General features: G+C 72.3%; 50 protein-coding genes (1 of these 50 running past the window's edge). 30 read left to right on the top strand and 20 right to left on the bottom strand.

The window, feature by feature from the left end:
• Positions 1-164: 164 nt before the first annotated feature.
• From AB0B85_RS24025 to AB0B85_RS24045, 5 genes are all read left to right on the top strand, one after another.
• The gene (locus AB0B85_RS24025) at positions 165-1,979 is read left to right on the top strand and encodes an AMP-dependent synthetase/ligase (protein WP_357410866.1); all 1,815 of its coding nucleotides are present in this window, start codon (positions 165-167) and stop codon (positions 1,977-1,979) included.
• Positions 1,980-1,993: 14 nt separating this feature from the next.
• Positions 1,994-3,682 (top strand): GAF domain-containing sensor histidine kinase, encoded by a 1,689-nt coding sequence (locus AB0B85_RS24030; protein WP_357410868.1) that lies wholly within the window; start codon positions 1,994-1,996, stop codon positions 3,680-3,682.
• Positions 3,683-3,689: 7 nt separating this feature from the next.
• Complete coding sequence (locus tag AB0B85_RS24035; RefSeq protein ID WP_007072219.1) at positions 3,690-4,358, top strand: response regulator transcription factor; 669 nt, start codon at positions 3,690-3,692, stop codon at positions 4,356-4,358.
• Between the two features lie 188 nt (positions 4,359-4,546).
• Complete coding sequence (locus tag AB0B85_RS24040) at positions 4,547-5,356, top strand: SAM-dependent methyltransferase (protein WP_357410870.1); 810 nt, start codon at positions 4,547-4,549, stop codon at positions 5,354-5,356.
• Between the two features lie 79 nt (positions 5,357-5,435).
• Positions 5,436-7,094 carry a bifunctional diguanylate cyclase/phosphodiesterase gene (locus AB0B85_RS24045; RefSeq protein WP_357411013.1) on the top strand — a complete coding sequence of 553 codons (1,659 nt, stop codon included), beginning with the start codon at positions 5,436-5,438 and terminating at the stop codon, positions 7,092-7,094.
• Between the two features lie 115 nt (positions 7,095-7,209).
• Here the strand turns inward: AB0B85_RS24045 and AB0B85_RS24050 are convergent, their stop codons facing one another.
• The 3 genes from AB0B85_RS24050 to AB0B85_RS24060 form a co-directional block, all read right to left on the bottom strand.
• Positions 7,210-8,334, bottom strand: coding sequence for a glycosyltransferase family 4 protein (locus tag AB0B85_RS24050; RefSeq protein ID WP_357410872.1), 1,125 nt, complete (start codon positions 8,332-8,334; stop codon positions 7,210-7,212).
• Complete coding sequence (locus AB0B85_RS24055; RefSeq protein ID WP_357410874.1) at positions 8,331-9,590, bottom strand: M48 family metallopeptidase; 1,260 nt, start codon at positions 9,588-9,590, stop codon at positions 8,331-8,333. The genes AB0B85_RS24050 and AB0B85_RS24055 overlap by 4 nt, the downstream gene beginning before the upstream one ends.
• Before the next feature lie 152 nt (positions 9,591-9,742).
• A complete protein-coding gene (locus AB0B85_RS24060; RefSeq protein ID WP_357410876.1) occupies positions 9,743-9,958 on the bottom strand; it encodes a hypothetical protein in 216 nt (71 codons plus the stop codon).
• Between the two features lie 248 nt (positions 9,959-10,206).
• Here AB0B85_RS24060 and AB0B85_RS24065 point away from each other — a divergent pair, with 248 nt between their 5' ends.
• The gene (locus AB0B85_RS24065; protein WP_357410878.1) at positions 10,207-10,710 is read left to right on the top strand and encodes a hypothetical protein; all 504 of its coding nucleotides are present in this window, start codon (positions 10,207-10,209) and stop codon (positions 10,708-10,710) included.
• Between the two features lies 1 nt (position 10,711).
• Here AB0B85_RS24065 and AB0B85_RS24070 read toward each other — a convergent pair whose 3' ends face one another.
• Positions 10,712-11,431 carry a DinB family protein gene (locus AB0B85_RS24070; RefSeq protein WP_357410880.1) on the bottom strand — a complete coding sequence of 240 codons (720 nt, stop codon included), beginning with the start codon at positions 11,429-11,431 and terminating at the stop codon, positions 10,712-10,714.
• Positions 11,432-11,574: 143 nt separating this feature from the next.
• Complete coding sequence (locus AB0B85_RS24075) at positions 11,575-13,029, bottom strand: NYN domain-containing protein (RefSeq protein ID WP_357410883.1); 1,455 nt, start codon at positions 13,027-13,029, stop codon at positions 11,575-11,577.
• 127 nt (positions 13,030-13,156) lie between these two features.
• On the opposite strand from AB0B85_RS24075, the gene AB0B85_RS24080 reads away from it, so the two are divergent.
• The 5 genes from AB0B85_RS24080 to AB0B85_RS24100 all read left to right on the top strand — a co-directional run bounded on the left by AB0B85_RS24080 (position 13,157) and on the right by AB0B85_RS24100 (position 18,694).
• Positions 13,157-14,911: a DEDD exonuclease domain-containing protein gene (locus tag AB0B85_RS24080; protein WP_357410885.1), complete on the top strand. Its 1,755-nt coding sequence runs from the start codon at positions 13,157-13,159 to the stop codon at positions 14,909-14,911.
• Positions 14,912-15,038: 127 nt separating this feature from the next.
• On the top strand, positions 15,039-16,832 hold the full coding sequence (locus tag AB0B85_RS24085) for an HD domain-containing protein (RefSeq protein WP_357411016.1): 1,794 nt from the start codon (positions 15,039-15,041) through the stop codon (positions 16,830-16,832).
• Between the two features lie 52 nt (positions 16,833-16,884).
• The gene (locus AB0B85_RS24090) at positions 16,885-17,427 is read left to right on the top strand and encodes an NUDIX domain-containing protein (protein WP_357410887.1); all 543 of its coding nucleotides are present in this window, start codon (positions 16,885-16,887) and stop codon (positions 17,425-17,427) included.
• On the top strand, positions 17,424-18,293 hold the full coding sequence (locus AB0B85_RS24095) for a sugar phosphate nucleotidyltransferase (RefSeq protein ID WP_357410889.1): 870 nt from the start codon (positions 17,424-17,426) through the stop codon (positions 18,291-18,293). Before AB0B85_RS24090 ends, AB0B85_RS24095 begins: the two co-directional genes overlap by 4 nt.
• Before the next feature lie 113 nt (positions 18,294-18,406).
• Positions 18,407-18,694, top strand: a complete 288-nt coding sequence (locus tag AB0B85_RS24100) for an Lrp/AsnC ligand binding domain-containing protein (protein ID WP_357410891.1) — start codon at positions 18,407-18,409, stop codon at positions 18,692-18,694.
• 64 nt (positions 18,695-18,758) lie between these two features.
• Here AB0B85_RS24100 and AB0B85_RS24105 read toward each other — a convergent pair whose 3' ends face one another.
• The 5 genes from AB0B85_RS24105 to AB0B85_RS24125 all read right to left on the bottom strand — a co-directional run bounded on the left by AB0B85_RS24105 (position 18,759) and on the right by AB0B85_RS24125 (position 23,929).
• On the bottom strand, positions 18,759-19,448 hold the full coding sequence (locus tag AB0B85_RS24105) for a DUF4142 domain-containing protein (protein ID WP_357410893.1): 690 nt from the start codon (positions 19,446-19,448) through the stop codon (positions 18,759-18,761).
• Between the two features lie 193 nt (positions 19,449-19,641).
• Positions 19,642-21,273 (bottom strand): cytochrome b N-terminal domain-containing protein, encoded by a 1,632-nt coding sequence (locus AB0B85_RS24110; RefSeq protein ID WP_357410895.1) that lies wholly within the window; start codon positions 21,271-21,273, stop codon positions 19,642-19,644.
• Positions 21,270-22,358 (bottom strand): Rieske 2Fe-2S domain-containing protein, encoded by a 1,089-nt coding sequence (locus AB0B85_RS24115; RefSeq protein WP_357410897.1) that lies wholly within the window; start codon positions 22,356-22,358, stop codon positions 21,270-21,272. Before AB0B85_RS24115 ends, AB0B85_RS24110 begins: the two co-directional genes overlap by 4 nt.
• A 64-nt stretch (positions 22,359-22,422) precedes the next feature.
• A complete protein-coding gene (locus tag AB0B85_RS24120) occupies positions 22,423-23,259 on the bottom strand; it encodes a cytochrome c (RefSeq protein WP_357410899.1) in 837 nt (278 codons plus the stop codon).
• A gap of 70 nt (positions 23,260-23,329) precedes the next feature.
• Positions 23,330-23,929, bottom strand: a complete 600-nt coding sequence (locus AB0B85_RS24125; protein WP_357410901.1) for a heme-copper oxidase subunit III — start codon at positions 23,927-23,929, stop codon at positions 23,330-23,332.
• A 99-nt stretch (positions 23,930-24,028) separates the two neighbouring features.
• Between AB0B85_RS24125 and AB0B85_RS24130 the strand changes: the two genes are divergently transcribed.
• The 4 genes from AB0B85_RS24130 (at position 24,029) to AB0B85_RS24145 (ending at position 27,041) form a co-directional block, all read left to right on the top strand.
• Complete coding sequence (locus tag AB0B85_RS24130; RefSeq protein WP_357411018.1) at positions 24,029-24,958, top strand: cytochrome c oxidase assembly protein; 930 nt, start codon at positions 24,029-24,031, stop codon at positions 24,956-24,958.
• 188 nt (positions 24,959-25,146) lie between these two features.
• Complete coding sequence (locus AB0B85_RS24135; RefSeq protein ID WP_357410903.1) at positions 25,147-25,542, top strand: hypothetical protein; 396 nt, start codon at positions 25,147-25,149, stop codon at positions 25,540-25,542.
• A gap of 90 nt (positions 25,543-25,632) precedes the next feature.
• Complete coding sequence (trpD, locus tag AB0B85_RS24140) at positions 25,633-26,694, top strand: anthranilate phosphoribosyltransferase (protein WP_357410905.1); 1,062 nt, start codon at positions 25,633-25,635, stop codon at positions 26,692-26,694.
• 140 nt (positions 26,695-26,834) lie between these two features.
• Positions 26,835-27,041, top strand: coding sequence for a hypothetical protein (locus AB0B85_RS24145; RefSeq protein WP_357410907.1), 207 nt, complete (start codon positions 26,835-26,837; stop codon positions 27,039-27,041).
• Between the two features lie 149 nt (positions 27,042-27,190).
• Here AB0B85_RS24145 and AB0B85_RS24150 read toward each other — a convergent pair whose 3' ends face one another.
• Positions 27,191-27,616 carry a cytochrome c oxidase subunit 4 gene (locus AB0B85_RS24150; RefSeq protein WP_357410909.1) on the bottom strand — a complete coding sequence of 142 codons (426 nt, stop codon included), beginning with the start codon at positions 27,614-27,616 and terminating at the stop codon, positions 27,191-27,193.
• A 9-nt stretch (positions 27,617-27,625) separates the two neighbouring features.
• On the bottom strand, positions 27,626-28,597 hold the full coding sequence (gene coxB / locus AB0B85_RS24155) for a cytochrome c oxidase subunit II (protein ID WP_357410911.1): 972 nt from the start codon (positions 28,595-28,597) through the stop codon (positions 27,626-27,628).
• Between the two features lie 230 nt (positions 28,598-28,827).
• Between coxB and AB0B85_RS24160 the strand changes: the two genes are divergently transcribed.
• The gene (locus AB0B85_RS24160; protein WP_357410913.1) at positions 28,828-29,979 is read left to right on the top strand and encodes an aminotransferase class V-fold PLP-dependent enzyme; all 1,152 of its coding nucleotides are present in this window, start codon (positions 28,828-28,830) and stop codon (positions 29,977-29,979) included.
• Positions 29,976-30,209 carry a sulfurtransferase TusA family protein gene (locus AB0B85_RS24165; RefSeq protein WP_357410916.1) on the top strand — a complete coding sequence of 78 codons (234 nt, stop codon included), beginning with the start codon at positions 29,976-29,978 and terminating at the stop codon, positions 30,207-30,209. The genes AB0B85_RS24160 and AB0B85_RS24165 overlap by 4 nt, the downstream gene beginning before the upstream one ends.
• A 113-nt stretch (positions 30,210-30,322) precedes the next feature.
• Here AB0B85_RS24165 and AB0B85_RS24170 read toward each other — a convergent pair whose 3' ends face one another.
• The 3 genes from AB0B85_RS24170 to AB0B85_RS24180 form a co-directional block, all read right to left on the bottom strand.
• The gene (locus AB0B85_RS24170) at positions 30,323-31,300 is read right to left on the bottom strand and encodes a carbohydrate kinase family protein (protein ID WP_357410918.1); all 978 of its coding nucleotides are present in this window, start codon (positions 31,298-31,300) and stop codon (positions 30,323-30,325) included.
• Positions 31,301-31,454: 154 nt separating this feature from the next.
• Positions 31,455-31,823, bottom strand: a complete 369-nt coding sequence (gene erpA, locus AB0B85_RS24175) for an iron-sulfur cluster insertion protein ErpA (RefSeq protein WP_238661535.1) — start codon at positions 31,821-31,823, stop codon at positions 31,455-31,457.
• A 169-nt stretch (positions 31,824-31,992) separates the two neighbouring features.
• Positions 31,993-33,132, bottom strand: a complete 1,140-nt coding sequence (locus AB0B85_RS24180; protein ID WP_357411020.1) for a glycerate kinase — start codon at positions 33,130-33,132, stop codon at positions 31,993-31,995.
• Positions 33,133-33,199: 67 nt separating this feature from the next.
• On the opposite strand from AB0B85_RS24180, the gene nadA reads away from it, so the two are divergent.
• The 6 genes from nadA to AB0B85_RS24210 all read left to right on the top strand — a co-directional run bounded on the left by nadA (position 33,200) and on the right by AB0B85_RS24210 (position 43,571).
• Positions 33,200-34,399: a quinolinate synthase NadA gene (gene nadA / locus AB0B85_RS24185; RefSeq protein WP_357410920.1), complete on the top strand. Its 1,200-nt coding sequence runs from the start codon at positions 33,200-33,202 to the stop codon at positions 34,397-34,399.
• Between the two features lie 212 nt (positions 34,400-34,611).
• On the top strand, positions 34,612-35,967 hold the full coding sequence (gene murA, locus AB0B85_RS24190) for a UDP-N-acetylglucosamine 1-carboxyvinyltransferase (RefSeq protein WP_357410922.1): 1,356 nt from the start codon (positions 34,612-34,614) through the stop codon (positions 35,965-35,967).
• 114 nt (positions 35,968-36,081) lie between these two features.
• Positions 36,082-36,675: a DUF3043 domain-containing protein gene (locus AB0B85_RS24195; protein ID WP_357410924.1), complete on the top strand. Its 594-nt coding sequence runs from the start codon at positions 36,082-36,084 to the stop codon at positions 36,673-36,675.
• A gap of 203 nt (positions 36,676-36,878) precedes the next feature.
• The gene (locus tag AB0B85_RS24200; protein ID WP_357410926.1) at positions 36,879-37,439 is read left to right on the top strand and encodes an XRE family transcriptional regulator; all 561 of its coding nucleotides are present in this window, start codon (positions 36,879-36,881) and stop codon (positions 37,437-37,439) included.
• Between the two features lie 379 nt (positions 37,440-37,818).
• Positions 37,819-42,528, top strand: coding sequence for a WG repeat-containing protein (locus AB0B85_RS24205; protein WP_357410929.1), 4,710 nt, complete (start codon positions 37,819-37,821; stop codon positions 42,526-42,528).
• A 44-nt stretch (positions 42,529-42,572) separates the two neighbouring features.
• A complete protein-coding gene (locus AB0B85_RS24210; RefSeq protein WP_357410931.1) occupies positions 42,573-43,571 on the top strand; it encodes an aldo/keto reductase family protein in 999 nt (332 codons plus the stop codon).
• 96 nt (positions 43,572-43,667) lie between these two features.
• Here AB0B85_RS24210 and AB0B85_RS24215 read toward each other — a convergent pair whose 3' ends face one another.
• On the bottom strand, positions 43,668-44,468 hold the full coding sequence (locus tag AB0B85_RS24215) for a site-2 protease family protein (protein ID WP_357410932.1): 801 nt from the start codon (positions 44,466-44,468) through the stop codon (positions 43,668-43,670).
• Complete coding sequence (locus AB0B85_RS24220) at positions 44,468-44,668, bottom strand: hypothetical protein (protein ID WP_196918986.1); 201 nt, start codon at positions 44,666-44,668, stop codon at positions 44,468-44,470. The genes AB0B85_RS24215 and AB0B85_RS24220 overlap by 1 nt, the downstream gene beginning before the upstream one ends.
• A 234-nt stretch (positions 44,669-44,902) precedes the next feature.
• On the opposite strand from AB0B85_RS24220, the gene AB0B85_RS24225 reads away from it, so the two are divergent.
• The 3 genes from AB0B85_RS24225 to AB0B85_RS24235 all read left to right on the top strand — a co-directional run bounded on the left by AB0B85_RS24225 (position 44,903) and on the right by AB0B85_RS24235 (position 48,926).
• Positions 44,903-46,801, top strand: coding sequence for a bifunctional adenosylcobinamide kinase/adenosylcobinamide-phosphate guanylyltransferase (locus AB0B85_RS24225; RefSeq protein ID WP_357410934.1), 1,899 nt, complete (start codon positions 44,903-44,905; stop codon positions 46,799-46,801).
• Positions 46,791-47,564, top strand: a complete 774-nt coding sequence (locus AB0B85_RS24230) for an adenosylcobinamide-GDP ribazoletransferase (RefSeq protein ID WP_357410936.1) — start codon at positions 46,791-46,793, stop codon at positions 47,562-47,564. Before AB0B85_RS24225 ends, AB0B85_RS24230 begins: the two co-directional genes overlap by 11 nt.
• Before the next feature lie 66 nt (positions 47,565-47,630).
• Positions 47,631-48,926, top strand: coding sequence for a DUF2314 domain-containing protein (locus tag AB0B85_RS24235; RefSeq protein ID WP_357410939.1), 1,296 nt, complete (start codon positions 47,631-47,633; stop codon positions 48,924-48,926).
• 156 nt (positions 48,927-49,082) lie between these two features.
• On the opposite strand, the gene gcvT is transcribed toward AB0B85_RS24235, so the two are convergent.
• On the bottom strand, positions 49,083-50,213 hold the full coding sequence (gene gcvT, locus AB0B85_RS24240; protein WP_357410941.1) for a glycine cleavage system aminomethyltransferase GcvT: 1,131 nt from the start codon (positions 50,211-50,213) through the stop codon (positions 49,083-49,085).
• Positions 50,214-50,375: 162 nt separating this feature from the next.
• On the opposite strand from gcvT, the gene AB0B85_RS24245 reads away from it, so the two are divergent.
• A complete protein-coding gene (locus AB0B85_RS24245) occupies positions 50,376-51,950 on the top strand; it encodes a leucyl aminopeptidase (protein ID WP_357410943.1) in 1,575 nt (524 codons plus the stop codon).
• Between the two features lie 50 nt (positions 51,951-52,000).
• Here AB0B85_RS24245 and AB0B85_RS24250 read toward each other — a convergent pair whose 3' ends face one another.
• A complete protein-coding gene (locus AB0B85_RS24250; RefSeq protein WP_357410946.1) occupies positions 52,001-52,330 on the bottom strand; it encodes a hypothetical protein in 330 nt (109 codons plus the stop codon).
• A gap of 179 nt (positions 52,331-52,509) precedes the next feature.
• Between AB0B85_RS24250 and lpdA the strand changes: the two genes are divergently transcribed.
• Positions 52,510-53,901, top strand: coding sequence for a dihydrolipoyl dehydrogenase (gene lpdA / locus AB0B85_RS24255; protein WP_357410948.1), 1,392 nt, complete (start codon positions 52,510-52,512; stop codon positions 53,899-53,901).
• 65 nt (positions 53,902-53,966) lie between these two features.
• Entirely contained in the window at positions 53,967-55,808 is a 1,842-nt protein-coding gene (gene sucB / locus AB0B85_RS24260) for a 2-oxoglutarate dehydrogenase, E2 component, dihydrolipoamide succinyltransferase (protein ID WP_357410950.1), read from the top strand.
• A 64-nt stretch (positions 55,809-55,872) separates the two neighbouring features.
• Here sucB and AB0B85_RS24265 read toward each other — a convergent pair whose 3' ends face one another.
• The gene (locus AB0B85_RS24265; protein ID WP_357410952.1) at positions 55,873-56,808 is read right to left on the bottom strand and encodes an SDR family NAD(P)-dependent oxidoreductase; all 936 of its coding nucleotides are present in this window, start codon (positions 56,806-56,808) and stop codon (positions 55,873-55,875) included.
• A gap of 212 nt (positions 56,809-57,020) precedes the next feature.
• Between AB0B85_RS24265 and AB0B85_RS24270 the strand changes: the two genes are divergently transcribed.
• Positions 57,021-57,671: the 5' portion of a low temperature requirement protein A gene (locus AB0B85_RS24270; protein WP_357410954.1), read on the top strand. Its footprint extends 687 nt past the window's final position; the window shows 651 of its 1,338 coding nt (coding positions 1-651); it begins with the start codon at positions 57,021-57,023; its stop codon lies off the right edge, out of view.

The following is a 57,671-nucleotide window of genomic DNA, read 5'->3' on the forward strand; positions in this document are numbered from 1 at the left end:
GCCCCGCCGCGTCGCCGCGCACCCGCCGGGCCGCCCGGGGCCCGCCGGAGGCCGGGACCGCGCCGGGCCTTGGCAGTGTGCCGGTGCTCACCGGGTAGGTTTCGACACAGCCATCGTCCATCGGCGGTGGCCGGCCCGGCCAGTGCGAGCACGAAGGAGTGCAGGTGCGCGAGTTCTCCGTCCCGCCGATCGTCACAGTTGGCGACGCGGCCAACCTCACCGATCCGGTCTGGGACAACGCCGAGGCCGCGCCCGACGTCGTCCAGTTCGCCCGCCCCGTCCCCGGCGCCGAGGGCACCGTCACCGCCTGGGCCGAGGTGACCTGCCGGCAGTTCCGCGACGAGGTGGCCGCGGTGGCCCGGGGGCTGATCGCCGCCGGCATCGAGCCGGGTGCCCGGGTCGGGCTGATGAGCCGCACCCGGTACGAGTGGACGCTGCTCGACTACGCCATCTGGACCGTCGGAGCGGTCACCGTGCCGATCTACGAGACGTCCAGCGCCGAACAGGCCGCGTGGATCATCGAGGATTCCAACGCGGTCGCCGTCGTGGTGGAGACCGCTGCGCACGCCGCCCTGATCGCCGGTGTCCGACAGCGCCTGCCCGAGCTGGCCCAGGTCTGGCAGATCGACCTCGGCGGAGTCGACAAGCTGGTCAGCACCGGCGCCACTGTCGAGCTGGCCGAGGTCGAGCGGCGGCGCAAGGCGGTCGGTGCCGACGACCTGGCCACCATCATCTACACCAGCGGCACCACCGGCCGTCCCAAGGGCTGCGTGCTGACCCACCGCAACATGTACGCCGACATCGCCAACGCGGTGCCGGTGCTGCCGAACCTGTTCAACGCCGGCGCGTCCACCCTGCTCTTCCTCCCGCTGGCGCACGCCTTCGCCCGGCTGATCCAGATCGGCGTCGTGCAGGCGCGGGCCACCATGGCGCACTGCTCCGACACCAAGAACCTGGTCGCCGAGCTGCAGGCGTTCCGGCCCACCTTCGTGCTCTCCGTACCCCGGGTGTTCGAGAAGGTCTACAACGCCGCCAAGCAGAAGGCCGAGGCCGACGGCAAGGGCGGCATCTTCGCCCGTGCCGAGCAGGTGGCCATCGCGTACAGCGAGGCTCTGGAGACCCCGGGCGGACCGGGCCTGGCGTTGCGCGCCCAGCACGTGGTCTTCGACCGGCTGGTCTACGGCAAGCTGCGCGCCGCGCTCGGTGGGCGGTGCCGTGACGCCATCTCCGGCGGGGCGCCGCTCGGCGCCCGGCTCGGGCACTTCTTCCGAGGCATCGGCGTGACGATCCTGGAGGGCTACGGCCTGACCGAGACCTCACCCGCCGCCGCGGCGAACCTGCCGAGCGGCACCCGGATCGGCACGGTCGGCCGCCCACTGCCCGGGGTGACTGTGCGGATCGAGGACGACGGCGAGATCCTGATCTCCGGCGAACTGGTCTTCCAGGGTTACTGGCGCAACGAGGCGGCGACCGCCGAGGCGCTCAGCGCCGACGGGTGGTTCCGGACCGGCGACCTGGGCCAGCTCGACGCCGACGGCTACCTGAGCATCACCGGGCGCAAGAAGGAACTGATCGTCACCGCCAGCGGCAAGAACGTCGCCCCGGCGGTGCTTGAGGACCTGGTCCGGGCGCACCCGTTGATCAGCCAGTGTGTCGTCGTCGGTGACCGCAAGCCGTTCATCGCGGCGCTTGTCACTGTCGACGAGGAGGCGCTGCCGGCCTGGTTGGAGGGCGCCGGCATGCCCGCCGACACCCCGGTCGAGCGGCTACGGGAGCACGAGGCCCTGCGTAAGGAGATCCAGACCGCGATCGACACCGCGAACCAGGCCGTCTCCAAGGCCGAGGCGATCAAGACGTTCCGGGTGCTGCCCCGCGACTTCACCGAGGCGACCGGCGAGCTGACCCCGTCGCTCAAGGTCAAGCGCCAGGTCGTCCACAAGACGTACGCGGCGGACATCGCCGATATCTACCGAGGCTGACTACCATCCGTCACGTGCCCGCATCCACAGCCACCGCACCGCACCCGCATCCCCTCGCCGCGGCCGCCCGCCTGGTGATGCTGGCGCTGGTCGCCATCCTGACCCTCTTCGCCACCCGCGACGTCACCCAGTTGTGGTGGATCGCGCTGCTGGCGGTGGCTGGGCTGCCGTCCCTGCTGGCCCCGCAGCACCGGCTGATCGCCCCGCTGAGTCGGGTGGCCGAGGTGGTGGTGCTGGGCCTGGCCGCGAGCCAGGTGGCCGCTGTGGCGTCGATCGGCACCGTCGACGGGCTCGGCGCCTCGGCGGTGCTGCCCTACCTGGCGGTCCCGGTGACCGTCACCGCGCTGCGCCGCCACTTCCGCGAAGGCGCCGCCCTGCTCGCCGTCACCGCCGTCACCCTGCTGGTCAGCGGTGCGCTCACCACCGTCGGCGGGGAACTCCAGCTCGGCCAGCCGGGATACCTCGCGGTCTGCGCGCAGTGGCTGATCCTGGCGGCACTGGGCCTCTACGCGGCCGGCACCCTGCACCGGGTGATGGTGGTCCGCGGTGAGGGCAAGCCCCAGCCGTACGCCGAGGCGACCCGGCTCCTGACCCAGCTGCGCACGGTGGCCCGCCAGCTGCCCGGCGCCACCCTGGATCCGGGCGGCATCTCCGAGCACCTGCTGGAGGAACTGCGCACTGTGGCCCAGACGGACCGCGGCGCGGTGCTGTCGGCAAGCGGCGGCGGCCGGCTGGTGGTGCTCGCCCAGTCCGGCGTCGACCGGGTGGACTGGGAGACGACGCTCGACGCGGACTCGGCGATCGCCGACGCCTGGGCCAGCCAGCAGGCCACGACGGCCGCCCGCTCGCAGTCCCGCTCGCACCGGGGGCCGGACGTGTCAGCGCTCATCGTTCCGCTTGTCGCAGGGGTGCGCACTGTGGGGCTGGTGGTGCTGGAGGCGGACGTCGCGCAGGCGTACCCACCGCCGGTGGTGTCCCGGGTGACCGCGCTGACCCGCCCGGCCGCGCTGCGGTTGGAGGCGGCGCTGCTCTTCGACGAGGTGCGCTCGCTGGCCACCAACGAGGAACGGCAGCGGCTGGCCCGGGAGATCCACGACGGGGTGGCGCAGGAGTTGGTGATGGTCGGCTACGGCATCGACAACGCCATGGCCACCGTCTTCGACGACGCCGACGAGACGGCCGAGGCCCTGCGTACGCTGCGCGGCGAGGTGACCCGGGTGATCACCGAGCTGCGGCTGAGCCTCTTCGAGCTGCGCAGTGAGGTGGACCGGCAGGGTGGGCTGGCCGCGGCCATCGCCGAGTACGCGCGCACCGTGGGCGCGTCCGGCGGGCTGCGCGTACACCTCTCGCTTGACGAGTCCACCGCCCGGCTGCCGGCCGCCACCGAGGCCGAGTTGCTGCGCATCGCCCAGGAGGCGGTTACCAACGCGCGCAAGCACGCCGGCGCCTCGAATTTGTGGGTCACCTGCGAGGTCGACCCCCCGTACGCGCAAATAGAAGTGTCGGATGACGGTCAGGGGATGGCTGACCAGCGCCCCGACGGACGGTACGGTCTTGCGATCATGGCCGAGAGGGCGGAACGTATCCGGGGCCGGTTGGAGATCAGGCCGCGGCAACCCAGTGGCACGACAGTGGCCGTGGTTGTCGGCACCTCGTCCCGCCGAGATAACGTGCGCGACAGCGCAGCACCAGAAGGGGAGTAACCCGAGGATGACCACAAGTCCGACACCGGCCACCCGCACCAAGGTCCTCCTTGTTGACGATCATGACCTGATTCGTAAGGGCCTGCGCCACGCCTTCGAGCGCGACCGGCAGTTCGAGGTCGTCGGTGAGGCCGCCACGGCGGCAGAGGGGGTACGCCAGGCCGGCGCCCTCCAGCCGGACGTGGTGATCATGGACCTGCGGCTGCCCGACGGCAGCGGCCTGGAGGCCACCCGTGCGCTGCGCAAGTCGAGTGCGTCGATGGGCATCGTGGTGCTGACCATGTACGCCGGCGACGACCAGCTCTTCGGTGCCCTGGAGGCCGGTGCGAGTGCCTTCGTGCCGAAGACCGCCCCGGCCGACGAGGTGGTGGCCGCCGCGCGGCACGCCGCCTCCTCCCCCAGCGCGTTCACCGCCGCCGACCTGGCCGAGGCGATGAAGCGCCGCCTCGCGCCGTCCGGCCCGCAGTTGTCTCCCCGGGAGGGGCAGGTGCTGCGGCTGCTCGCCGACGGGATGAGCGTGGCCGGCATCGCCAAGCAGCTGTTCGTCAGCGAGTCCACCGCCAAGACGCACATCTCGAAGCTCTACGAGAAGCTCGGCGCGGCCAACCGGGCCCAGGCGTTGATGACCGCGCTGCGGCTCGGCCTGCTCGAAGCACCGGACGCGCCGAAGTTCTGACCTGCCCCGCTCGGGCAGCGGGACTTCACCACCGACGGTCCGTGCCAGCTTCGGCCGGCGCGGGCCGTCGCGCATCGGCTGACGTCGGCGGGCACCCTCTCGCACGCTATGGTCTGGCGTACGTGACGGGGTGCACAATACCCGCGCGGGCGACGACGTCCGCGGCGCGGACTCAAGGGGTGAATCGCATGCAGCGGCCGGACTGGGCACCCGACACCATCGACATCGAGCGCCCGAGTGTCGCCCGCATGTACGACTACTACCTTGGTGGCTCGCACAACTTCGCCGCGGACCGCGCTGCGGCCCAGGCGATGGTCGCGGCGGTGCCGGAGGCGCCGCTGATGGCCCAGGCCAACAGGGCGTTCCTGCGCCGGGCCGTGCACCACCTCGCCGAGGCCGGGGTCCGGCAGTTCCTGGACATCGGCTCGGGCATCCCGACCGTCGGCAACGTGCACGAGATCGCCCAGCGGCTCGACCCACAGTCGCGGGTGGTCTATGTGGACGTCGACCCGGTGGCGGTGGCGCACAGCCGCGAGATCCTCGCCGGCAACGACCGGGCGGTGGTGGTGCAGGAGGACCTGCGGCACCCGGAGGCGATCCTGGCCCACCCGGAGGTCCACAGGCTGCTCGACCTGAACCAACCGGTGGCCGTGATGGTGGTGGCCGTCCTGCACTTCGTCCCGGACGACGACCGACCGGCCGAGCTGCTGCGCACGCTGCGGGACGCACTGGCCCCCGGCAGCTATCTGGTGCTGTCGCAGGCCAGCGACGACGGGCGCAGCGACGACGAACGGGCCGAGGCGGAACGGGTCTACCGGCGCACCGACAATCCCCTGTGGATACGCGGTCGGGCCGAGTTGACAGCGCTCTTCGACGGGTTCGAGCTGCTCGACCCCGGTGTGGTGTGGGTGCCCCAGTGGCGACCGGACACCCCGGAGAGCGCGCAGAACGCCGAGCGCGCGGTCTTCATGGGCGGCGTCGGGCGACTCGGTGGCTGAGCCGCCCGAGGCGGCCGCCCGTCCGGGCACGTTCGCCCGCGCCTGGGCGAAGGCGGTCTCCGGCACCAGCTACCTGCCGATGACCCAGGCCCAGCTGGAAACCATGCTGGACCGGCTCACCGGGCAACTGGCCGCCGCGCTGCTCAACGAACCGTTCGACCTGCGCGCCGGGCACCGGGTCGGTGCCGAGTTGGTCGCCGCGCACATCGCCTCGGCGGAGGGGCTCGGTCGTACCGTCGAGGTCATCCAGCTTCGGCTGGTGCGCGACCTCGGGTTGGTGGCCGAGGAGGTCGAGGACCGGATGGCCCGCCTGCTGGCGGCCGTGGCGACCGGCTACGCCCGCGCGCTGCGCGACCGCACTCTCGACGAGCAGGAGTCGATCCGCCGGGCCGCGATGAGGGCCCGGACGCAGGCCGAGCGGGCGCTGCGCGCCAGCGAGGCCCGGTTCCGGCATCAGGCCACCCACGACCCGCTCACCGGCCTGCCCAACCGGACGCTGTTCACCGAGCGGCTCACCGCGGCGCTCAACGAGCCCGGCCGGGGCGCGCAGCGGGTCGGGGTGTGCTTCCTGGACCTGGACCGCTTCAAGGTCGTCAACGACACCCTGGGACATCAGATCGGTGACCGGCTGCTGGTCACGGTGGCCGAACGGCTGCGCCAGGCCATGGGTGAGCACCTGGTTGCCCGGCTCGGCGGGGACGAGTTCGTCATCCTGGTGCAACGCAGCGGCGGCACCGACGACATGGTGGCGGTGGCCGAGACCGCGCTGGTCGCGGTCCGGACACCGGCGCTCGTCGAGGGGCACGAGCTGCAGATCTCGGCGAGCATCGGCATCGTCGAGCGTCAGGTGGCCGGGGCCGACCCCAGTGACCTGATGCGGGCCGCGGACAGCACCCTGCACTGGGCGAAGTCGGCCGGCGGTGCACGCTGGGCGCTGTACGACGCCGAGCGCAGCCAGCGCGAGTTGACACGGTACGCGCTCTCCGCGGCAATCCCCGCCGCACTGGAACGGGGCGAGTTCTACCTCGACTACCAGCCGCTCACCTCACTGCGCGACGGCAGCCTGGTCGGCGTCGAGGCGCTGGTCCGCTGGCGCCACCCGGAGCTGGGGGTGCTGCATCCGGACAGCTTCATCGGGTTGGCCGAGGAGACCGGCCTGATCGTCCAGTTGGGCGGCTGGGTGCTGGCCGAGGCCTGCCGCGAGGCGGAGGCGTGGGCGGCCGGCGGCGTCGCCGCCCCCTTCGTCAGCGTCAACCTGGCGGTACGGCAGGTGCACCGGCCCGGGCTGGTGCAGGAGGTTCGTGCCCTGCTGCGGCAGACCGGCCTGCCGCCGGAGCGGCTCCAACTGGAGATCACCGAGAGCACGATGATGAGCACCGCCAAGGAGCCGGTGCGCGCCCTGCGGGTGCTGGCCGACCTCGGGGTACGGATCGCCATCGACGACTTCGGCACCGGTTACAGCAACCTGGCCTATCTACGGGACCTGCCGGTGACCGAACTGAAGGTCGCCGGGGAGTTCGTCGCCGGCCTGCGGTCGCCCTCGGTCGGCCGCACCGACGAACGGATCCTCGCGTCGCTCGTCTCGCTGGCGCACGCGTTGGACCTGACGGTCACCGCCGAGGGTGTGGAGACCGCCGGGCAGGCCGAGCGGCTCCGGGCGATCGGCTGCGACGCCGGCCAGGGCTGGCATTTCGGGCGGCCGGCCCCCGCCGACCGGATCCTGGCCCGCATCCGCTGACCTTCCGGGCCCCACCATCCACCTCGGATTCGAGGCCCCGGCGATCCAGCAGCTGACCGGCCAGGAGTACGTGCCGCACTACGCGCCGGCCCGGGAGAGCTGAACGGCGGGGCGCTCAGCCGGCGAGCAGCGTCGCCATCCGTTCCGCCTGAGCCTCCCAGCGCCACTCCCGCTCCACCCACGCCCGGCCGGCAGCGCCCAGTTGGCGGGCCAGATCCCGGTCGGCGAGCAGTCGGGCCACCCGGTCGGCGAGCTGGGCCACGTCCCGCCCGCGTACCACGTACCCGGTCTCGCCCTCGCGGACCGCGTCCGGCGCGCCCCCGGAGTCACCGGCCACCACCGGCAGGCCGGTCGCGGACGCCTCCAGGTAGACGATGCCCAGCCCCTCCACGTCGAGGCCCCGGTTGCGGGTGCGGCACGGCATCGCGTAGACGTCGCCGGCCGCGTAGTGCGCCGGCAACTCCGCCGACGGCACCGAACCGGTGAACACCACGTCCCGCTCCACATCGGTCTGTCGGGCCAGCTTCTCCAGGGTCGCCCGGTACGGTCCGCCACCGACGATGAGCAGTGCCGCCTCGGGCACCCGACGACGGATCTCCGGGAGTGCCCGGATCAGCATGTCCTGACCCTTGCGCGGCACCAGCCGGGACACGCAGACCACCACCGGACGGTCGGTCAACCCGAGCCGGGCCCGGACCTGCTCGCCGTCCACCGTCGGGTGGTAGGTGTCCACGTCGACCCCGGGGGCGAGCCGACTCAGCTCGGTCACCCCGCCCAGCACCCGGGCCAGCCGACTGCGGGTGTACTCGCCGAGATAGGTGGTGACATCCACACCCCGACCGATGCGGCGCAGCGCCGGCCGGGCCGCCGGCACCGCCGCCCAACCAACCTCGTGGCCGTGGGTCTGCGCCACCACCCGGCGGACGCCGGCGCGCCGACGCAGGCCGGCGGCGAGCAACCCCAACGGGGCCGCCGCACCGAACCACACAGTGTCGCAGTCGTACGCCCGCGCCAACCGGGCCGCCCGCCGGGCAATCAACGGGGTGGGCAACAGCACCCGGGTGCGCTCCCGGACCACCTCGAACGGCTGGTCGGCGTCGAACTTCTCGGCCCCGCGCCAGCTCGACGCGTAGACGACCACCGAGCCGGCCGGTTGCCGCACCGCGAGGTTGTGCACGAAGGACTGGATGCCGCCCGGACGGGGCGGAAAGTCGTTGGTGATCAACAGCGTGCGGCTCATCGGCCGGCCTCCCGGGCGTACGCGCGGGCGGCGGCCATCCGCTCGACGGTGGACGGGTGCGAGGCCGAGTAGAGGTATTCCCAGCGCGGCGGATCGGGGTCGCCGAGGTTCACCGAACCGAGCCGGCGCTGCATCGACTCGAACGCCTGCGGGTCACGCGTCAGCGCGAGCGCGTGTGCGTCGGCCCGAGCCTCCACCAGTCGCGACATCAGCGCCTGCACCGGCGCGGCGACCAGCCCGGCCACCGTGACGAGTGCCAGCAGCAGCGGAAAGGCGCGGGGTTGGGCGACCGAGTCGACGCCGGCCAGCCGCAGCAGCGGCACCCACGAGCCGAGCAGATAGAGCGCCACCACTGCGGCTGCGGCTCCCAGCGCCCCGGTCAACGTGCCGACTGTCACGTCGGAGTCCTTCGCGTGCCCCAACTCGTGCGCCACCACCGCTGTCACCTCGGCCGGGGTCGCCTCGCGCAGCAGCGTGTCGTAGACGACCACCCGCCGGGTCGGCCCCAGACCGGAGACGTACGCGTTCACCGCCTTGGTGCGCCGGGACGCGTCGGCGACCAGCACGTCACGCACGGGCACCCCGTCGCGGGCGGCCATGCTCATCAGCTCGGTGCGCAGCGGGCCCTGCTCCATCGGGGTGAACTTGTTGAACACCGGCTCCACGAGCACCGGCAGCACGAACGACAGCAGCACCACCAGCAGGGCCGCGCCCGCCGCGCCGAACGCCCACCACCAGCGCGGCGCGAACCGGATCACGGCGTAGAAGCCGAGCAGCGCCACCGCGCCGATCACCGCGCTCACCGCGTACGACTTGAGCAGGTCGACCGTCCAGCCACTCCAGCCGTTGGTGCTCATCCCGTAGCGGGTGAGCACGCTCTGGCGCCAGGCGGCGAACGGCAGCGTCACCAGGTCGGCCACGAGCAGCACGGCCAGCCCGCCGAGCACCGCCTGCGCGGCCCAGTGCCCGCCGAACGGCCGGCCCACCAGCTCGACCAGGCGGCTGCCCAGCGGGGTCAGCCCGAGCCCGAGAGCGACGACCAGCCCCACGGCGAGCGCGGCGTAACCGCCCGGACGCAGCGCGGCTCGGAACTCCCGCCCCTTGGCCACCTGCTCGGCCGGCAGCTCACGCAGCGCGGCGAGCTGATCGGCCCGCGGGGCCGGCGGTCGGTGCCACGGGATGAGCAGCGCGGCGATCACGACAAGCGCGATGGTCAACCCGGCCAGGGTCAGCAGCGCCCACCCGCGCGGGGTCAACGGGACACCGCCGTACGGCACGCCGCGCCGCCGCACCCAGCCCCGACGAGCCCGCCGTCATCCCGTCGTGTCCCGCTCATCGCGCCGTCCTCCCGTCGTGACCGCTCATCCTATGGCCCGCGCGGAGCCCGCTTCCGGGCGCGGTGTGGGGCTCAGGCGATCCGGCGGACAGCACGGCGGCGCACCTCGGGGCGCGCCGGCGCGGCCAGCACCTCCACGTCGAAGCCGGCCCGGGCGAACACCTCGATGGCCTCGACCTCGGCGGCGACGAGCGCCGCCGCCGGGGACGTCTCGTCGAACAGGGCGGTCAGCGGGCAGCCGGAACAGCCGTCGACCCGCTGTGCGCACCCGTCACAGTCGATGAGCATTGCCCCTCCTGATCGGCTCGCGGTGCCCGCTCGCGCCCGATCGTCGCCAGCCGAACACCATCGGTGACATCGACGCTAACCACCGGGTACGACAGAAACCACGTCCGACCGACCGTTTGGGGTCGAGATCGACTCCAGCTCAGTGAAATCGGGCCATCCGGACCGGCCGGAACGCCCGACTTCAAGGAACTCGTGTCGTCGGGCGCCGACGTCGTTTAGTCGGCGGGCCGCTCGGGCACCGAGTGGCGGTGGCCACCCTCGATGATGCGTCGTCAGTCGTGGACTTCCGCTACTCGCCGCGACACCGCGCCGCCCAGATGCTCGTCGTCCTGTTGGGCGCCGCCGCTCTCCTCGCCGCCTACTCGGCGCTGTTCGACAAGCCGTGGTGGCAGGTGCTGCTGCGATTCGGCACGATCGGCGTCGTCGTCGCGCTGGCCACCGCCTGGCAACTGCGCCGGCGGCCTCGTCTGCCGCTGCGGTTGACCGACGAAGCGCTGCACCTGACCGGACCGGACGGCACCACGCTCAGCATCGACTGGGCCAACCTGGCCAGCGCCGAGATCCGTGGCCGACTGGAGCCGAGGCTCGTGGTCACACCGATCGACCCTCAGCAGACCCGCCCGCCGATGCGGCCCGGCCAGTGGTCGGCGCTCGGACGCGGACGCTACGAGTTGGTCGTCCAGCTCGCCTGGATGACGCCGGACCGCGAGGTGCTGCGTCGTGAGCTGGCCCGTCGGCTACCGGTCACCTGACTCACTGCTGCGCGTCGAGATCCCGCAGGGCGAAGCGGAGGTGCTGCCACTCCTCGTCGAAGATCACGTGCAGGCAGTGCAGGACGGACACCTGGTGCTCGGGCGACCAGGCTGCCGGTCGGGGCTCGGCGAGCAGGTCCGGCGTGACGGCCGCGACGAAGTCGCGCACCATCGCCTGCCGTTCGGCCCGCAGTTCCAGGGTCTCGGCGAACGTCGGCTGCTCCGCGGCGAAGATCGACATGTCGAAGCCGTCGGTCTCGTACTCGACGTGCGGCAGGCCGAACGGGTGGAAGGGCTGCGGCAGGCGCAGGATCGCCTTGCCGAGCCAGGTGTCGGCGGCGAACGCGAGATGGCGCAGGGTCTGCGCGAACGACCACTCCCCGTCGATCGAGAAGTCGACCGCCCCCGGGGGCATGGACCGGACCCGGTCGAGCGCCGCCGCCCAGGCCCCTTCGAGCGCCGCCCACGCCCGGCGCAGCCCGTCGGGATCCGTGGCCTGCCGCAGCTCGCGCCCGGGGAACCGGCTGTTGAGCTCGGCTTCGACGAGCGGCGCGACATCGACGCCGTTGACCAGGAGCGTGCCCTTGGCGAGCCACGGCGCATCGATGTCCAGCGCATTCACATCGACGCCGCGCAGCACCGCACCGGCAAGCGTCGACCTGGTGAACCGGGCACCTCGCAGGTCCTTGTCGACGAAGACCTTGACGTTGTCCTGGGTCATGGCGACCCTCCTCCCGGCGGCGATAGCGGCGATGCTAACGCTCGGCTACGACAGGACCATCGGCCGCCAGAAGAAGAGAACCAGGATCCAGATCGGTGACCGCCTCTCGGAGCAGCGCGCCTACCCGCTCGAACCGGTGCACCTCAGGAGCGGGCGAGCCGCCGCAACAGCGAGTCCGCGCCCAGTGGGTACGCGCCGTGCCGGCGTACCCCGTCGGCGACCTCGCGGTCGGACGAGACCACCACCACCGGCCGACCCGCGGGCTCGGCGCGCACCAGCCGACGGATCAGCTCGTCGGCGGTCTCGCCCTTGCGGGAGAAGAGCACCCGTACGCCGCGTGGCGCGGGTGGCAGCCCGTGCATCCGCTCGGCACCGTCGAAGACCACTGTGACCTCGTCGCCGGTCTGCGCAGCGATCCCGCCCAGGCCGGTGATCAGGCGTTTGCGCTGCTGTTCCAGGGACATCTCGCCGAAGCCGCGCTTGGTGACGTTGTAGCCGTCCACCACCAGGTGCGCCCGGGGCAGGGCGAGCAGTTGGTCGAGTCGGGCCGGGTCGTCGGTGTCCCGCGCCCGGGCGGCGGGGCTGGCCGGAGCGGTGCCCGGCTGCTCGGCGAACGCGTCGGCGACGAAGTCGGCGGGGAGTTTGTCGACCGGGTCGAGCGCCAGCTCGCGGCGCAGCCCGACGGCGGCCTGGCCGATCGTCTCCAGCAGCAGCCAGAGCCGGGCGTCGTCGACCGAGCGGGCCTCCTTGGCGCTGGCTCGGGCCACCCCGGCGGCGGCCTCCGCCTCGGCCAGTCGGGCGCGGGCGCGGCGCAGCTCGGCGTCGACGTCCGCGCTGGCGCGGGCGGCCCGGCCCCGCTCGGTGGCAAGCAACTCGGTGGCCTTGCGCTCGCGGGCCTGGGTCTCCCGCAGGGTACGGGCGACCTGCCGGGACTCCTCGCGGAGCTGACCCAGCTCCTCGCGGACGCGGGCCAGCTCGTCACGCAGCTTCTCCGCCTCGACCCGGGCCACCGCCCGGTCGTGCTCGGCCCGGGTGGCCCGCTGTTCGGCCTCCCGGACCAGTTCGGCGACGACAGCGCTGTCCGCCTCGGCGCGCACGGCGGCGCCGCTGGCGTCGATCAGCTCCCGCCAGCCGCGCGGCCGGGCCAGGTAGGCGAGCGCGGCGACCTCGACCGGATCGGCGGCGGCCGGCGCGGTGCCCGCCACGACGGCGGCCCCGAGGTCGCCGGCGTCGCTCAGGACCCGGGCGGTGACCCGCTGCCGGAACAGCGGGTCGGCGGTGAGCTGGGCGGCGATGACCGGGGCGCCGAGCCGGGCCCGCCGGTTCGGGGCGAACTTGGCCACCCGTCGCAACGGCACCGGCACCTCGTCGGCGGGCAGGGTGGGCAGCACCGCGGCGGTGAGCGTCACGATTCGCTGTCGGACCGGCTCGGGCAGCGCCGGCTCCGGCTCGGCAGCGGCGCCGTCTGCTGCCTCCGTCGGGTCGGCTGCGCCGGATGTCGCGCTGACGACGTTGTCGTCCGGATTGCCCGCAGCACCGGCGTACGCGACCAGATCCTCCTGCGGGAGGTGGTCGTCGGACGGCTCGGTGAGGGGCATGTGGCAAGTCTCCCACCGCGACCGGGCCCACCGCCCGGTGAGTGAGCCGATCTCTCATCCTAGCCCCATGGTGACTGGTGAGACGGCTGTGACGGGAGTGTCGGACCGGCGCGTTAACGTGCCGGCGATGGCACAGGCGGAGTACGTCCAGGAGTCACTTGCCGGTCTCGACCCGACGGCGGGCGGGGTGGATCCGGCGCTGCCGCTCTACGCGACCACCTTCGTGGTGGTCGACCTGGAGACCACCGGCGGCGCGCCGGACGGCGGTGGCATCACCGAGATCGGCGCGGTGCGGGTGCGCGGTGGCGAGCAGCTGGGGGTGCTCGCCACCCTGGTCAACCCGGGGCAGCCGATCCCGCCGTTCATCACCGTGCTGACCGGCATCACCCAGGCGATGCTGGTGCCGGCGCCGCCGATCGAGCAGGTGCTGCCGAGCTTCCTGGAGTTCATCGCCGACGCGGTGCTGGTGGCCCACAACGCCCCGTACGACGTGGGTTTCCTCAAGGCCGCCTGCGTCAAGCACGGCTACCGGTGGCCCAACCCCCGGGTGCTCGACACTGCCGCGTTGGCCCGCCGGGTGCTCACCAGCGACGAGGTGCCCAACCGCAAGCTGGGCACCCTGGCCGCCTACTTCCGCACCGCCACCCAGCCCACCCACCGTGCCCTGGACGACGCGAAGGCCACCGTCGACGTGCTGCACGGGCTGATCGGTCGGCTCGGTGGGCACCGGGTGGACACGGTCGGCGACGCCATCGAGTTCGCCCGGGCGGTCACCCCGACGCAACGCCGCAAGCGGCACCTGGCCGAGGGGCTGCCCAAGGTCCCCGGGGTCTACATCTTCCGGGCGGCCGACGACCGTCCGCTCTACGTGGGCACCTCAGTCGACATCGCCACCCGGGTGCGCAGCTACTTCACCGCCGGCGAGAAGCGGGCGCGGATCTCCGAGATGCTCGCCGCGGCCGAACGGGTCGAGGCGGTGGAGTGTGCCCACTCGTTGGAGGCGGAGGTCCGCGAGCTGCGCCTGATCGCCGCGCACGCCCCGCCGTACAACAGGCGGTCGAAATACCCGGAGCGGATGGTCTGGCTCAAGCTGACCGACGGTCCCTATCCCCGGCTCTCGATCGTCCGCGACCTCTCCCCCACCGACACCGCGTACCTCGGGCCGTTCACCTCCCGGCGTGCCGCGGAGCTGGCCGCCGCCGGTTTCCACGACGCGGTGCCGCTGCGCCAGTGCACGCACCGGCTCTCGCTGCGCACCGTCACGCCGGCCTGCGCGCTGGCCGAGCTGGGTCGCTGCCCGGCACCCTGCGAACACAAGATCACCCCCGAGGAGTACGACGACAGCGCGGCCCGACCCTTCCGCACCGCCACCACGAGCGACCCGCAGCCGGTGGTGGACGCGCTGCTCGCCCGGATCGACGTGCTCTCGGCCGACCAGCGCTACGAGGAGGCCGCGGTGGTGCGGTCCCGGCTCGCGGCGGTGCTGCGGGCCACCGTGCGGATGCAGCGGCTGGCCGCGCTGACCGGGATCGTCGAGCTGGCCGCGGCCCGGCCGGCCGCCCGGGGCGGCTGGGAGCTGGCGTTGGTGCGGCACGGCCGGCTGGCCGGCGCGGGGGTGTCGCCGCCCGGCGTGCACCCGCGACCGACGCTGACCGCCATCCGGGCCACGGCCGAGACGGTGGCGGGCGGACACGGCCCGGTGCCGGCGGCGACCGCCGAGGAGTCCGAGCGGATCCTGTCCTGGTTGGAACGACCGGAGACCCGACTTGTCGAGATGTCCTCCGGTTGGTCCTCCCCGGTGGGAGGCGCGGGGCGGTTCCGTGACCTGCTGGCGAAGGCCGAGAGCGGCGCGTCCCACCAACTCTCGACCGAACGCTCATGACCAACTGACCGATCGGACTACGTCGACTCGCTTAGGCTGTTAGAGAAGTGCAGTCCTGCCCGATTCGTGGGCCTGCTCCGATCGCCGGGTCCCGGCGTGGCGGAGCCGGGGTGAGGAGGTGTCCCTCGTGGACGTCGACGCCGGACACGGCGCCGCCCTGGGGGGCGCCCTGCCGACACAGCCGGGCGAGCTGCCGCTCGCCCGCCGGCTGCGGTCGTTGTTCAGCTGGCCCACCACCGACTCCGATCCGGTCACCCACCTGGTTCGCACCCACCGGGGCATCCACGCCGGCACCGATCCCGCGGTGCTGCGCCGGGCATACACGATCGCGGAAAACATGCACCGCGGGCAGTTCCGCAAGAGCGGTGAGCCGTACATCACCCATCCGCTCGCGGTGGCGCAGATCTGCGCCGAGCTGGGCATGGACACCACCACCCTGGTCGCGGCACTGCTGCACGACACGGTGGAGGACACCCGCTACACCCTCCAGGCGCTCGCCGAGGACTTCGGCCACGAGGTGGCCCACCTGGTCGACGGGGTGACCAAGTTCGACAAGGCGTTCTACGGCAAGGCCGCCGAGGCCGAGACGATCCGCAAGATGATCGTGGCGGCCGCCAAGGACGTCCGGGTGCTGATCATCAAACTGGCTGATCGACTGCACAACATGCGCACGCTCGGGGTGCGCTCGGCGTCGTCGCGGGAGCGCATCGCCCGCAAGACCCAGGAGGTGCTGGTCCCGCTCTGTGACCGGCTGGGCATCCAGACCCTCAAGCGTGAACTGGACGACGTGGTGCTGCTGCACCTGGAGCCGGACGAGCACGCCCGGCTGGCCCGGCACGTGCACGACCGGCCGGGCTGGGACGCGTACCTCGACGCGGTGGTCAACAGGGCCCGGGTGGCGCTGAAGCGCAGCCGGGTCGACGCCGAGGTGAGCCCCCGCCCCCGGCACCTCTACTCGATCTGGAAGGACACCGTCGCCGGCGGCCACACCGCCCCGTTCGACCTGCCCCGCATCGTGGTGGTGGTCGACGGTCCGGCCACCGACTGTTACGCCGCGCTTGGCGCGATCCACGGCACCTGGCGGCCCATTCCCGGCCGTTTCAAGGACTTCATCGCCTCACCGAAGAACAACCTCTACCGTTCGCTGCACACGAGCGTCTGCGGCCCGCAGGACCGCACGGTGGAGGTGTTGATCCGCACCCAGGAGATGCACCGCTCCGCCGAGTACGGCATCGCCGCCGACTTCCGCTTTCCCCGCTCGGGCAGCAGCAGCGCGGCAGCCCGCGCCGAGCAGTTGGACTGGCTGCGTCGGGTGCTCGACTGGGAGCCGGCCGCCGCCGACCCGGCGCAGTTCCTCGAGTCGTTGCGCTGCGACCTCGCCGAGGGCCAGATCCAGGTCTTCGCCGAGGGGCGGCAGGTCGTGCTGCCGGGCGGCGCCACCCCGGTCGACCTCGCGTACGAGTTGGGCAACGAGCGGGGCGACCACTGTCTCGCGGCGCGGATCAACGGTCGGCTGGCCCCGCTGAGCTCGGAGCTGGACGAGGGCGACGTGGTGGAGATCTTCACCGAGAACGACGGCGACAACGGTTTCGAGGCCGGGGTCGCCTCGCGGGGCCCCCGCCGGGAGTGGTTGGGCTTCGTCAAGTCGCCGCACGCGCAGATGCAGATCAACAAGTGGTTCGCCGAGCACACCGAGCCGGGCATCACGATCAGCGACAAGGTCCGTCTCGGGCGGGCCACCATCGGGCTCACCCTGCGCCAGCACAACCGGGGCCTCGCCAGCGACCTGCCGCTGTTGCGCCTCTCCGAGGAGTTGGGCTACCCCGACCTGGAGACCCTGCTGGTCGCCGTCTTCGACCGGGTGATCGAACCGGACACCGTGGTACGCCAGCTCATCGACCTCGTCGACCATCGACAGTGACCGGGCCGGCCCGGCGCGTCCGAGGGACATTCGTGACCACTAGCCTGGGGTCATGATCCCCCGTTCCCGCGCCACCGGTCGGGCCATCTTCTACCAGGCGTTCTACCGGCTGCCGCTGCCGGTGCGTCGACGCCTGGTCAAGCTGGCGATGCCGAAGTACATCGTCGGTGCGGTCACCCTGGTCCGCGACTCCGAGGCACCGGGCGCCGGGCGGCTGCTGATGCTGCGCCAGCCGCCGGGCAAAGGCTGGTCGCTGCCGGCCGGCCTGCTCGACCGTGGCGAGACCCCGGTGGTGGGCGCGGCCCGCGAGCTGTTCGAGGAGTCCGGCATCCGGCTCCCCCCGTCCCGGCTACGTCCGGCGGTGCCGAACGCGATAGTGCACGCCAAGGGCTGGGTGGACATGGTCTTCGAGACGGAGGTGCCGGCGTCGGGCACTGAGCTGACTGTCGACGGCGCGGAGGTCTTCGAGGCCGGGTGGCACCCGTTGGACGACCTACCCAAGCTGACCTGGCCGACCGCCCGGCTGCTCGCCTACTACAACATCGGGCCGCTGGCCGGGAAGTTCCCGCCGCCGGTCCCCGACGATCTGCCATGACCGGGGCGGCTGCGGTGCCCACGGAGCTGTGCGCGGTGGTGCTCGCCGCCGGCGAGGGCACCCGGTTGCGTCCGCTCACCGAACAGGTGCCCAAGGCGCTCTGCCCGGTGGGCAACGTCCCGCTGCTGGATCGGGCGTTGGCCCGGCTCGCCGGGCTCGGCCTGGTCGGCTCCGCCCGGGTCGCGGTGAACGCCTGCTATCTCGGTGACCAGGTGGTCGCGCACGTCGGCGACCGCGCACACCTGTCCGTCGAGCCGGGCGAGCCGCTGGGCACCGCGGGTGGGGTGGCCAAGCTGCGGGACTGGATCGACGGCCGGCCGGTGCTTGTCGGCAACGCCGACGCGTACCTCGCCGACCCGGCCGCTCCGCCGGGCCCGGACGTGGCCGCCCTGCTCGACGGGTGGGACGGCCACACCGTACGCCTGCTCGGTCAGGCCGCCGCCGACCCGGCGGCACCTGGCACCTTCGCCGGGCACAGCTTCACCGGCTTCTCGCTGCTGCCCTGGCGGCTCGTCCGCGACCTGCCGGTGGTCTTCTCCGACCTGGTCCGCGTCCTCTGGCGCCCGGCGGAGGCGGCGGGTGCGCTGGAGGTGGTGCCGTATCCGGGCACCTTCTACGACACCGGCACCCCCGCCGACTACCTGGCAGCCAACCTGCACGCCGCGAACGGCAGCGCCCTCGTCGACCCGTCCGCCACGGTGACCGGTCGCTGTGCGGAGTCGGTGGTCGGCGCGGGCGCGCGGGTGGACGGCGACGTGTGCCGGACGGTCGTGTGGCCGGGCGCGACAGTGCGCGTCGGCGAACGGCTGCGGGACGTGATCCGGGCGGCCGGGGACCTGACAGTGCCCGCCACCGCTCCCGGCTGACCCGAGCCGGCTGGCCGGCGGGCCGGTGACGCCGCTACTTAATCCCGGCCGCCGACGGGCGGCGGCGGAACATCTAGCATGGGCGACGACGCCGACGAACGGAGAAATGTCCCGTGATCACCGCCATCGTGCTGATCGACTGTGCCACCGACGCGATCCCCGAGGTGGCGGAAACCCTGGCCAGCCTTCCCGGTGTCAGCGAGGTCTACTCGGTGGCCGGGCACGTCGACCTCATCGCCATCGTCCGGGTCCGCGAGTTCGACCAGATCGCCCAGGTCATCGCCGGCAGCATCTCCAAGGTGCCGGGCGTGCTCAACACCGAGTCGCACATCGCGTTCCGGGCGTACTCCCAGCACGACCTGGAAGAGGCGTTCGCGATCGGCCTCTCCAGCGCCGACTGACGAGCACACGCACGGCGGCCGGCCCACCCCCGCGGGCGTGGACCGGCCATCTGCTGTCGCTACGTCAGCTCTCGCTGGGAGCCGGCGTTTCGGTGGTGCCGCCACCCGGGGCCGGAGCCTCGGTGCCGCCACCCGGAGCCGGGGCCTCGGTGCCGGTGCCGCCCGGAGCCGGCGACTCGGTGCCGGTGCCACCCGGGCTGGGCGTACCGCTGGCGCTGGTCTGCGGAACCGGGATGCCCAGCTTGTTGGCGAGCTGCACCAGCTCGTCATAGTGCGCCTGCAGCGTCGGCAGGGCCGTCTGGGCCAACTGGACCACCGACTGCTCGGAGCCCTGCGAGATCTCCGTCTGGGTGGCCTGGATGGCCTGGACGTGGCCGGCCAGCTCACTTGTCACCCAGAGCCGGTCGAACTCCGCGCCGCTGGCGTTGTTCAGCTTGTCGATGACCGCCTGCTGATCGGCGTTCGGCTCGTTCGGCAGTTCCACCCCGAGCTGGGACGCGGTCTGCTGCACGGTCTGGTCCAGCTGGGTGTGGTCGGTCTTCAGCATCGCGCCCAGGTCCTTGACCCCCTGGTCGTGGCCCTTCTGCTGGGCCAGGTCACCGGCGGTGATCTCGAACAGGTTGACCTGGTGTACCGCCTGCAGGTACTGGGTGTCCTGCGTTGACGGCTGTGCCGCGGCCTGCGCGGCCGCAGCCGGCGCGACCCCGACCAGTACCAGCGCGGCCAACAGGCCGAGGCGTTTGATACCCAACATGCTTCCCCCCCTTGAGACGTTGGACCGCACGGATACCCGGCTCACCGGGGTTATTCCTGCGATCACCAGTCGCACGGGGTCGACCGGTCCCGCCGTGGCCGTCCGACTCCTGGCCGGATGGGCGGTGGGTGCCCAGACGACGTGGCGCCCGCCGGAATCCGGCGGGCGCCACGTGCTGGTGCGTTCAGGCTGGTCAGCGGCGGCTGTCGCCGCTGGCGATCTCCTCGCGTTCCGGCCGGGCCTCGACCGGCGGGTGCCCCGGCGAGACCGGCGCCTCGACCGGCTTCTCGATCGGGTAGAAGAAGCCCCGGATGGCCGGGCCGAGTGCCCCGAGCCGGTTCATCTTCTTCGGCACGACCCAGCCGACGTACTCCAACTCGCCGTGGCCGTCCGCGTGCCCGTCCGACGCGCTGAGCGGCTGGTGCACCTCGACGAACCGACCGTCCGGCAGGCGCCGGATGATGCCGGTCTCCACGCCGTGCGCGAGCACCTCCCGGTCGTGCTGCTGCAGACCCAGGCAGAGCCGGTACGTCACGTAGTACGCCAGCGGCGGGACCACGAGCAGACCGATCCGGCCGGCCCAGGTCATCGCGTTCAGGCTGATCTGGAACTTGTCGGCGATCACGTCGTTGGCGCCGGAGAGCGTCAGCACGATGTAGAACGCGACGGCCATGGCGCCCACCGCGGTGCGTGCCGGCGCGTCGCGGGGCCGCTGGAGCAGGTTGTGGTTCTTGCGGTCCTTGAGTTGCCGGGCTTCCAGGAACGGGTACATCGTCGACAGGCCCACCAGGATGCCGGGCAGCACGACAGTCGGCCAGAACAGCGGCGGGATGACGTACCCGTCACCGAGCGGGATCGAAATCTCCCAGGCCGGCATGAGTCGGGTCGAACCGTCGAGGAACATGACGTACCAGTCGGGCTGGCTGGCGGCCGAGACCACCCACGCCTCGTACGGGCCGAACAGCCAGATCGGGTTGATCTGGAACAGACCGCCCATCAGCGCGATGACGCCGAAGACGACCATGAAGAAGCCGCCCTGCTTCAGCGCGTACCGCGGGAACATCCGCTCGCCGACCACGTTGTTGTTGGTCCGGCCGGGGCCGGGCCACTGGGTGTGCTTCTGCTTGAAGACCAGGCCGAGGTGGACGCTGATCAGCGCCAACAGCAGACCGGGGATGAGCAGCACGTGGGCGATGAAGAACCGGCTGATGATGATCGTGCCCGGGAACTCCCCACCGAAGATCGACGAGGTGACCCAGGTGCCGATCACCGGGATGGACAGCATGATCGCCGAGGCGATCCGCAGGCCGGTGCCGGACAGGCCGTCGTCCGGGAGCGAGTAGCCGGTGAAGCCGGCCAGGAAGCCGACCCAGAACAGCAGCGAACCGATGATCCAGTTGGTCTCGCGCGGCTTGCGGAAGGCACCGGTGAAGAAGACCCGCAGCATGTGCACGACGATCGCGGCCATGAACAGCAGCGCCGCCCAGTGGTGCATCTGGCGCATCACCAGACCGCCCCGGACGTCGAACGAGATGTCCAGGCTGGAGGCGTAGGCGGCGGACATCGGGGTGCCCTGCAACGGCGCGTAGCTGCCGTTGTAGACCACCTCGGTCATCGCCGGCTCGAAGAAGAAGGTGAGGAACACACCGGTCAGCAGCAGCACGATGAACGAGAACAGCGCGATCTCGCCGAGCAGGAAGGACCAGTGGTCCGGGAAGACCTTGTTCAGCAGCTTGCGCAGCGGGGTGGCCACCTGGAAGCGGTCGTCCACTCCCACCGCGGCCTTGCCCGGTGTCGCCGCAAGGTCAAACTTTCGACGCTTCATGGCCGCTCCCAGAAGTCAGGCCCAACGGTCTCGGTGTAGTCGGACTTCGCCACGAAGAAGCCCTCGGAGTCCACCTCGATCGGCAGCTGTGGCAACCGCCGGCTGGCCGGGCCGAAGACAGGCTCGGCGTTCCTGGTGATCAGGAACTGGGACTGGTGGCACGGGCAGAGCAGCCGGTTGGTCTGCTGCTCGTACAGGCTGGCCGGGCAGCCGGCGTGCGTGCAGATCTTGGAGAAGGCCGCGTAGTTGCCCCACATGTAGTCGCCGTGGCCGATCCTCTCGTTGGCCCGACGCGACTCCTGCGCGTCGGAGTCCCGGAGGTGGATCAGCAGCGTCGGCGAGTCCGCGTGTCGGTTGCTCACGCCGTGTTCGATGCCGGGGAAGACGGTCAACTGGCCACCGGCGCTGATGTCCGCCGGACGGATCGGCCGGCCGTCCTCGCGCACCAGGCGGATCCGGTCGCCGCCATCGGCCGCGGCGAACCCGGTGGTGAACATCTGGTTGTTCTTGTGCGGCTGGGAGATCAGACCGCCGACCAGCGGCGCGGCGGCGACCGCGGCGACCGGCGCGAGACCGGCCAGCAGCGAGATGCCGAGCAACGGGCGACGCTTCACGCCCAGCTCGTCCGCCATGTAGAGCATGGTCTGACCGGTGATGGTGCGGCCTTCGGAGTCCACCTGCCCCTCGTGCCGGTCCTGGATCGAGACCTCCTTGGGCAGCAACTTCTTGCCCCAGGTCAGGATGCCGAAGCCGACGGCGAGCAGGGCGATGCCGAGGGTGGCGCCCAGCAGCGGGGTGTACCACTTGTCGCCGCCACGGCCCGGCTCGTACTGCCACGGCCACCAGATGTAGATGGCCAGGAACGCGGTCGCGGCCAGACCGGTGATCAGGAAGAACCCGGCGACCACCCGGGTCAGCCGACGCTCCGCCTTGGTGCCGGGCTGCACCTGCGGCTCGTAGTGGACGATCTCGATGTCGTCCCGACGCGCACCCTCGCGAACGATGTCGAACCGGGTCAGCTTGGGGTCATTCACGTCGAGCGGCTCCCGGCCCTGCGGGGCCTGGTGCTCGGTGTGGGTGCTCATGCCGTCACCTCGCTACGGGTGGCGCCGAGCGGCGCCACAGCACTGAATCGGTTGATCCGCCCGGTCACGACTTGCCCGCGATCCACAGGCTGGCGAAGACGAGCGCCACGATGCCCACCAGGAAGATCGCCAGGCCCTCGGTGGACGGGCCGTACCGCCCGAGGTTGAACCCGCCCGGGTCCTGGTCGTGCTTCAGCGTCTCCTGGATGTAGGCGATGATGTCGGCCTTCTGCTCCGGCCGGAGCTGGTTGTCGCCGAACACCGGCATGTTCTGTGGGCCGCTCAACATCGCCGCGTAGATCTGCCGGTCGGTGGCCGGGTGCAGGCTCGGGGCGAACTTGCCCGAGGAGAGCGCGCCGCCGCCACCGCCGAACGCGTGACACTGCGAGCAGTTGATCCGGAACAGCTCGCCGCCGGCCGCGACGTTGCCGTCCTCGCGCAGGTCGTCGCCCTCGGGCACGACCGGGCCGCCACCGAGCTCCTGGATGTACTGGGCGAGCTGACGGGTCTGCTCGTCGGTGAAGACGGGGGGCTTGCGGTGCGCCTGGGCCTCCTGGCGGGCCAGCGGCATCCGCCCGGAGCTGACCTGGAACTCGACAGAGGCCGCGCCGACGCCGATCAGGCTCGGCCCGCGACCCTCGACACCCTGGGCGTTACGGCCGTGACAGGTCACACAGCTCACGTCGAACAGCGCCTTGCCCTCGGCGGCGGCACCGGTCAGCGGCGGGTTGTCCTGTGCCTGGGCACCCGGGGCGAAGACGGTGTAGGCGCCGCCGGCGAGCATCAGCGCGGCGATCAGCCGGACCGCGGCGCCCAGCCGGCGGCGGCCCCTGCTGCGCGCGGCGGGCCGCTCACGCAACCGCGCGAGCAGACCGCGTCGGCGGTCGTTGTCAGAAGTCATGAGCGGTGTCCTTAACCGGTTGGACCTGTCTCAGGGGACGGAGCAGCAGCGCGGGATGTGACGCGCAAGATCACTGAAGCCAGTAGATCATGAAGTACAGCCCGATCCACACGACGTCAACGAAGTGCCAGTAGTACGACACGACGATCGCCGAGGTCGCCTGCGCCGGGGTGAACCGGCCCATGGTGGTACGGACCATGAAGATGATGAAGGCGATCAGGCCGCCGGTCACGTGCAGGCCGTGGAAGCCGGTGGTCAGGTAGAACACCGACCCGTAGCCGTCTCCGTTGATCTTGATGCCGTCCTCGACCAGGTGCCGGTACTCGTTCAGCTGGCCGAGCACGAAGATCAGGCCCATCACGAAGGTGACGGTGAACCAGCGCCGCAGCGCGTGCACGTCGCCCTTCTCCGCCGCGAAGACGCCGAGCTGGCAGGTGATGGAGGACAGCACGAGGATCACCGTGAAGGTGGTCGCGTACGGGATGTTCAGCGCCTCGGTGTGCTTCTCCCACTGCTCCGGCGCAGCCGCGCGGATCGAGAAGTACATCGCGAACAGCGCCGCGAAGAACATGAGTTCGCTGGAGAGCCACACGATCGTCCCGACGCTGACCATGTTCGGTCGGGTCAGAGAGTGGATCCGGCTCTTGTCAATGGCTGGGGCCGCAGTCACGCCGTCATTATTGCCCCTGACCGGGGCCGGCGATCAGCGGGGTGGCAAACCTGCGCCTTCCGTGGCCCGAGCGTCAGGGTCCGGTTCGCCTGGCCTAGCCTGAAAAGCGTGCTGCACGTCGATCCGATCTTCGCCGCCACCTCGGCACCGCCGCCGTTCACCGTCGGCGCGGTGCTTACCGAGACCCGGCTGGACAGCTGGCTGGCCCTCGGCCTGGTGCTCGCCGCCGGCCTGTACCTCTACGGGGTGTACCGGCTGCGCCTGCGCGGCGACCGCTGGCCGGTCGCCCGTACGGTGTTCTTCCTCGGCCCCGGGCTGGGCGGCATCGCGCTGGTCACGGTCAGCGGGCTGCACGCCTACGACACGGCACTGCTGTCCGTGCACATGATCCAGCACATGGTGCTGTCCATGGTGGCGCCGATCTTCCTGGCGCTGGGCGCGCCGATGACCCTGGCCCTGCGCACCCTGCCGGTCGGGCCACGCAAACGCCTGCTGGCGATCGTGCACAGTCGGGTCGCCCGGATCTACAGCTTCCCGCTTGTGGCGTTCGCCATCTTCGTGGTCAACCCGTTCGTGTTGTACTTCAGCAACCTGTACCAGTTCACCCTCGAACACGCCTGGGCGCACGAGCTGGTGCACGCGCACTTCATCATGACCGGTTGTGTGTTCTTCTGGCCGCTGCTCGGCCTCGACCCGCTGCCCGGCCGCTGGCCGTACCCGGCGCGGGCCCTCCTGATGCTGCTCTCGGTGCCGTTCCACACAGTGCTCGGCCTCACCATCATGCAGAGCACCACCCTCCTCGGCGGCGACTGGTACCCGTCACTCAACCTGAGCTGGTCCGACCCCCGGGCGGACCAGGTGGTCGCCGGCGGCATCCTCTGGGCCGGTGGTGAGTTCGTCAGTGTGACAATGCTCGCGGTGCTGGTGGTGCAGTGGATCAAGCAGTCCGAGCGGGAGGCCCGCCGGGTCGACCGCGAGCTGGACCGCCAGGAGGCCCGCGAGCGCGCCGGCGACGCCGCACCCGCCTGAGCTGCCCGGACGGTACGCCCCAATGCCTGACGCCGGGCGGGATGTCGGCTACGTCACGCCGACCGGTACGATCTGCGGGCAGCTACGAGGTGGAAGCGGAGTGCCGGCATGAGTGAGCGCAGCGAACGAATCATCGGGCTCAGTGCGGTGGTGCCTCATGACGGCACGGAGCGAAGCGGAGTGCCGGCATGAGTGATCGTCTTTGCACCGTCTTGCTCTACAGCGACGACCCGCAGGTCCGTGAGCGGATGCGGATGGCCGTCGGCACCCGGCCCGCGCCCGGCCTGCAGATCGAGTTCGTCGAGGCGTCGACCTACGCGGAGACCATCCGGCTGGTCGACGACTACGAGATCGACCTGCTGCTGCTCGACGGTGAGGCGAGCCCGGGTGGTGGCATCGGCATCGCCCGGCAGATCAAGGACGATCGCGACGACGCTCCCCCGACCTGCCTGGTGATCGCCCGCGCCGCGGACCGATGGCTCGCGGCGTACGCCGAGGTCGACGCCACGCTCGTGCACCCGCTCGACCCGGTGACCACCGGCGGCACGGTGGCCGAGCTGCTGCGGACGCACGCGCCCGCCTGACGTCCCGCAGCTGTCTGGCACGGTCGCGGCGCCGGACCCACCGGCGCCGGTTCCAGCCCACCCGCACTTCGCACGCTCGGGAGGCCCGCCATGGGCGATCGGACCTGGCCGCACCTGCTCAACTCGCTGTTGCACGGCGAGGAGCTGTCCACCGCCGACACGGCTTGGGCGATGGACGAGATCATGACCGGTTCGGCGAGCGCGGCGCGGATCGCCGGCTTCGCCATCGCGCTGCGGGCCAAGGGCGAGACCCCGGCTGAGCTTGCCGGTCTCGTCGAGGCGATGCTGGGCCGTTCGGTGCCGGTGGTGCTTCCCGAGGAGCTGCGCCGCACCGCGCTCGACGTGGTCGGCACCGGCGGTGACCTCGCCCACACGGTAAACATCTCCACGATGACAGCGCTTGTGGTCGCTGGCGCGGGCGTACGCGTGGTGAAGCACGGCAACCGGGCCGCCTCCTCCCTGTGCGGCACGGCCGACCTGCTGGAGTTCCTCGGCATTCCGCTCGACCTCGGCCCCGAACAGGTGGCCCGCTGCGTCGAGGAGGCGGGCATCGGGTTCTGCTTCGCGGCCCGCTTCCACCCCGGGATGCGGCACGCCGGTCCGATCCGCCGCGAGGTGGGGGTGCCCACCTTCTTCAACTTCCTCGGCCCGCTCACCAACCCGGCCCGTCCCCGGTCCGGCGCGGTCGGCTGCTTCGACCTGCGGATGGCCCCGGTGATGGCGAGCGTGTTCGCCGCCCGCGGCGACTCGGCGATCGTGATGCGCGGCGAGGACGGTCTGGACGAGTTCACCACTGCCGCGCCGACCCGGGTCTGGGCGGCCCAGAACGGCACCGTACGTGAGGCCGTGCTGGACGCGACGGACCTCGGGGTGCCCCGGTCCACCCTGCAGGAGCTGCGGGGCGGTGACGCCGCGTACAACGCCGGGGTGGCCCGTCGCCTGCTGGCTGGTGAGACGGGTCCGGTCCGGGACGCGGTACTTGTCAACGCCGCCGCGGCGCTGGCCACCCAGGGTCCGCTCGACGGCGACCTGACCGAGGCGCTGCGCACGGGGATGAACCGGGCCGCCGAGTCGATCGACTCCGGCGCGGCCGCCGCGACCCTGGACCGCTGGATCAAGACCGCGGCGGCCCTCGGGCCGGCGCCCGTCTGACGCGTCACCCTCCACCGGCCGGTGCTGAGCGGAGATTTGTCGGACCCGCGTGGAAAACTACAGGCGAGTAGTTCTCCGCTTCCGTTGTCGGTAGTTGTCGCATCCGGGGGCGGTTCGCCTGGAGTGAGAAGGAGACACCCGTGTCGCACCGCGAGCTCTACTGCGATGTCTGCGAGGGCGTGGCACCGTTCGAGCCGCCGCCCTGCGTCGACGGCCACGACACCGACTGTCCCGAGCTGGTCTGCACCGGCTGCGGCGCGGCAGTGCTGATCGCCACGTTCACGCCTGCGGTCACCCGGCTGGCCGAGCGTCGACGCCGCCAGCCCACCCGCCGTCACGCCGCCTGAGACTTCCCGCACCGCCCGGCCGAGCGCGACGACGGCCCACCCGCGACCTCCGCGCCCCGATCGGGTCGCGCCACGACGAAGGCCCGCTCCCCGGTGGGGTGCGGGCCTTCGTGGTGTACGGGGTCGGTCGCGACGGGCGACCGGTTGGATCAGTGTTCGGCGGTGCGCCGGGTGCCGCTGTAGTACTCGAACAGCAGCCCGCAGGCGGAGAAGACGACAGCGACAAGGCCGGCGCCGATCAACCAGTACTGCCAGAACACCAGACCGAGCGCGGCGATCGCGGCGGCCAGGGCCAGACCGAACGGCCAGTAGCTGCCCGGGCTGAAGAAGCCGACCTCACCGGCGCCGTCGGCGATCTCGGCGTCCGGACGGTCCTCGGGGCGCAGGTCGATGCGGCGGGAGACGAACCAGAAGAAGCCACCGCACATCGAGCAGAGTAGGAACGACAGCAGCAGGGCCACGGTGCCCACCCACTCGATGCCGCCGGACGCACCGTTGGTCCAGGCGCCGTAGAGGATGGTGGCACCGAGGAGGAACCCGGCGATGATCAGGAAGATACGCCACTCGGTCTTCATGCGGCTGCCTCAGCTTCCCGTGCGGGCCGGAACTTTGTCCGGGTTGAAGTTGTCCTGCGTCCGCCGGGTGTCGAACGGCTGGGTGGTCTCCGCGTACGGCTGCTCACCGATCTGCGTCAGCGCGTCCTGGGTCGACTTGCCGCTCTGCTTGGCCGCCAGGAACTGGTCGTACTTCTCCGGCGAGACCACCCGCAGCTCGAAGTTCATGAACGCGTGGTAGCTGCCGCACAGTTCGGCGCAGCGACCGACGTAGGCGCCCTCGGCGTCCAGACTGGAGACCTCGAACACGTTGCGGATCTTGCCCGGCATGACGTCCCGCTTGAACAGCAGCTCCGGCACCCAGAACGAGTGGATGACGTCGCGGCTGGTCTCCTCGAAGCGGATGGACCGGCCGGTCGGAAGCACCAGCACCGGAATGACCTCGCTGGTGCCCAGCGTCGACGCGGTGGTGCGGGCCTCCGGGCCCTGGCCGTCGCGGTAGTTGAACTGCCAGTTCCACTTGAAGGCGACGACCTCGACAGTGACGTCCGGGTTCTTCGACAACTTGTCGACGTCGGTCTGCACGATCGCCGTGTAGTAGAAGAGCACGGAGACGATCAGGATCGGCGCGATGGTGTAGAGGAACTCCATCGGCAGGTTGTAGCGGGTCTGCACCGGCAGCGTGTTGCCACGCTTGCGGTAGCGCACCACGCACCAGAAGATCAGGCCCCACACGAAGACGCCTACCGCGAGCGCGGCGATGCAGGAGGCGATCCACAGGTCGTACATCCGCTTGGACTCCGCCGAGATGCCGCCCTGCGGCCAGCCGAAGCCGTCAAAGGCCCGGCCCACATCACAGCCCGTGAGCAGGACCAGCAGCGCCACGCCACTGAGACCGAGCCCGGCCAACCGACCAGCACCACGCCCCCGGCGTCCACCGACCCCTGGCGAAGCGCTGTGCCGTACGGCCGACGGCCGTACCTCCGAACTCCTTGCGACCACCTGGTCCTGCCTCCCTAGCGCGCCGCGGTGCGTCTTTCGTCAGCACCGGCGGCAAAGGCGTCACCGACGGTCGCAGATTACTCGACCATGACGGACTCGACCGTGGTGGGGTCACTGTCCGCCCCCCATTGGGGGGATGATGGGCATACCGCCGCGATACCGTGTCGATCTGTGAGCGCGAGGAGCGAGCCGGGGTTGCGAGCCCCGCAGTCGCGAACGAAGGCGGATCTGTGAGCGCATCCCCGGTCTACCTGGACGCGGCGACCGCCGCGCCGATGCATCCGGTCGCGCGGCAGGCGCTGCTTGCCGCGTTCGACGACGGTTGGGCCGACCCGGGCAAGCTCTACGCCCAGGCCCGCCGGGCCCGGCAGCTGCTCGACGCCGCCCGCGAGGCCACCGCGGTGACGCTCGGCGTCCGCCCGGACGAGGTGTCCTTCACCCCCAGCGGTACGACAGCGGCGCACGGCGCGGTGCTCGGTGCCCTGGCGGCCCGGCACCGGGTCGGGTCGACGCTTGTGCACTCGGCGATCGAGCACTCGGCGGTGCTGCACGCGGCGGAGCGACACGTGGCGGCCGGTGGGACCGCGACCGACGTACCGGTTGACCGGTTGGGTCGGTTGGACCTGCCCGCGTGGTCGGCCGCCGTCCACGCGCCCGGGGTCGCGCTGGCCGCGCTGATCACTGCCAGTCACGAGGTGGGGACCGTGCAGCCGGTCGCCGAGGCGGCTGCCGCCTGCGCCGAGGTGGGGGTGCCGCTCTACGTGGACGCCGCGCAGTCGGTCGGCCGGGTGCCCCTGCCGGCCGGCTGGTCGGTGCTCAGCGCCAGCGCCCACAAGTGGGGTGGCCCGCCCGGGGTGGGGGTGCTGGCGGTGCGTAAGGGCACCCGCTGGGAGTCGCCCTGGCCGGCCGACGAGCGGGAGGGTGGGCGTACCCCTGGGGTGGTGAACCTGCCGGCGGTGGTGGCGGCGGCGGCGAGCCTGCGGGCGGCGGCGGCGGACGCGGCGGCCGAGGCGACCCGGTTGGCCACGCTCGTGGATCGGATCCGGACCCGGGTCGCGGTGGAGGTGCCCGACGTGGAGGTAGTTGGCGACCCGGTACGCCGGCTCCCCCACCTGGTCACCTTCTCGTGCCTGTACGTCGACGGTGAGGCGCTGTTGCACGCGCTGGACCGGCGAGGTTTCGCCGTGTCGTCCGGTTCGTCCTGCACGTCGTCCACGCTGCGGCCGTCGCACGTGCTGGAGGCGATGGGGGTGCTCTCGCACGGCAACGTGCGGGTCAGCCTGCACCGGGAGACGACCGAGGCGGACGTCGAACGCTTTCTCGGCGAGTTGCCCGGGATCGTCGCCGAGTTGCGCGCCGAGGCGGGGGTGGTGGGGCTGTGACGATGCCGGACGAGGTGATCGACTGTCGGGGGCAGCGGTGCCCGCTGCCCGTGATCGCGGCGGCCCGGCGGCTGCCGCGGGTGCCGGTCGGCACGGTGGTCAGGGTGCTCGCCGACGACCCGGCGGCGGCGGTCGACATTCCCGCCTGGTGCCGGATGCGCGGCCAGGAGTTCCTCGGGTCGGTCGACGGGCCCGAAGGCCCCGCCTACGACGTCCGCCGCCTGCACTGACGGCCGCCAGACGCGTCGATCATGGAGTTGTGGTGGGGACAAAAGGGCGCATAAGCCACCATCCGGCCACCACGGCTCCATGATCGACGCCGCACGGCGGCGCGGGGTCGGGGCTACGGGAGAAGGTGGGGGCGGACCTCGTCGGCGGCGACGTCGCCGTAGGACTCGGCAAGGCGCTTGACGAACAGGTCGCGGCGGACGTCGTACTCCTGGGTCCCGACGGTTTCCAGGACGAGCGTGGCCAGCAGCGAGCCGACCTGGGCGGCCCGTTCCAGCCCGACCCCCCAGGAGAGCGCGGTGAAGAACCCGGCCCGGAAGCCGTCGCCCACCCCGGTCGGGTCGACCGCCCGGGTCTCCCGCGCGATCGGTACGTGGATCGGGTCGATGCCCTGCCCGGCGATCTCCACACCGTGCTTGCCCAGCGTGGTCACCCGGACCTTGACCAGGTCCAGCAGCTGGTCGTCGCTCAGCTTCGCCTTGCTCTGCAACAGCGACTTCTCGTAGTCGTTCGTCATCAGGTACTCGGCGCCCTCGATCAGCGCCACCACGTCCTCGCCGGGCATCCGGGCGAGCTGCTGCGACGGGTCGGCGGCGAACGCGTACCCGCGGGTGCGGCACTCGGCGGAGTGCCGCAGCATCGCCTCGGGGTCGTTGGCGCCGACAAGCACCAGGTCCAGGCCGCCGAGCCGGTCGGCGACCGGGGCCAGCTCGATGTTGCGGGCCTCGCTCATCGCGCCGGCGTAGAACGAGGCGATCTGGCACATGTCGGTGTCGGTGGTGCAGACGAAGCGGGCGGTGTGTGCCACCTCGCTGACGTGCACCGAGTCGCAGTCGACGCCGTGGCGCTCCAGCCAGGAGCGGTAGTCGGCGAAGTCCGCTCCGACCGCGCCGAGCAGCACCGGGCGCATCCCGAGCTGCCCCATGCCGAAGGAGATGTTCGCCGCGACGCCACCGCGACGGAGCACGAGATCGTCCACCAGGAAGGAGAGGGACACCTTGTGCAGCTGATCGGCGATGAGCTGGTCGGCGAAGCGACCGGGAAAGCTCATCAGGTGATCGGTGGCGATCGAGCCGGTCACGGCGATCTTCATGTCAACCTCGGGGTCGGGAGCAGGGCGCGGTCAGCCTACCGGCCCGGCCACCCGACGGTCTCCGGTCGGTCTGACAACGGCAACCAGCGGGACACCGGCACGACGAGGGGCCGCCCCGTAGGACGGCCCCGTCATCGCTTGTGTGGTGCGTGACTCAGTTGAACGAGTCACCGCAGGCGCAGGAGTTGCCCGCGTTGGGGTTGTCGATGGTGAAGCCCTGGGCGTCGATCCGGTCGGCGAAGTCGATCGTCGCGCCGGACAGGTACGGGGCGCTCATCCGGTCGACGACGACCCCGACGCCGCCGAAGTCGGTGACGACATCACCGTCGAGCGAACGCTCGTCGAAGAAGAGCTGGTACCGCAGGCCGGAACAGCCGCCCGGCTGCACGGCGACGCGGAGCCGCAGGTCGTCGCGGCCCTCCTGCTCGATCAGGGCCTTGACCTTCTGCGCCGCGACGTCGGTGAGGACGACGGAAGTAGGGGCCTGGGCCTCGGTCGACTCGGTCTGCGCTGGCGTGGTCACGTGGAAGTCTCCCTGCGCGGTGTGGGTCCGGACGCACTGGGCAACGCTGTGCGCCGTCCAGTGATTCCCGATTGTGGTCCGCTCCCGATCCTACGCCGCCCCGGCCCAACTCACCCGCGTGGCGTGATCGCCGCCGCAGGTCGACCCCGGTGACGGACGCTCGGCGCCCTCAGCGGCTCCACTGCCGGGCCAGCCGCGCGCCCAGCTCGTGCAGCCCCGCCGCCGGTCGGCTCAGGGCGGCGTCGAGCCCGCCGCGCTCCTCGCCGCCGAAGTGCTCGACCAGGCTGTACGCGTCGGTAACCCCGGCCGAGGCGGCCTCCCGCCGGCCGGTACTCACCTGCCCGGCCACCACCACGCAGGGCACTCCCCGGTCGCGGGCGGCACCGGCCACCCCGGCGACGACCTTGCCGCGCAGCGACTGGTGGTCGAACGACCCCTCGCCGGTGATCACCAGGTCGGCGCTGTCCAGGGCCGCGTCCAGTCGGGTGGCCCGGGTGACCAGGCCGATTCCCGACTCGCAGCCGCCGCCCAGGGCGAGGATGGCCGCGCCGATGCCACCGGCGGCCCCACCTCCGGGCAACGTGCCGAGCCCCGCCGGGCAGCCGGTCAGCTCGCGCTCCAGCAGCTGGGCGAAACGTTCGAGCGCGGCGTCGAGCAGCAGCACGTCCGCCCGGTCGGCGCCCTTCTGCGGACCGAACACGTTGCTCGCACCGTGCAGGCCGAGCAGCGGGTTGTCCACGTCGGTGGCCGCGACCAGCCGGACGCCACGCAGCCGGGGTACGCCGTCGAGGGCGTCGACCAGGGCCAACGCCGCCCCGCCGTACGGCAGCGCGGCGCCGCCCGCGTCGAGTGGGGTCAGGCCCAGTGCGGTGAGCATGCCGGCTCCCGCGTCGTTGGTGGCGGAGCCGCCCAGCCCGATCACCACCGTCCGGGCGCCGCTCTCCACCGCGGCGGCCACCAGCAGACCCAGCCCGTACGAGGTGGTGGCCTTCGGGTCCCGTTCGGCGGTGGCGAGCAGGTGCAGCCCGCAGGCCTGGGCGCTCTCCAGGTAGGCGGTCGCGCCGTCGGCGGTGAGCAGGATCTCACCGGCCGCCGGACGGCCCAGCGGGTCGACGGTGGCCACCGGTATCCGCCGGCCACCGAGGGCCTCGGCGAGCACCTCCACGAAGCCGGGACCGCCGTCGGCGAGTGGTCGGATCAGCAGCTCGTCGCCGTCGGTGACGGTGCGCCAGCCGTCGGCCACCGCGGCGGCCACCTCCGGTGCGGACAGGGTGCCGGCGAACTTGTCCGGGCAGAGCAGCACGCGCATGCCGAGCAGTGTGGCAGCCCACACCGAGGGAAGATGCGTCGCGCTCCTGCTGTGGGACCATGGCTGGGTGACTTCGACCTGGCTGGAACCCTCCAACACCGCGACGGCTCTGCTGCTGCTCGGCCGGGGCAGCGACCCCGACACCGAGCGCGGCGTCGAGTGTCCGGGTGACCTACCGGCGCCGAGCGACCCGGATCTGGTCGCCCGCGCCACCGCGGCGAAGGCGAAGCTGGGCAGCAAGGTCTTCGTGCTGGGGCACCACTACCAACGCGACGAGGTGATCCAGTTCGCCGACGTGACGGGCGACTCGTTCAAGCTGGCCCGGGAGGCCGCGGCCCGGCCGGACGCGGAGTACATCGTCTTCTGCGGTGTGCACTTCATGGCCGAGAGCGCCGACATCCTCACCACCGACGCCCAGCGGGTGATCCTGCCGGACCTGGCGGCGGGCTGCTCGATGGCGGACATGGCGGTCCTGGGCCAGGTCGAGGCCGCCTGGGACACGCTTGCCGAGTTGGGCATCGCTGGCGAGACAGTGCCGGTGACGTACATGAACTCGTCGGCCGACATCAAGGGCTTCGTCGGCCGCAACGGCGGCGTGGTCTGCACCTCGTCCAACGCCAAGCGGGCCCTGGACTGGGCGTTCGAGCAGGGCTCGAAGGTGCTCTTCCTGCCCGATCAGCACCTGGGCCGCAACACGGCGGTGCTGGAGATGGGCCTGTCGCTTGACGACTGTGTGCTCTACGACCCGCACAAGCCCGGCGGCGGGCTCACCCCGGAGCAGCTGCGCGACGCCAAGATGATCCTCTGGCGGGGGCACTGCTCGGTGCACGGCCGGTTCACCCTCGACAGCGTCAACGACGTCCGCGAGCGGGTGCCGGGCGTCAACGTGCTGGTCCACCCGGAGTGCCGGCACGAGGTGGTCACCGCTGCCGACTACGTGGGCTCCACCGAATACATCATCAAGGCCGTCGAGGCGGCTCCGGCCGGTTCGGCGTGGGCGCTCGGCACCGAGTTGAACCTGGTCCGCCGGCTCGCGCTGGCCCACCCGGACAAGCAGATCATGTTCCTGGACAAGGCCGTCTGCTACTGCTCGACGATGAACCGGATCGATCTGCCCCACCTGGTCTGGGCTCTCGAGGAGCTGGTCGCGGGCCGGGTGGTCAACCAGATCACCGTGGACGCGGACACCGCGTACCACGCCCGGGTCGCGCTGGACCAGATGCTCGCCCTGCCCGGTGCGGACACCCCGCCGCCGGCGGTGTCCTGATCACGATCCGTAGCGCTCTTGGTACGCAAAAGTGCCGGATCACCGATTAATGCCACACACGCCGATGTGACGGAATCCTTTTTCGTCACGGAGGGCTATGCTGCCGGGGCGACTACACACGCGAGCCGTTTCAACCTGGCCGCATCCGGGGTAGCAACAACGTTCGGGCTCCCCACCAACAACACAGCAGCACCGACGCGCTGGAGGTTGCGTTGACCGACGACGTCTTGGTTGTGCACGGAGGCACTCCGCTCGAAGGGCGGATCCGCGTGCGCGGCGCGAAGAACCTGGTTTCGAAGGCGATGGTCGCCGCGCTGCTCGGCGACACCCCGAGCCGGCTGTTCGACGTGCCGAAGATCCGCGACGTCGAGGTGGTCCGGGGTCTGCTCGGTCTGCACGGCGTCAAGGTCACCGACGGCGCCGAGGACGGCGAGCTCGTCTTCGACCCGGCGAACGTGGAGAGCGCCAGCACCGACCAGATCAACGTGCACGCCGGTTCGAGCCGGATTCCGATCCTGTTCTGCGGCCCGCTGCTGCACCGGCTCGGGCACGCGTTCATCCCCGACCTGGGCGGCTGCCACATCGGCCCGCGTCCGATCGACTTCCACCTGCAGGCGCTGCGCGAGTTCGGCGCCACTGTCGAGAAGCGGCCGGAGGGTCTGCACCTGTCCGCGCCGAACGGGCTGCACGGCACCAAGTTCGCCCTGCCGTACCCGAGCGTCGGCGCCACCGAGCAGGTGCTGCTGACCGCGGTCATGGCCGAGGGCGTCACCGAGCTGCGCAACGCCGCGGTGGAGCCGGAGATCATCGACCTGATCTGCATCCTGCAGAAGATGGGCGCGATCATCAAGGTCCACACCGACCGGGTGATCGAGATCCAGGGCGTGCCGAAGCTGCACGGTTACACCCACCGGCCGATCCCGGACCGGATCGAGGCGGCGAGCTGGGCGGCCGCCGCCCTGGCCACCCGTGGCCACGTCGAGGTGCTCGGCGCGCAGCAGGCCGACATGATGACCTTCCTGAACATCTTCCGCTCGGTCGGTGGCGAGTACGAGGTCACCGACGCGCGTGCGCCGAAGCTGGGCGACCCGGGCCAGGAGGGCGGCATCCGCTTCTGGCACCCGGGCGGTGAGCTGAACGCGGTGGCGCTGGAGACCGACGTGCACCCCGGGTTCATGACCGACTGGCAGCAGCCGCTGGTCGTGGCGCTCACCCAGGCCCGTGGCCTGTCGATCGTCCACGAGACGGTCTACGAGCAGCGCCTGGGCTACACCGAGGCACTCAACTCGATGGGCGCCAACATCCAGGTCTACCGGGACTGCCTCGGCGGCACCCCGTGCCGCTTCGGCCGGCGCAACTTCAAGCACTCCGCGGTGATCGCCGGGCCGAGCAAGCTGCACGCCGCCGACCTGGTCATCCCGGACCTGCGGGCCGGGTTCAGCCACCTGATCGCGGCGCTCGCGGCCGAGGGCACCTCCCGGGTGTACGGCGTCGACCTGATCAACCGGGGCTACGAGGACTTCGAGGCGAAGCTCGCCGACCTGGGCGCGCACGCCGAGCGTCCGTAATCTCGGTCACCTCTCGTTCGGGCTACGACGGCTCCGGGTCGCGCTGCGACCCGGAGCCGTCGGCCGCTGTACCGCGATGTGCACCGGGCGCGGACCGTTGGCTACCCTTGCCGCGTGCCGTCGCTCTTTCGCCGCAAGTCCACCGACCTCGTCGACGAGGCCGTCTCCTCGGTGACCCCCGAGGAGACCGCCGAGCGTCCCCGGGGTTACACCCCGGCCAAGGGTCGGGAGACGCCGAAGCGGCCGACCGTCGGCCGCCGCCCGGCTGGCCCCAGCCGCCCCCTCACCAAGGAGGAGGAGCGGGAGCGTCGTCGCCAACTGCGCGCCGAAGCCGCGTCGGATTTTCGCCGTGAGGGCGGACCGCGCGACCGCGGCCCGGAGCGGCTGCTGGCCCGCAACGTGGTCGACTCCCGGCGTACCGTCGGCACCTGGTTCTTCGGCGGCGCGCTGATCGTGCTGATCGGGTCGAACAAGGAAATGCCCGCGCTGGTCCAGTTGATCTCCAACGTGCTCTGGGGTGTGCTGGCCCTCGGTGTGGTCGTCGACTCGGTGCTGATCTGCCGCAAGATCAGCAAGTTGGTCCGGGAGCGCTTCCCGAAGACCGACCAGAAGATGGGCTCGCTCTTCCTCTACGCGGTCATGCGGTCGATCACCTTCCGGCGGATGCGCGCCCCGGCCCCGCAGGTCAAGCTCGGCGACAAGGTCTGACGCCGACTTCCCACCACGCATCGACGACACCGCTGTCCCGGCCCCCCGGCGGCAGCGGTGTCGCCGTAACCGGGCGGGTCGAGGGCAGGCACGTGGTGCGGCATCCGGGCGAGGGCTGTTCGTTGTACCGTACGCAGGGTTCACCCTGCTGAACAGGCTGCCGCTGTTCGCCACCACGAACGCCGAACCGAGGGAGCGGACGCATGCCTCCGGAACCGGCCGCCCCGCTTGCCACCGTCGCCGCCGCCCTGCGCCGGGAACGGGAACGGGTGGGCATCTCGCTTACCGAGCTCGCCCGCCGGGCGGGGGTGGACGAATCCACCCTCTCCCAACTGGAGTCGGGCACCGGCAATCCGAGCGTGGAGACACTCTGGGCGCTCGGCGTGGCGCTCGGCGTACCGTTCAGTCGGCTTGTCGAACCCGTCGACGACGCCATCCGGGTGGTCCGGGCGGGCGACGGGCCCCGGGTCCGCTCCGAGCAGGCCGACTTCGCCGGCACGTTGCTCACCGCCGGGACGGCAGACCTGCGCCGTGACGTCTACCTGATCGAGCTGGAGCCGGGCGCGGTCCGGGCCGCGGACGGGCACACCCCCCACAGCATCGAACACGTGGTGGTCGCCGCCGGCCGGTTACGCGTCGGCCCCGAGACGGCCCCTGTCGAACTCGGACCCGGTGACTACGCGGCGTTTCCCGGCGATGCTCCGCACCGCTACGAGGCGCTCGCTCGCGGCACGTTCGCGGTTCTCATCCTGGAGCATCCCTGACGGCGGCGATCAGCCCGAGCCCAGCGACCGTCGGATGCGGTAGGGTCGGAGACCAGATTCGGTTATAGGGCCAAATGTCCGAAACCATTGGGATAACGTTTGCGCCCGTGGCGGCACCACAGTGGCGGTGAGCGAGCCCACGCCGTTACCCTCCATCCGCAGCCACGGCCTGCCGGCACGGGTGACCTGACCGGCAGGCGAGGCCCCGGCACGACAATTTGCAACGAGGTGACAACGCCGTGAGCGAGCGGACGCGAGCCGGCCACCGGGGTGTGGCAGGCGGCGACCGGACGCCCGGCGATCAGCCGGCGACGGCTGCGGACAGCTCACCTCCGACCGGAGTCGGCCGCGTGGCCGGGTGTGGCGACGGGCGCGGCCGATGAGCGGCCGCTACGCCGACCGGTGGTCAGACCCGAACGAGCCGGCCTGGGTGCTCGAACCGACCACCGAGTGGCACCCCCAGTTCCCCGGCCAGCGCTATCCCGGCGACATCGGCGTGGTCCACCAACCACCACCGCGCGGTCGGGCGACGGTGACCGGCCGGGCCGAGGTGCCACCGCTCGCGCCCACCCGCCCGGACGGCACCTACCTCGGCCGGTCCTGGGCCGACGAACCGCCGGAGGAGTCGGCGGTGCACGGCCGGTCCTGGGCCGACGACGAGCCGGGCGAGGCACCGGGCTACGGCCGCCTTCGCAGTGACGCCCCCACCTACGGCCGGAACGACAGCGCCGACCCCCGCAGCTACGACCATGAGCCGTACCGTCGGCCACTGCCCGAACCGCCCCGCCGCGACGAGCGTCGTTCCCCCGAGTCGGACCGGCGTACCGCCTGGTCCGACCGCCGGCCCGCCGACGAGCGGGGACCGGCGCGGGAGGCCGCCTGGCACCGGGACCAGCCCTCCCCCGAGCGGTACGACGGCCGCCGCCAACGACCGGAGCCCACCGAGCGTGACCGTGGCTACCCCGGCGTGCCACCGGTCTCCCCCGCGCCCCGCTCCGATATCGGTTGGATGCCGGAGCCCGACGACGCGCCCCGTCGACGTGGCACGCACGAGCGACCGGCCGCCGGTTACGACCGCCACCCCGTCGACGGGTACGGCGCACGACCCACCCGGGACCGCGACGGCCGGATCGCCGACGACCGGGCCGACGGAGCCGACAAGTGGGCAGGCGTGGACGGCCGCACGCGATACCGCGCCGACGGTTACCCGGACCGGGCTCCCGACGAGGTACGCCGCCCGGAACGGTCCTACCGCGCGGACGAGAGCGCCGGAGCGGCACCGTCGCCAAACGGTGGACGACGGCACCGGCCCGAGCCGGACGTGCCCGACCGTCCCCGCCGCGACGACGATCGGCGCCGGCCCGACGGCGACCCGCACCGGCCGCAGCCCCGCGAGGCCGCGGCCCGCGCCGAGGCGTACCCGGATCGCCGTCCCCGCGAGGAGGCCCGCCCGGACGCATACCGCGAAGACGGACATCGCGAGCACGCGTACCGCGAGGATCGGCCGCACGACAACGCGTACCGGGAGCCTCGGCCGCAGCCCGGCGCACGGCGGGACGGCACGCTGCCCTGGCCGCCGCCGGGTCCCGTACTCCCGGACCGCACCCGGGAGCCGGGCCACCGCACCGAACCGCACCGCCCCGCGGACCCGCACCGCGGCGTCGAGCCGGGTATCCCGTCGCGGCCGGAGGCCCGGCCCGAGCGACCGACGGTCATCCCGCCCCGCTACGACGAGCGGCCGGTACGTCCGGCGGCCACGGCCCCGTCGACGGGCGGCCGGGCCACGCCGGTCCCCCCGGAGCGAACCGCGCCGCCGTCACCGGTCTCCCCCGCGGCGCCCAACCGCGACCGACCGGTCTCGGCAGCGCCGGTCTCCCCCGCCTCCGACGTGCCCATCTCGGGTCCACCAGCGGCCCGCCTTCGGCTGGAGTACCTGCCCGCGCCGGTGGACCCGCCGACCTCCGACGAGCGGGCGGAGCCGCCACCTGCGCCGGAGCGCCAGACACCTGCCGCCCCGGCGACGGCCGGCGGCGCGCACCCCACCGCACCGCCGCGTTACCCCGGTCCGGACACCACCGCCCAGCCGGTGGACCAGCGGCGCGGCGGCGAGCCCGTCGCAGAGCGCCGCCAGTTCGGCGACCCGTCGGGCAGCACCGCCCCGACCGACCACCGCCCGACGACGCACTTCCCCGACCGGCCGCGTCCCACGGACCGGCCGCATCCCACGGACCGGCCGCACTCCATGGAACGGCCGCACTCCATGGAACGACCGCAGACCGCCGACCGACCGCCCTCCACGGACCGATCGCGTCCCACCGACCGGCCGCACACCCCCGAGCGGCCGGCCTCGGGGCAGCGCCCGGACTCGCCGGATCGGCCGTCCCCGACGGCGGACGCCCGCCCGCCGGTCGCGCCACCGCCCACCTGGCAGGTCCCGACCCCGGCGGCGGCCCCGCCCGCCCCGACTCCTGCCGCCCCACAACCCCCGGTGCAGGACGCCGACGCGGTGGCACTCCCGCTCGCCCCCGGCACGCCACGCCGCTACGTACCGCCGCCACCCTCGGAAGAGCCGCTCGCCCCCGTCCGCGACCCGAACGAGGTCGCGGGCACCCGCGGGCCGGACGCGTGGTTCAGCCCCGCTCAGCCCGTCGAGCCGGATCCGGGCGAGCCCACGCCGGACCGACAGTCGCCCGAGTCGGCTGACGATGGGTCAGTCGACGATGAGTCGACGGTGGGCGGGCCTGCCCTGCCCGCGCCGCCGGCACCCGACCTGGCCACGCCACCGACGCCCGACCTGGCCACGCCACCGACACCCGACCTGCCGGCGGCACCGCCCGCGGTGGACCGGGAGCTGTCGACACCCACCGACCTCCGTCACGATCCGAGTGGCGAGCAGGGGGGCAGGTCGACACCGGCTCCCGAGCCGGTGTCCGCGCAGCCCGCACGCCCGAACCTCGATGCCTGGGCCGACGACCCGCAGGACGACGCACAACCGGCTGGCCGACCCGCGACGGCCCCCGACGGCCGGCCCGTCTCCGGCGTGCCCGCCACCATGGAGCCGCACCAGCCTGTCGACCTCGTCGGCGAGGTCGACAGGCAGTCGGCCACCGCTCGTCCGGTGGAGGAGACCGAGCCCGTCGGACCCGACGCCACGGACGACGCCGAGCCGTACGCCTGGCAGCCCGACCCGCACACCAACGCGTCGACGGACGGCTCGGGAGCCGACGACTGGTCGGCCGAGGTCGCCCTACCGGCCCCGTCCGCGATGTCTGATGACAACGATTCTCCCGGCGCGGCAGCGCCGGTCTCGGTTGAGCCCACGCCCTCGACCCTGATGCCCATCTCCGCACCCCCGGCGCCCGCGCCGCCGGCCGCCGCCGCGCCGGTGTCCGCACCACCTGTCTCCGCCCCACCGGTGTCCGCACCACCGGTGTCCGCACCACCGGTGTCCGCACCACCCATGCCCGCGTCACCCACGTCCGTGGCACCCGCGTCCGCCTCACCCGTGTCCGCACCACCCGCGTCCGCGACACCGGTATCCGCGCCGCCCGCGTCGGTGCCGCCGCCCATCTCCGCGCCACCCGCGTCGACACAGCCGACCTCCGCACCACCCGCCGCCGCGCCGACACAGCCGACCTCCGCGCCGCCCGTCTCCGCGCCACCCGCATCGACGCCGCCGGCCGACGCCGCACCCGCCGCCGACATTCCCGGCCCCAGGACCGGCTCGCGCGCGCAGGACACGTCTGTCTTCGCACCACCCGAGGACGCTCCGCCGGCGGCGACCCGCCCGTCGCTTGCCGATCCGGGTGACCCGGAGCAGGTTCTCGCGGCGTACCGCTGGCGGTTGGACCCGGTCACCCTGCGCGAGGAACTGACGGAGCCGGACGACCTGCGGGCCATCCGGCGGCGGCTGACCGAGAAGCTGGGCTCGGCGATCGACAACCGCGCGCGGGCCCGACTGCTCAGCCTGCGGGCGGTGGCCTCGCGGATCCTCGGCGACCTGGACGACGCGCTGGCCGATGGTCGGCTCGCCCTCACCTACGCCGAGGCGACCGGCGAGCTGCGCCGAACCTCGTTGGCCCAGGCCCGGCTGGCGCACGTGCTGCGCTGGCGGGGCAACTTCGCCGAGGCCGACCAACTCTTCGCCCAGGCCAACTCGGTCGAGCTACCCGACCGGTTGCGGGCCGCACTGCACGAGCACGCCGGCCGGTCGTGTTACGACCAGGGACGACTCATGGAGGCCTGCCAGCACTTCGAGCAGGCGCTCGACCTGCGCGGTGCCGGCGACGCCGAACTGCTGGACCGGGTCCGGGTGGCCCTCGACGCGGTAGCCGTCCGGGCCACCGCCGACGGCTTCGGGCCGTACCGCAGAGGTCGCGACGAGATCCTCGACCGGGACCGACCCCCGACGCCGGAGCGGGACGGGCCGCTGTGGGGTTACACCGGCCAGGACGGCGACCTGGTCATCCCCGCCCGGTACGCCGAGGCGCAGCCGTTCCACGACGGGCTGGCCTGGGTTCGTCGGCCGGACACCGACCGGTGGTCGTTGATCAACCTGCTCGGTACGACGGTGATCCCGCCGTCCTACCAGACGGCGCTGCCGTTCAGCGACGGCCTGGCCTGGGTGGTCGGCGAGGGCGGTTGGACGGCCATCGACGCGACCGGCGCGGTGCAGGTCCCGCCGAACTTCGCCGAGGTACGCCAGTTCCGCCGCGGCGTGGCGGCGGTTCGGCGCGAGGGGTGGGGGGCGGTCGACCGAACCGGCCGGATCGTCGTACCCACCCGGTACCACGGGTTCGTCACCGAGTTGGCCGACGGGCAGCAGGTCGACGGGTTCACCGACGAAGGGCTCGCCGTGGTCGACGTGGCCGGGCGACGCGGGGTGGTGGACCGCACCGGTGCGGTGCTGGTCCCGCCGACCCACCCGATGCTCGTCATCCACCCGGTGGCGTTCCTGGTCGGCAGCGGTGGACGCTGGGGTGCACTGGACCGGCGTGGCGCGCCACTCATCGACCCGGTGCACCGCGATCGTGACGAGGTGTTGGCGGAGATCGATCGGCTGCTCACCGACGCCAACCCGGTGCTCTGAGCCGCCGTTCGACGCTGGTGATCCACCAGGGCTAGGGTCGAGACATGGAATTTCGACACCTGGGCCGTTCCGGCCTGCTGGTCAGTGAAATCTCGTACGGCAACTGGATCACCCACGGTTCACAGGTCGAGGAGGACGCGGCGTTCGCCTGCGTCCGGGCCGCCCTCGACGCGGGGATCACCACCTTCGACACCGCCGACGTGTACGCCGGCACCCGGGCCGAGGACGTGCTCGGTCGGGCGTTGCAGAACGAGCGGCGCGAGGGCCTGGAGATCTTCACGAAGGTCTACTGGCCGACCGGGCCGGGCCGCAACGACCGGGGCCTGTCCCGCAAGCACATCATGGAGTCGATCAACGGCTCGCTGCGCCGCCTGCGCACCGACTACGTGGACCTCTACCAGGCCCACCGGTACGACAGCAGCACCCCGCTGGAAGAGACGATGGAGGCGTTCGCCGACGTCGTGCACTCCGGCAAGGCGCACTACATCGGTGTCTCCGAGTGGACCGCCGAGCAGCTGCGCGCCGCCCACCCGCTGGCCCGCGAGCTGCACATCCCGCTGGTGTCCAACCAGCCGCAGTATTCGATGCTCTGGCGGGTCATCGAGGCTGAGGTCGTGCCGGCCAGCGAGGAGCTGGGCATCGGGCAGATCGTCTGGTCGCCGATGGCGCAGGGCGTGCTCTCCGGCAAGTACCTGCCGGGGCAGCCGCCGCCGGCCGGTTCCCGGGCCACCGACGAGAAGTCGGGCGCGAACTTCATCTCCCGGTTCATGAACGACGACGTGCTCACCCGGGTCCAGCAGCTCAAGCCCCTCGCGGAGCAGGCCGGGCTCAGCATGGCCCAGCTCGCCGTGGCGTGGGTCCTGCAGAACCCGAACGTCTCGTCGGCGATCATCGGCGCGTCCCGCCCCGAGCAGGTGCACGACAACGTCAAGGCGGCCGGGGTCAAGCTCGACGCCGGGCTGCTCAAGGCGATCGACGAGATCGTCGAGCCGGTCACCGAACGGGACCCGGCGAAGACCGAGTCCCCCGCCCAGCGTCCCTGACGTCACAGCGGCCCGACCGGCGCGCAATGGTTCGCGCCGGCCGGGCCGGGCCGGGTCAGCCGGTGACTCGGCCCGGTCAGCGCACCCGACGCCCGGTCAGCCCTGCCAGAACCGGATCAGCTGGAGGCCTGCGGCGTACAGCCGGGACGGCAGGCCCAGGGCATCACCGATCGCGAAGACCGCGTCGAAGAACCAGCCACCGATGCGCGGGTTCCACAGCAGCGCGAAGAGCAGCAGGAACCCGTACGGGGCGAACAGGTCGTACATCTTGCGCCACTGCGGGTTGAGCCACGGCTGGATCATGTTGCCGCCGTCCAGGCCCGGCACCGGCAGCAGGTTGAGCACGCTCGCGGTGAGTTGCAGGAAGGCGAGCAGGGCCACGCCGGCCCAGAACTCCACAGGGCCGCCGACCGACTCGATGCCGATCCGCAGCACCGCCACCAACACCAGCACGAACACCACGTTGGTCGCCGGGCCGGCGAGACTGACCAGGGTGTGCCGCAGTCGACCCGGGATGGCGTGCCGGTCCACCCAGACCGCGCCGCCGGGCAGACCGATGCCGCCGAGCAGCACCACCACCACGGGCAGCACTATCGACAGCAGCGGGTGGGTGTACTTCAACGGGTTGAGTGTCAGGTAGCCCCGGTGGGCGATGTCCCGGTCACCGGCGCGGTAGGCCACCACCGCGTGGGCGTACTCGTGCAGGCACAGCGAGACCAGCCAGCCGGACACCACGAACAGGAACACGTTGAACCGGGAGTTGCCGTACCCGTTCCAGGCCAGCACCCCGCTGACCGCGAAGAGGGCGACCAGGCCGAGGAAGACCGGGCTGGGCCGGAACGCCGCCCTGGGCACGCCGAGGACCAGCCCGTCGGCTCCCGGCCGGTCGTAGGCCATCACTCGGCCGTGGGCAGCAGGCTCATCCGGTACTCCACCCGGTCGTCCTCGACGAGCGCGACCGAGGTGACGCCGGACGCCGCGAGCTCCCGCCAGGTCTGACCGATCCAGGATTCGGCGTCGGCCTGGCTGCTGAACGACTCTGCCGGTCCCTCGACCGTCTGGCCGTCCGTGCCCTCGTACCGCCAGCTCCACGCCATGCCGCGTCTCCCCTCGCCGCTGATGTCCCGGTGGGACGAACCCCCGCCAGCGTAGTCGGCCCGGCGGGCAACGGCCGCTCGCTCACCCCCGGCGGCCCCAGGGGTGGATCAATCCGCCCGGCGTTGGCCGGCACGGTGGCTCGGTGCTGACCCGGGGCGTGCTGCTCGGCGACCGGTACCGGCGAGCACCGGGCCGGCAGGCGCCGCGACGGCGGGCGGCCTTAAGGTACGGGCATGTCCGTAGACGGGTGGAACACGGTCCTGGTGCTCGGCGGTATCCGGTCCGGCAAGTCCGAGTTCGCCGAGTCCCTGGTCACCGACGCGCCGGTGGTCCGTTACCTCGCCACCGCGCCCGAGGGCGACCCGGAGGACACCGAGTGGGCGACCCGGCTGGCGGCGCACCGCGCCCGGCGGCCGGGCAGTTGGACCACCGAGGAGACCACCGAGGATCCGCGCCGGCTGGCCGACGTGCTCGCGTCCGCCGAGCCCAACGAGACACTGCTCGTCGACGACCTGGGCGGCTGGGTGACCGTGCTGCTCGACCCGGAGCACCAGCCCGCCGACGACGTGGCGACCATCGCCGAGCTGGCCGAGGCGATCCGCACCTGCCCGGCCCGGGTGGTGCTGGTGAGCCCCGAGGTGGGGCTGTCGTTGGTGCCGACCACCCCGCTGGGTCGGGCGTTCACCGACGCGTTGGGCGCCGCCAACCGGGCGGTCGCCGACGCCTGCGACACTGTGGTGCTCGTGGTCGCCGGCCAGCCGGTCTGGCTGAAGCCGGCCGCCGGCGTGACCGCCCCGGTCAGCGCGGCCGAGCCCGCGGCCCCGGCCAGCGGGACCGCCCAGGTGGTGGCCGCGAAGCTGGCCGACACCGAGCCCACCCCCGAGGTGCAGCTGCCCGAGGTGCTCACCCACACCCCGCCGGTGGTGCCGCACCAGGAGGCCGGCAACCCGTGGGCGGCCCCGACCATGGCGCTGCCGATGGTGGCCACCGGGCTGGTCATCCAGCCGGGCATGGAGCTGCCGATGCCCGACGAGTACGCGGGCCCGCAGGCGGTGGACCGCCTGGCCACGCTCGACGTACCGGGCGCCGGGTTGGGCGTGCTGGACCGGGTGGTCGGTTTCGCCGCCGCCACCCAGGGCACCGCCACCCCGCAGGCCTGGGGGTCGGTGCGGGTGTTGCTGCTGCACGGCGACCACGCCGGTGGGGCGTCGGCCGGCACCGTCGCCGGTGAGTCGGCGCGCCGGGCCGCGCAGGCCCGCGCCGGCCGGGGCGCGTTGGCGCGACTCGCCGCCGAGAGCGGGGCCAGCCTGCAGGTGGTGGACACCCCAACCGCCGCGCCGATGGAGGACCAACCGGCGCTCTCGCTCGACCAGGTGGAGTCCGCGCTGCGCTACGGCTGGCGGCTCGCCGAGCAGGCCGCCGACGCCGGCGTACAACTGCTGGTGCTGGGGGCGTGCGGTGCCGGCACCGAGGCGGCGGCCGCCGCGGTGCTGGCGGCGACCGCGGGCGCGGAGCCACCCGCCGTGCTGGGCCGGGTCATCACCGACTCCGGCGAGATCGACGACGCGGCGTGGATGATCCGCTGCGCGGCGGTGCGCGACGCGCTGCACCGCACCCGCCGCTCGTCGCGCGGCGCCAAGGACATCCTGGCCGAGCTGGGCGGCGGTGACGTGGCGGTGGCCAGCGGCGTGCTGCTCGGCGCCACCGCGCGCCGGGTGCCGGTGCTGCTCGACGGGCCGGTCGGGCTGGCCGCCGGCATGGTCAGCCGCGATCTGGCCGGGCAGGCCCGGCACTGGTGCCTGCTCGCCGACCACGGCGGGCACCCGGCGGTGCGGCTCGCCGCCGACGTGCTCGGCCTCACGCCGCTGCTCGACCTGCGGATGGATCTCGGCGAGGGCGCGAACGCGCTTGTCGCACTCCCGCTGCTGCGCTCGGTGCTCGCCCTGGCCGCCGCACTGCCGGTCCACCCGTCGCTCGGCGGCGACGAGGACCCGAGCACGGCCGCCGACGAGTCGGCCGACCTTGACACGACTCTCGACGAGTCCGACTTCGCCGAGCCGGAGCCGGCCGGTCCGGGCCCGGCCAGCACCGGGGCGGACGAGCAGCCGGCGTCGGGTTGGCGTGCCGGCTGAGTCGCGGTTCCTGGCCGGAGCCCGGCTGGCGGTCACCACGTTCAGCACGCTGCCGGTGCGGGCCGGGCGGATCGATCGTTCCGTCGCCGGCACCGCGATGGCACTCGCGCCGGCGGTCGGCGCGCTGCTCGGCGTCCTGCTGGCCGGGGTGCTGCTGCTGACCGGCGCGTTCGCTCCCCCGCTGGTGGCCGCCGGTGTGACGGTCGGCGTGGCCGCCCTGCTCACCCGCGGGCTGCACCTGGACGGGCTGGCCGACACCGTGGACGCGCTCGGCTCGTACCGGCGGGGGGCGGCCGCACTGGAGATCATGAAGAAGCCGGACGTCGGCCCGTTCGGGGTGGTCGCCCTGGTCGTCGTCCTGCTGGTGCAGGCGGCGGTGCTTGCCGACCTGGTGGGGCGGTCCGGGCCGGCCGCTCTCGCGGCGGTGGTCGCGGCGACCGCCGCCGGGAGGTTCGGCGTCACGCTCGCCTGCCGCCGGGCAGTGCCGGCGGCTCGACCGGACGGGCTCGGCGCGCTGGTGGCGGGGACGGTCGGCCCGGTGGCCCTGGCCGTCGGCGCGGTCGCCGTCGTGCTGCTGGCGGTGCCCGCAGTGCCGGGCCGCCCGTGGCAGGGGCCGCTGGCCGTCGCCGCCGCGCTCGCCGTCGCGCTCAGGCTGCTCACCCACGTGGTACGCCGGCTCGGCGGGATCACCGGCGACGTGCTCGGCGCGACCGTCGAGGTGGTCACCACGCTTGTCTACCTGGGTCTGGTGCTGTCCGCCTGAACCGGGCCGGACGGGCCGGGTAGCGTTCGGCTCGACAGCACCGGCACGGCCACCGGGGGAACCCACATGCTCATCACGGACGACTTCCTGCCCGTACCGGTGCCGGAGTCGCTAAGCGCGACCTACCTGGTGCCCATGGCCGGGCTGCCGAAGGTCAGCGCGAAGACCGCGGTGGCGGCGCTGAGCGGCCGGCTGGCCGAGCCGGTGCACGGGCTGGCCCGGCAGATGCTGGACAGCCCGCTGATGAGCGTCGACACCCGACCGATCGCCGATTTCCCCGCGCTGCCGCCGGATCTGCTCAGCGCGTTCGGCGCCACCGAGGAGCAGCTGGCCCGGCTGGCCGCGGCGACCCATCTGGTGGTCGTGCAGGCCGAGTACCGGCCCGGTTGGCCGCCCGCGCACGAGTGGGCGGCCCGCGCGGTCGCGGCGGCCGTGGCGGAGTCCGTCGACGGCGACGTGGTGGACGTCTTCGGTCTGCAGTTCCTCGACCCGGCGACCGCGCTGCGCTCGCTCCCCGACGAGCAGGGCCGTATCCGACTTGTCGACTGGGTGCTGGTGCCGTATTCGTCAGACACCGAAGGGCTGTGGTTCACCACCAAGGGGCTGCGCCGCTTCGGGCTGCTCGAGTTGCAGACCCAGGGGGTGCCCGACCACCTCACCCGCGCCTGGGGTGCGGTGATGACCGGGGCGGCCCGTCGGTTGCTGCGGGACTGGACCGACGGGCTCACCGGCGAGGAGGTGCCGGCGTTCGTGCAGCTGCCGGTGCTGGCCACTGTCACCGGGCACGACATCGCTGTGGCGTACGGCAATCCGGAGCAGCACGGCGCGACGGCCCCGGTGCTGCTGCGGCTGGAACTGGACCCGGCGACCGACCCGGAGGCCGACTCGTTCCTGAGCCTGCGCCCGCCGGCCGGGCACCCGGGGCCGGACGGGCGCTACTTCGCCGCCGCCTGCGCCACCCTGTTCTCCGGGATCCAGCCGGACGTGCGCTACGCCCGTTCGGGTGACGCGATGAGCCATGCGGTGGCCACCGCACGGGCGGCGCTGGGCGACGCGCGAGCCCGGTTCGTGGCCGGTGAGTTGCCCAGCGAGGCGCAGTTGGTGGTCAAGTACGGCCTGCCCGGCGACGACGGCCCGGAGTATGTCTGGGCGGGCGTGACCTCGTGGGAGACCCCGGAGCGGATCGTCGGCGTGAGCGCCAGCGACGCCAACACCGACCAGAGCGTCCGCATCGGCGCCCCGGTGGTCGTCGAGACGTCCGACGTTGTCGACTGGGCCGTCCTGGACGGGACAGGCGTCATCGAAGGCGGCTGGACCCAAGCAGTCCTGGACTCCGGCGAACCCCCCACCCCAACCCCCTAACCCACCCCACCCCCTCTCCCACCCCGCCCCCTCTCCCGTTGATCATGAAGTCATTGCCAGGACACGCCGATGGCGGTGGCAATAACTTCATGATCAACCGGGGAGGGCGGGGCCGGGGTGGGGCGGGGCCGGGGGTGGGGGTGGGGTGGGGTGGGGTTAGCGGACGCTGGGGGTTACGAAGGGGGGTTTGGTCAGGGTCAGGGGGGCGCGGCGGCCGCGGATGTCGATCTCGACCTGGTCGCCGTCGGACAGGTTGGCGTCGGTGTCCAGCAGGGCCAGTGCGATGCCCTGCTTGCGGGTGGGCGAGAAGGTGCCGCTGGTTACGGTGCCGACCTGGGTGTCGCCCACGTGCAGGGTCATCCCGGGGCGCGGGATGGCCCGGTCGACGGCGACCAGGCCGCGGAGCGTACGCCGGGGACCGGCGGCCTTCTCGGCGAGCAGCGCGGCGCGGCCCCAGAAGGCCGGCTTGTCCCAGCCGACGGCCCAGCCCGAGCGGGCCTGCACCGGGGTGATGTCCACCGAGAGGTCCTGCCCGTGCAGCGGGTACCCCATCTCGGTGCGCAGCGTGTCCCGGGCGGCCAGCCCGCAGGCCCGCAGCTCGAACGCCTCCCCCGCGGCGAACAGCGCGTCCCAGACGGTCACCGCGTCCTCCGCAGCGACCACCAGCTCGTAGCCCAGCTCGCCCGTGTAGCCGGTGCGGCAGACGGTGAGCTCCACCCCGGCCAGCCGCGCCGCGGAGAAGCTCATGTAGTCGTGCTCGGTGGGCAGGTCGAGGGCGGCCAGCAGCTCGGCCGAGCGAGGGCCCTGTACGGCCAGCACGGCGTACCCCTGGTGCTCGTCGGTGACGCTCACCTGCGCGGGCGCGGCGGCGCGCAACCGGCGCACCACCTCGGCGGTGTTCGCCGCGTTAGGGATGAGGAACACGTGGTCCTCGGCGTACAGGTAGGCGATGATGTCGTCCACCACGCCACCGGTGGCGTCGTCGCAGCAGAGCGTGTACTGCGCCCGGCCGGGACCGATCCGGCCCAGGTCGTTGCTGAGGCAGGAGTTGACGAAGTCGGCAGCGCCGGGACCACTCACCCGGGCCTTGCCGAGGTGCGACACGTCGAAGACCCCGACCGCGGTACGCACCGCGGTGTGCTCCTTGAGCACTCCGCCGCCGGCGTACTCAAGCGGCATCTCCCAGCCCCCGAAGGGGGCGAACTTGGCGCCGGCGGCGAGGTGTCGCTCGTGCAGCGGGGAACGGCGCAGCCGGGTCGCGGCGGCGTCGAAGGTCACGTCGGTCATGGGTGGCAACTTACCGGGGGCGAGCTCGCTGGTTAGCATCGGCGGGAGCCCGCTGGCACTGTCGGCGGGACAGCCATGACGTTCGGCGGGTACGTTCCGCCGGAGACCTTCACCGCTGGTACGCGACGCCGCGACCGGCCCGGCCCGCCCGGAGTAGCTTCAGTGACATCACCCCGCACCACCAACCTGAGCCTGGTCGACACCGACCCGGCCGAGCTCGCCGTCGACGCGATCGTGATCGGCGTGCACAGCCAGACCGGAGAGCAGGGCGCCACCAGCGGCCTCGCCGGCACCCTGCTGCTCGCCAGCGGCGCGGAGAGCATCGCCGCCGCGTTCGACGGAAAGCTGACCGAGACGCTGGCGCTGCTCGGCGCGACCGGTGGGCCGGGTGAGATCATCAAGCTGGCCACGCTGGGCACCGTGACCGCCCCGCTGGTCGCCGCGGTGGGGCTCGGCCCGGAGCCGTCGGGTGCCGCTCCGGCCCCGGAGACGCTGCGTCGGGCCGCCGGTGCGGCGATCCGGGCGCTGGCGGGAGCGCCCCGGGTGGCGCTGGCCATGCCGCTGCCGGACGACACGGACGCCTCGGCCGAGCTGCGCGCGGTCGCCGAGGGCGCGTTGCTCGGTGGGTACCGGTTCGCCGGTTACCGGACCCGCCCGCAGCCGACCCGGCGGGAGCCGGTGACCGAGGTGCTGATCGCGGTGCCGGACGCGGGCGACGCGGGCGCGCAGGCGGAGGTCACCCGGGCGCAGGTGGTGGCGGGTGCGGTCCGGCTCACCCGGGACTGGGTGAACACCGCGCCGAACAAGCTGCGTCCGCCGTCGTTCGCCGACGCGGTCGCCGCTGCCGCCCGGGACGCGGGCCTCGGCGTCGAGGTGCTGGACGAGGCGGAGCTGGCCGCCGGCGGTTACGGGGGCATCGTCGCTGTCGGTCAGGGCTCGGAGGCTCCGCCCCGGCTGGTGAAGCTCACCTACACGCCGTCGGACGGCGGTAACGGCAAGCGGGTCGCGCTTGTCGGTAAGGGGATCACCTTCGACACCGGCGGCATCTCGATCAAGCCGGCGCAGGGCATGTGGGAGATGAAGTCCGACATGGGCGGCGCGGCCGCGGTGGGCGCGGCAATGCTCGCGATCGCCGCGCTGAAGCCGGCGGTGGCGGTCAGCGCCTACCTGCCGATGGCGGAGAACATGCCCTCGGGCACCAGTTACCGGCCGGGTGACGTGATCACCATGTACAACGGCAAGCGGGTCGAGGTGCTCAACACCGACGCCGAGGGCCGGATGATCCTGGGCGACGCCATGGCCCGCGCCTGCGCGGACGGCACCGACTACCTGTTCGAGACCTCCACCCTGACCGGCGGCCAGGTGGTCGCGCTGGGTAAGCGGGTGGCGGGCGTGATGGGCACTCCGGAGCTGTGCCAGCGGGTCCAGGTGGCCGGCGACGCGGTCGGCGAGCCGGCCTGGCCGATGCCGTTGCCCGACGACGTGCGCAAGGGCATGGAGTCCGACGTGGCGGACATCTCGCAGGTGAACGCCGGGATGGACCGGGCCGGTCACATGTTGCAGGGCGGAGTTTTCCTGCGGGAGTTCGTGACCGACGACGTGGCCTGGGCGCACATCGACATCGCCGGGCCGAGCTACCACTCGGGTGAGCCGACCGGCTACTGGACCAAGGGCGGCACCGGTGTCCCGGTCCGCACGCTCGTGCAGCTCGTCGAGGATGTCGCGAGCAACGGCTGAGAGACACGGAAGGGCCCCTTGTCAACGCTGCGTCGACAAGGGGCCCTTCGCTACATCTGCTCGGGGCGGCGTTTACGCCGCTCGTTGAAGTCGCGCATGCGCTGCGGGTAGCCCATCAGGCGGACGTCGTACACCGGGATGCCCATCCGGTACGCGAAGCGCCGCGCGCCGTCCGGGCCGTCGATGCGGCGTCGGGTCCACTCGCCGTCGTCGGCGATCAGGATGACGGTGGTCTCCGTCACCGTCGTCCGGGGTTCGATGAACGCCTCCACGCCGCGCCGGCTCCGGATGAAATTCTCCAGATGGTCCAGGTCGCCACGATCGGCGGCACGGTCACGGCTCGGCACAGCCGTCTGTCTACGGCGCCGGAACAACCCCACCGGTTCTCTCCCCCAACGGTGCGTCATCGACAACGGTGCCAAGGGTACGTGTCGATGACGTGTCGTTGGGCACCTCAGTACGCACCCTGTGCCCGGTGGTGACAAGATGACCGAGGTGGGGTGTGTCCGTGTTACCACCCCGTGACCCCCGATGCAGCGACGCGACCTGGGAGTTGGACGTGAGCGAGCCGAACGAAGCGACCTTCGACATTGTCATCCTCGGAGCTGGCAGCGGCGGTTACGCGGCGGCGCTGCGCGCCGCTCAGCTGGACCTGAAGGTCGCGCTGATCGAGAAGGGCAAGCTCGGCGGGACCTGCCTGCACAACGGCTGCATCCCGACCAAGGCGCTGCTGCACGCCGCCGAGATCGCCGACCAGACCCGCGAGTCGGAGCAGTTCGGCGTGAAGACCGAGCTGCTCGGCATCGACATGGCCGGGGTCAACTCGTACAAGGACGGTGTGATCGCCCGCCTGTACAAGGGCCTGCAGGGCATGTTGAGGACCAACAAGGCGATCACCATCGTCGAGGGCAACGGCAAGCTCGTCGGCAAGAACGTGGTCGAGGTGGACGGCAAGCGCTACACCGGCCGCAATCTGATTCTGGCCTCCGGGTCGTACGCGAAGAGCCTGCCCGGCCTGGATGTCGACGGTGAGCGGATCATCACGAGCGACCACGCGCTGACCATGGACCGGATCCCGTCGTCGGTGATCGTCCTGGGTGGCGGCGTGATCGGCGTCGAGTTCGCGAGCGTGTGGAAGTCCTTCGGCGTGGACGTGACGATCGTCGAGGCGCTGCCCCGGCTGGTCGCCGCCGAGGACGAGGAGTCGTCGAAGGCGCTGGAGCGGGCGTTCCGCAAGCGGAAGATCAACTTCAAGGTCGGCAAGCCGTTCGAGAAGGTCGAGAAGACCGAGAGCGGCGTCAAGCTGACGATCCAGGGCGGCGAGACCGTGGAGGCCGAGCTGCTGCTGGTCGCCGTCGGTCGCGGCCCGAACACCGCCAACCTCGGGTACGAGGAGCAGGGCGTCAAGATGGACCGCGGCTACGTGCTGACCGACGAGCGGCTGCGCACGAGCGTGCCGAACGTCTACGCGGTCGGCGACATCGTGCCCGGCCTCCAGCTCGCCCACCGGGGCTTCCAGCAGGGCATCTTCGTGGCCGAGGAGATCGCCGGGCAGAACCCGGCCGTGATCGACGAGGTCGGCATCCCGCGGGTCACCTACTGCGACCCGGAGCTGGCGTCGGTGGGTCTGACCGAGGCGAAGGCCAAGGAGCAGTACGGCGCCGACAAGGTCAAGGCGTACAACTACCCGCTCGGCGGCAACGGCAAGAGCCAGATCCTCAAGACCACCGGCTTCGTGAAGCTGGTCCGGGTCGAGGACGGCCCCGTCGTCGGCGTGCACATGGTCGGCGCCCGGGTGGGTGAGCTGATCGGTGAGGCGCAGCTCATCTACAACTGGGAGGCCTACCCGGCCGAGGTCGCCCAGCTCGTGCACGCCCACCCGACCCAGAACGAGGCCCTGGGCGAGGCGCACCTGGCCCTCGCCGGCAAGCCGCTGCACGCACACGCCTGACCATCCAACCGCGGCGTCCGGCGACGGGCGAAGATCCCACCAGGGGAATGAAGGAGTCTCAGAAAATGCCGGTATCGGTCACCATGCCCCGGCTCGGCGAGAGCGTCACCGAGGGCACCGTCACGCGCTGGCTCAAGCAGGAGGGCGACACTGTCGAGGTCGACGAGCCCCTGCTCGAGGTCTCGACCGACAAGGTCGACACCGAGATCCCGTCGCCCGCGGCGGGCGTGCTGAGCCGGATCGTGGTCGGCGAGGACGAGACCGCCGAGGTCGGCAGCGAGCTCGCCGTCATCGCCGGTGAGGGCGAGTCGACGGGTGGCGGCGAGGCCGCTCCGCAGGAGCAGGCCCCGGCCGAGGCGGTCGAGCCGGCCGCCGAGCCGACCGCCGCCGCCGAGGGCACCGCCGACCAGGTGGCGCAGGACGACGTGGCCGAGGACGCGCCGGCCCCGTCGGCGAGCGGTTCGGGCGAGGGCACCGCGGTCAAGATGCCGGCCCTGGGTGAGAGCGTCACCGAGGGTACTGTCACCCGCTGGCTCAAGCAGGTCGGCGAGACCATCGAGGTCGACGAGCCGCTGTTGGAGGTCTCCACCGACAAGGTGGACACCGAGATCCCGTCGCCGGTCGCCGGCACGGTCCTGGAGATCAAGGTCGCCGAGGACGAGACCGCAGCGGTCGGCGCCGACCTGGCGATCATCGGCGTCGCCGGCGGGGCCCCCGCACAGGCGAAGCCGGAGCCGAAGCCCGAGCCGAAGGCGGAGACCAAGCCCGAGCCGAAGGCGGAGACCAAGCCCGAGCCGAAGGTCGAGGAGCCGACGCCGGGCATGTCGTACAACGAGCCGGCCGCGGAGACCGAGAGTTCGGCGCAGCCGGCGAAGACCGAGCAGGCCGCCCAGCCGGCCGCGCCGACCTCGACGCCGCCGCGTCCGTCCGCCCCGGCGCAGGGTGGTGGCGAGGAGGCCGCCGGATACGTCACCCCGCTGGTACGCAAGCTGGCCGGTGAGCACGGCGTCGACCTGGCCACGCTCAACGGCACCGGCGTGGGTGGCCGGATCCGCAAGCAGGACGTCCTCGACGCGGCCGAGAAGGCGAAGGCCGCCAAGGCCGCTCCCGCCGCCGCGCAGCCGACCGCCGCGCCGTCGGCGGCCCCGGCCACGCCGGCCGCGAAGCCGCAGCCGAGCAGCAAGCGGGGCACCACCGAGAAGCTGCCGCGCATCCGGGCGACGATCGCCAAGCGGATGCAGCAGTCGCTGCAGGAGACGGCCCAGCTCACCACAGTGGTCGAGGTGGACGTCACCCGGGTCGCCAAGCTGCGGACGCGGGCGAAGGAGTCGTTCCAGGCCAAGCACGGCGTGAAGCTGTCCTTCCTGCCGTTCTTCGCGCTCGCCGCCGTCGAGGCGCTCCAGACGTACCCGATCATCCAGGCCAGCATGGACCTGGCGGGCGGCACGATCACCTACCCGGCGGCCGAGCACCTGGGCATCGCCGTGGACACCGAGCGCGGGTTGCTCGTGCCGGTCATCCACAACGCCGGTGAGCTGAACATGGGCGGCATCGCCAAGCGGATCGCCGACCTGGCCGAGCGCACCCGGGCCAACAAGATCACCCCGGATGAGATGGCCGGGGCGACCTTCACGCTCACCAACACGGGCAGCCGGGGCGCGCTCTTCGACACCCCGATCGTGCCGTCGCCGCAGTCGGCGATGCTCGGCACGGGTGCCGTGGTCAAGCGTCCGGTCGTGGTCAACGACCCGGAGCTGGGCGAGGTCGTCGCCATCCGGTCGATGGTCTACCTGGCCATGTCCTACGACCACCGGCTGATCGACGGCGCCGACGCGGCCCGCTTCCTGACCGCGGTCAAGGAGCGGCTGGAGGCCGGCAACTTCGAGTCGGAGCTGGGTCTGTCCTGATCCACTGCAACACCGATGGGGCGCCCCGGTCGTCGACCGGGGTGCCCCGTCGTCTGTACGTGCCTCAGCTCTTCAGCAGATCGGTGGAGACCTGCCAGAGCCGCTCGGCGGCCTCCGGGTCCAACGCGTAGTCGGCGACGCCCGTGCGCCCGCCGGGCTGGGCGGGGGCGGCCTGCTGGCAGTCCTCGAAGTAGCGCCCACCCACCTCGTCGAGCAGCGGTGACGCGGCGACCAGCACCGAGGTGGCGGCGCCCTGCTCGACTGTCTTCCAGGCCGCCGCGTTACCGGCGCGCATCCGATTCAGCTCCTCCTCGCTCACGTAACGCTGCAGGTTGGTCTGGATCGCGCCGGGCATCAGCGAGTTGGCGAAGATGCCGTCGTCGGACCAACGCCGGGTCGCTTCCACGGCGAACAGCACGTTCGCCGTCTTGGACTGCCCGTACGCCTGCCACGGGTCGTACTCGCGGTGGTCGTACTGGATGTCCTCGAAGACCACCGGCGAGCGCAGGTGGGCGGCGGAGCTGACCGAGGCGATCCGGGCCCCGCCGGCGGCCGCGAGTGCCGGGCGCAGCCCGGTGGCGAGCGCGAAGTGCCCCAGGTGGTTGGTGGCGAACTGCATCTCCCAGCCCTGCGGTGTCCGGCTCAGCGGCGCGGCCATGATGCCGGCGTTGTTCACCAGGATGTGCAGTGGGCCATCCCAGTTGGCGACGAAGTCGGCTACTGATCCCTGGTCGGCGAGGTCGAGCGGCGCGACCATGACCCGGTCGTTGCCGGTGGTGGCGGTGATGTCGTCGGCGGCCTGCTGGCCGGCGTCCGGGTTGCGAACGGCAAGGGTGACCTCCGCGCCGGCGCTGGCCAGGGCGCGGGCGGTCGCCACGCCGATGCCTGACGAACCGCCGGTGACGATCGCCCGCCGGCCGACGAGGTCCACGCCCCGGATCACGTCCATGGCAGTGGAGGTGTGGGCGAATGACGTGGTGATCGGGTTCTTCGTCGTCATGATCCATCCTTGTCCGGGGTGGGTCGGACCGGCCGGCCCGTCTGCCGGGGGCCGCTGGCGGCGATGATTCGGCGTCCGCGCCGCCACCGGCGCCGCGGACCGGATGAACGCCGGTCCAGGCGTTTTCCCGCCCCGGGCCGCAGGTAACGCTCGGCCGCGCCGCCATTGCCGTTCGGGCCTTCGACCAGGCCGGACGCTGCCAGAGTGGGACCGTGGGCAGCTACCGGCGGGGTGGGCGACTGGGTCCTGCCGTCCCGATCGCCCCCGGTGCCCGGGTGGACAAGTTCGAGGTCTTCTTCGACCTGGTCTTCGTCTTCTCGTTCTTCATCATCACCCGGGCGACCGCCGCGAACATCTCCAGCCGACAGCTGCTGCACGCCGCTCTGGTGCTGGCCGTGCTGTGGTGGATCTGGGTGGTGCACAGCCTGGTCGCCACCCGGGTCCGGCTCGGCGAGGGCTACGTACCGGTGCTCATGGTGATCGCCATGGTGGCCCTGTTCGCGTTCGCGTTGGCGCTGCCGCAGGCGTTCAGCGACCCGAAGGGGATCGCCGGCGGCCCGATGCTGGTGGCCATCAGTTACGTAGTGGTCCGGGCGGTCCACATGATCCTCTATCAGCACGTGGTGCGGGACAGCCCGCAGGAGCGCCGGCAGCTGCGCCGCTTCGCCCCGGAACTGGCGTTGAGCATCGTGCTGCTGCTGGCCGCCGCGCTGATCCCGCCGCGGATCACCGAACCGGACGAGGCCGCCCTGGTTCGCGACGGGCTGTGGATCGCCGTGGTGCTCGTGCAGTACGCCACCGGCTTCATCGTCGGCACCTGGGGCTGGGGGGTGACCAGCGCCGAGCACTGGACGGAGCGCTAC

Origin of the sequence: Micromonospora sp. NPDC049044 (genome assembly GCF_040649215.1) — a bacterium.
In the GTDB taxonomy this organism is placed as follows: Bacteria; Actinomycetota; Actinomycetes; order Mycobacteriales; family Micromonosporaceae; genus Micromonospora.

Excerpts from the sequence above, each read along its gene's own strand:
- AB0B85_RS24035 (WP_007072219.1), top strand. The coding sequence starts at position 3,690 with ATGACCACAAGTCCGACACCGGCCACCCGCACCAAGGTCCTCCTTGTT.
- AB0B85_RS24040 (WP_357410870.1), top strand. The coding sequence starts at position 4,547 with ATGCAGCGGCCGGACTGGGCACCCGACACCATCGACATCGAGCGCCCG.
- AB0B85_RS24045 (WP_357411013.1), top strand. The coding sequence starts at position 5,436 with ATGACCCAGGCCCAGCTGGAAACCATGCTGGACCGGCTCACCGGGCAA.
- AB0B85_RS24050 (WP_357410872.1), bottom strand. The coding sequence starts at position 8,334 with ATGAGCCGCACGCTGTTGATCACCAACGACTTTCCGCCCCGTCCGGGC.
- AB0B85_RS24060 (WP_357410876.1), bottom strand. The coding sequence starts at position 9,958 with ATGCTCATCGACTGTGACGGGTGCGCACAGCGGGTCGACGGCTGTTCC.
- AB0B85_RS24070 (WP_357410880.1), bottom strand. The coding sequence starts at position 11,431 with ATGACCCAGGACAACGTCAAGGTCTTCGTCGACAAGGACCTGCGAGGT.
- AB0B85_RS24075 (WP_357410883.1), bottom strand. The coding sequence starts at position 13,029 with ATGCCCCTCACCGAGCCGTCCGACGACCACCTCCCGCAGGAGGATCTG.
- AB0B85_RS24080 (WP_357410885.1), top strand. The coding sequence starts at position 13,157 with ATGGCACAGGCGGAGTACGTCCAGGAGTCACTTGCCGGTCTCGACCCG.
- AB0B85_RS24090 (WP_357410887.1), top strand. The coding sequence starts at position 16,885 with ATGATCCCCCGTTCCCGCGCCACCGGTCGGGCCATCTTCTACCAGGCG.
- AB0B85_RS24095 (WP_357410889.1), top strand. The coding sequence starts at position 17,424 with ATGACCGGGGCGGCTGCGGTGCCCACGGAGCTGTGCGCGGTGGTGCTC.
- AB0B85_RS24105 (WP_357410893.1), bottom strand. The coding sequence starts at position 19,448 with ATGTTGGGTATCAAACGCCTCGGCCTGTTGGCCGCGCTGGTACTGGTC.
- AB0B85_RS24110 (WP_357410895.1), bottom strand. The coding sequence starts at position 21,273 with ATGAAGCGTCGAAAGTTTGACCTTGCGGCGACACCGGGCAAGGCCGCG.
- AB0B85_RS24115 (WP_357410897.1), bottom strand. The coding sequence starts at position 22,358 with ATGAGCACCCACACCGAGCACCAGGCCCCGCAGGGCCGGGAGCCGCTC.
- AB0B85_RS24120 (WP_357410899.1), bottom strand. The coding sequence starts at position 23,259 with ATGACTTCTGACAACGACCGCCGACGCGGTCTGCTCGCGCGGTTGCGT.
- AB0B85_RS24135 (WP_357410903.1), top strand. The coding sequence starts at position 25,147 with ATGAGTGATCGTCTTTGCACCGTCTTGCTCTACAGCGACGACCCGCAG.
- trpD (WP_357410905.1), top strand. The coding sequence starts at position 25,633 with ATGGGCGATCGGACCTGGCCGCACCTGCTCAACTCGCTGTTGCACGGC.
- AB0B85_RS24150 (WP_357410909.1), bottom strand. The coding sequence starts at position 27,616 with ATGAAGACCGAGTGGCGTATCTTCCTGATCATCGCCGGGTTCCTCCTC.
- AB0B85_RS24170 (WP_357410918.1), bottom strand. The coding sequence starts at position 31,300 with ATGAAGATCGCCGTGACCGGCTCGATCGCCACCGATCACCTGATGAGC.
- AB0B85_RS24180 (WP_357411020.1), bottom strand. The coding sequence starts at position 33,132 with ATGCGCGTGCTGCTCTGCCCGGACAAGTTCGCCGGCACCCTGTCCGCA.
- AB0B85_RS24200 (WP_357410926.1), top strand. The coding sequence starts at position 36,879 with ATGCCTCCGGAACCGGCCGCCCCGCTTGCCACCGTCGCCGCCGCCCTG.
- AB0B85_RS24205 (WP_357410929.1), top strand. The coding sequence starts at position 37,819 with ATGAGCGGCCGCTACGCCGACCGGTGGTCAGACCCGAACGAGCCGGCC.
- AB0B85_RS24210 (WP_357410931.1), top strand. The coding sequence starts at position 42,573 with ATGGAATTTCGACACCTGGGCCGTTCCGGCCTGCTGGTCAGTGAAATC.
- AB0B85_RS24215 (WP_357410932.1), bottom strand. The coding sequence starts at position 44,468 with ATGGCCTACGACCGGCCGGGAGCCGACGGGCTGGTCCTCGGCGTGCCC.
- AB0B85_RS24220 (WP_196918986.1), bottom strand. The coding sequence starts at position 44,668 with ATGGCGTGGAGCTGGCGGTACGAGGGCACGGACGGCCAGACGGTCGAG.
- AB0B85_RS24225 (WP_357410934.1), top strand. The coding sequence starts at position 44,903 with ATGTCCGTAGACGGGTGGAACACGGTCCTGGTGCTCGGCGGTATCCGG.
- AB0B85_RS24235 (WP_357410939.1), top strand. The coding sequence starts at position 47,631 with ATGCTCATCACGGACGACTTCCTGCCCGTACCGGTGCCGGAGTCGCTA.
- gcvT (WP_357410941.1), bottom strand. The coding sequence starts at position 50,213 with ATGACCGACGTGACCTTCGACGCCGCCGCGACCCGGCTGCGCCGTTCC.
- sucB (WP_357410950.1), top strand. The coding sequence starts at position 53,967 with ATGCCGGTATCGGTCACCATGCCCCGGCTCGGCGAGAGCGTCACCGAG.
- AB0B85_RS24265 (WP_357410952.1), bottom strand. The coding sequence starts at position 56,808 with ATGACGACGAAGAACCCGATCACCACGTCATTCGCCCACACCTCCACT.